Source organism: Armatimonadota bacterium (assembly GCA_031081585.1).
GTDB lineage: Bacteria > Sysuimicrobiota > Sysuimicrobiia > Sysuimicrobiales > Humicultoraceae > Geohabitans > Geohabitans tengchongensis.
In genome coordinates, this window is the sequence record JAVHLY010000019.1 from 1 (window position 1) to 57,671 (window position 57,671).

The following is a 57,671-nucleotide window of genomic DNA, read 5'->3' on the forward strand; positions in this document are numbered from 1 at the left end:
GGGCGGTCCTCCCCGTCCACCCGGAAGGGGTTGGTTTCCAGCGGGAAGGATTCGTCACATGGCCCTCCTCTACTGTCAACACTAATGCGAAACAGGACACCCTAGCCGCACCCTGAATGCTATACTCGCCCTGGCAGGCCGCTGTAGCTCAACCCGGCAGAGCACCGCACTTGTAATGCGGGGGTTGGGGGTTCGACTCCCCCCGGCGGCTCCACCGCGTTCGACCCGGATCCCCGCTCAGGCGCCGCGACGCCGCTCCAGCGCCGGCAGCGCCGCGCCCAGCCCGGCCAGCGTCCAGAACCGAAAGTGGAAGGTCCGCGAGGGTCAGCACGGTCCCCGTGACGGGGCGGGCCGGCCCGACGGCCCGGCCCGGTGGCTGGCCTCCGCCGCGCCGAGGGGGTAGCATGGGAACCAGCGATGCGCGACCAGTACGGGCGGGAGCTGCGCGACCTCCGGATCTCGCTGACGGACCGGTGCAACCTGCGGTGCGTCTACTGCATGCCGGCCGAGGGGATCGCCTTCCGCCCGCCCGAGGACCTCCTCCAGGACGACGAGCTGCTGCTACTGGTGCGCATCGCCGCCGAGCTGGGGGTGCGTAAGGTCCGCCTCACCGGCGGGGAGCCCACCGTGCGGCCGGGCATCGTGGACCTGGTGCGCGAGATCGCGGCGGTCCCGGGCATCGAGGACGTGGCCATGACCACGAACGGCGTCCTCCTCGAGTACCTGGCCGCCGACCTGGCCCGCGCCGGCCTGCGGCGCGTGAACGTCAGCCTGGACACCCTCGACCCGGCCAAGTTCCGGCGCATCACTCGGGGAGGCCGCGTCGAGCGGGTCCTGGCCGGCATCGCCCGCGCCGAGGCGGTGGGACTGCGCCCGATCAAGCTCAACGCCGTGGTGGTGCGCGGCTTCAACGAGGAGGACGTCGTCCCGCTGGCCCGCCTGACCCTGGAGCACCCCTGGGAGGTCCGCTTCATCGAGGTCATGCCCTTCGGCAGCGTGGCCGACCTGGCCGAGGCCGGCATCGTCCGCAGCGAGGAGACGAGGGCGCGCATCGAGGCGGCGCTGGGCCCGCTCCACCCGCTGGACCTCTCGGGCGAGGACCCCGCCCGGACCTACGCCCTGCCCGGCGCGCCCGGCCAGGTGGGGTTCATCAGCCCGGTGAGCGAGCCCTTCTGCGCCCGCTGCGGCCGCCTGCGCCTGACCGCGGACGGGCGGCTGCGCCTCTGCCTCCTGCGCGACGACGAGGTGGACCTGCTGACGCCGCTGCGGCGGGGAGCGGGCGTCGAGGAGGTCCGGGAGCTCTTCCGCGCCGCCGCCTACCGGCGGCCCTTCGGCCACGCCCTGGCCGAGCGCCTCTTCCCCCAGCAGCGCGTGATGATCCAGATCGGCGGCTGACCTCCCCCGCGCGGCGGCCAGAGCGCGCACACGACTCCCTCACCCGGCGCCGCCCCCAGGCGCGGGCCCGCCCCTCAGACGTCCTCGGGGTCGACCAGCTCCTCCTCCTCCGGGGTGAAGCGCTCCCCGCAGCGCGGACAGGTGACCACCTCGTCCGCCTCGAGCGGGACCAGGCGCAGGATGACGTGCTGGCAGCGGGGGCAGGTGAGCCGGTAGACTAGCCGTCCTCGCCGTCGAGGTTGCGCTCGAGCTTGCGCTTGACGCGCTGCAGGGCGTTGTCGATGGACTTGACGTGGCGGTTGAGCTCGGTGGCCATCTCCTGGTAGGACTTCCCCTCCAGGTAGGCCGTGAGCACCTTGTGCTCCAGGTCGGAGAGGTTCTTGCGAATGCGCTCGCGCATGCTGGCCGAGGCTTCCTGGTTGATCACCAGCTCCTCGGGGTCGCTGACCTTGATGCTGCTGATGACGTCGAGCAGGGTGCGGTCGGAGTCCTCGTCGTAGATGGGCTTGTTCAGCGAGATGTAGGAGTTGAGCGGGATGTGCTTCTGTCGGGTGGCCGTCTTGATGGCCGTGATGATCTGGCGGGTGATGCACAGCTCGGCGAAGGCCCGGAACGAGGAGAGCTTGTCGGCGCGGAAGTCGCGGATGGCCTTGTAGAGGCCGATCATCCCCTCCTGGATGATGTCCTCCCGGTCGGCCCCGATCAGGAAGTAGGCTTTGGCTTTGACGCGGACGAAGTTGCGGTACTTGCTGATGAGGAATTCGGCGGCCTGGTCATCCCCACGCTTGGCGGACTCGACGAGATCTTCATCGGGCATGTCGGTGTAGCTCAGCGTCTCTCTTCGTGCCAGCGCCACGCTCTCGCCTCCCGCCAGAAGCCGCCCGGCCGCCCCTCCGGGCTCGCCGGAGACCCCGCGCCCGAGCTCCCGGCGGTCGCTCCGCCGTCAGCTGCTCTCTTCATTTGTCGGCCCGAATTATACGAACGGCTCTGGAAAGCGTCAAGGAAATTGTGCGCGCCCTGTCGCTGCGCCCTGCGGCGCGCCGCCCGCCGGCGCCGCATCGACCGGCCCCGCCTCGCCGGGAGGCGGCGACGGCGCCGGCAGCATCTGCCGCCGGATCTCGTAGAGGAGGACGGCGCAGGCAGTGGCGGCGTTCAGCGACGCCACCCGCCCCCACATGGGGATGCGCACCAGGCGGTCGCACCGCTCGCGCACCAGCCGGGAGAGCCCCCGCCCCTCGCTGCCGATCACCAGGGCCAGCGGCGGCACCAGATGCGTGCGGAAGAGGTCCTCGCCGCGCAGGTCCGCCCCCGCCACCCACACCCCCGCGCGCTGCAGCCGCTCGATGGCCTGCGCCAGGTTGGCCACCTGCGCCACCGGCAGGTGCTCCACCGCCCCGGCCGAGGCCCGGGCCACCGCGGGGGTGAGGCCGCTGGCCCGCCGGGTGCGCAGGACAACACCGTGCGCCCCGGCGGCCTCCGCCACTCGGATGATCGCCCCGGTGTTCTGCGGGTCCTCGATGCCGTCGAGGAGGACCAGGAGCGGCGGCTCACCACGCGCGGCGGCCGCCGCGAGCAGCGCCTCCAGGTCGACGCTCGGACGGACGGCGGCGAGGGCGATCACGCCCTGATGGGCGCCCGTCCGCGCCCGCCGGTCGAGCCAGCGCCCCTCCACGACCTGCACGGGCACCCCCCGCGCCCGCGCCAGCGCGACGAGCTCGCGCATCGCCCGGTCGTGGGCGGCGCGCGCCACCAGCAGCTTGCGGATGGGGCGGCCGGCCAGCAACGCCTCGCGGACGGCGCGGCGTCCCTCGACCTGGTCGGGTTCCGCCGCCGCGACGCGCGGGTCGGGGACGTGCCGGTCGGGGACGCGCCGGTCGGGGACGCGCCGGGCGGGGACGTGCCGGGCGGGGTGGGCGATGGCTCAGCTCCTCCGGCGGGCCAGGCGCCAGCGCGAGCCGCCCGGGAAGTCCTCCACCACGATCCCCAGCCCCCCCAGCCGCGCCCGCACCCGATCGGCCAGCGCGTAGGCCCCGGCGGCCCGCGCCTGCTGCCGGCCGGCCAGCAGCGTCCCGATCAGCACCTCCGGGTCCGCGTCGCCCGCCGCGTCCGGGAAGAGAGCGGGGTGCTCCGCCCGGAGCTCCACGAGCAGCGTACGCAACCCCTCGACCACCTCGGGGCCCAGCGGGGCCGCTTCCAGCCGCAGCCCCAGCACCCCGCCGAGCTCCCGCAGGAGGTCCCGGGCCGCCCACACGCCCGCCCGTCCGCGTCCGGTGCCCTTCAGGATGGCGTCGGCGACGCGGTTGAGCTCTGCGGCCAAGCGGAAGAGCACCGCCAGCGCCTGCGGCGTGTTCAGGTCGTCGTCCATGGCGCGCTCGAAGGCCCCGCGCGCCTCCGCAGTCGCCGCGTCCAGCCCCGCCGTCGCCCGGTCGTCGGGCGGGGCGGCGGCGATGGCGTCGTCGGCGTTGCGCAGCGCCGTTCGCAGCCGCTCCACCCCGCGGGAGGCCGCCGCCACCGCTTCGTCCGTCCAGCGCAGCGGGGTGCGGTAGTGCGTCCCCAGGAGGAAGGCCCGGATGGCGTCGGGCTCGTGACGCTCCAGCGCCTCCGCCAGGGAGACGATGTTGCCGAGGTGGCGCGTCATCTTCTCCTCGCCCTCGGCGGGGCGCAGCAGGGCGTGGTGCACCCAGTAGCGGGCAAAGGGGACCTTGCCGGTGTAGGCCTCCGCCTGGGCGATCTCGTTCTCGTGGTGGGGGAAGATCAGGTCCTGCCCGCCGCCGTGGATGTCGATCTGCTCCCCCAGGAACTGCAGGTTCATGGCCGTGCACTCGATGTGCCAGCCGGGGCGCCCCGGCCCCCAGGGGCTCGGCCACGACGGCTCACCCGGCCGCGCCGCCTTCCACAGCGCGAAGTCCATCGGGTGGGCCTTGCGCGGGTCCACCTCCACTCGCGCGCCGGCCAGCAGCTCCTCCGCCGTGTGGTGGGAGAGCTGCAGGTAGCGGGGGAAGGCGGTCACGCGGAAGTAGACGTCGCCGTCGACGGTGTAGGCGTAGCCGCGGGCCAGCAGCCCGTCGATGACCTGCACGATGGTGGGGATCACCTCGGAGGCGCGCGGGTAGGCGTGGGCCCGCCGCACCCCCAGCGCGTCCATTTCCCGGAAGAAGCGGGCGATGTGCTCCTCGGCGATGGCGGCCACCGGCCGCCCCTCGCGGGAGGCGCGCTCGATGATGCGGTCCTCGATGTCGGTGAAGTTCTGCACGTGCCGCACCTGGTAGCCGCGGTACTCCAGGTAGCGCCGCAGCACGTCGAAGACGGCGTAGGAGAGGGCGTGCCCCACGTGCAGCCCGCCGTAGAGGTTCGGGCCGCAGACGTAGAGGCGCACGCGCCCCGGCTCCAGCGGGGTGAAGGGCTCCCGCCGCCGGGTCAGGGTGTTGTAGAGGGTCAGAATGGGCGCCTCACCTCGACCACGTCGTGGGCGGCGATGAGCTCCCAGGTGCGCCGCACCCGCAGCGTCCACGGGTCGAGCCAGCGCAGGCGGCGGAGGTCGAACGCCCCCCGGTCGGTGACCACGCGGAAGTAGGCGGCGTGGTACTCCCGCCGCGTCTCCAGGACGCGGCGCACCGTGTAGAACTCTCCCGCCCGCCAGAACCCCGTGGGGCGGGCGCGCGGCCCCGCCGTCTCCACCGCCACCGGCTCGCGCAGTGCCGCCCGCTGGACCAGGAGCAGGCGGGGCGAGCGGCGCAGGCGGGCCAGTTGCCGTGCCGCCCGCACGGCCAGCCGTGCCTTGCGCAGCCGTACCTCATGCCGGCGCACGTCCGCCCTCCTCCACCAGTGCTATGGTACATGGCGTGCGGCCCGCCACCATCCTCTTCGACCTGGACGGCACGCTCGCCGACTCCTTCGCCCTGATCGCCGGGGCCTTCCGCCACGCCTGCCGGGCGGTGTTGGGACGCGAGGCGACGGAGGCGGAGGTGCTGGCGCGCTGGGGACTGCCGCTGCCCCTGCGCCTGGCCGGGCTCGACGCCGGGCGGGTGCCGGACCTGCTGGCGGCGTACAGCGCCTGGTACGACGCGCACCATGCCGCCCTCCTCCGCCCCTTCCCCGGCGTGCCGGCCATGGTCCGCGCGCTGGCCGGCCTCGGGGTGCGTCTGGGGGTGGTGACCTCCAAGCGGCGGGGGCCGGCGCTGCGCGACCTGGAGGCGCTGGGGCTGGCGCCGTTCCTCGAGACGGTCGTGGCCGCCGAGGACGCGGCCGCGCCGAAGCCGGCCCCCGACCCGGTGCGGGAGGCGCTGCGCTGCCTGCGGATGGCGCGGGCCGGTGCCTGGATGGTGGGAGACGGCCCGCTCGACATAGAGGCGGGCCGCCGCGCCGGGGTCCTCACGGTGGGCGCAGCATGGGGCGCGCTCGATCGGGCGGCGCTGGTGGCCGCGGCGCCCGACTATCTGGCCGAGCGTCCGGAGGACGTCGTGGCGCTGGCCTCAGGGACATCCGCTGTGCCGCCTCCGACGGGCGCCGACGCCGGGGCGAGCGCACCGGACGCGGGAGCGAGCCCGGCCGTCCCGTCGGATGCCGGATAGAGGCGACCGCGGCCCACCCGCAGCCCCACCGTCTCCCCCTCCCGCGGCCCTCCCGGGGGAGCAGCCACCCGCAGGTCGCCTTCCCCCACCCGGACGCGGTAGTCCACGTGGCTCCCCAGGTAGCTGCGGCGCACCACCCGTCCCCGCAGCGGGCCGGACGGGTCGAAGTGGATCGCCTCCGGCCGCACGCAGAGCAGGACCTCCCCCGCCGCCGGGGCCGCGCGGTCCTCCACCGTCACCACCGCCCCGACCCCGCGCAGGCGCACCCGCACGGCCGGGCCGTCGTGCCCCTCCACCACGCCCGGCAGGAAGTTGGCCGCGCCCAGGAAGGTGGCCACGAAGGGGGTGGCCGGAGCGTCGTACAGCTCCTCGGGGGTGCCCACCTGGACGATCCGCCCCTGGTCCATCACGGCGATGCGCCGCGAGAGGACCATCGCCTCGACCTGGTCGTGGGTGACGTAGACGACGGTGATCCGCAGCCGGTCCGCCAGCTCCTTGATCTCGAAGCGCATCTCCTCGCGCAGCTTCGCATCCAGGTTGCTCAGCGGCTCGTCGAGCAGCAGGACCGCCGGCTCCATGACCAGCGCGCGGGCCAGGGCGACGCGCTGCTGCTGGCCGCCGGAGAGCTCGTGGGGGTAGCGGTCGGCGTACGGCGCCAGGTGGACCAGGTCGAGGGCGCGGCGGGCCCGGGAGTCCACCTCGACCCGCCCCAGCCCGCGCCGCCGCAGCGGGTAGGCGACGTTCTGCAGGGCGGTCATGTGCGGCCACACCGCGTAGGACTGGAAGACCATGCCCATCCCGCGCCGCTCCGGCGGCACCCGCACGCCGTCGGCGGCGGAGAGCACGCGCCCGTCCAGCACCACCCGGCCCGCGGTGGGCGAAACGAAACCGGCGATCATGCGCAGCGTGGTGGTCTTGCCGCACCCCGACGGCCCCAGCAGGGTGACGAACTCGCTGTCGGCCACGGTGAGGGTGAGGTCGCGCACCGCCCAGCTCTCGCCGTAGGCCTTCCCCAGCGCCTCCAACCGCAGTTCGGCCACTAGGGCAGCACCTCCCGCACGGCCACCGCGCGCACCCCCAGGTGGAGCGCCACCAGCAGCAGGGTGACCAGCGCGGCCACGGCGGCCGAGAGCGCGATCTTCCCCTCCTCGTGCAGGCCGAAGACCACCACCCCGAGGGTCTCGTGCCCCGCCGAGTAGAGGAGGACGGAGAGGGTGAGCTCGGCCACCGCCGGGATGAAGACCAGCACCCACCCGGCGGCCAGGCTCGGGCGGAGGATGGGCAGGACGACCTCCTGGAAGGCCTCCCGGGCGGTGGCCCCGCTGATGCGCGCCGCCTCCTCCAGGGAAGGGTGCACCTGGGCCAGCCCGGCCATGACGGTGCGGAAGCCGAAGACGAGGAAGCGGGCGACGTAGGCCACCAGCAGGATCCAGATGGTGTTGTAGAGGTGCAGGCCCACCAGGGGCACCGGGCGCAGCCAGGCCAAGATCATGGCCAGGGCCACCACCGTCCCCGGCACGGCGTAGGGAATGGTGACCAGGAGCTCCAGCAGCGGCGCCCCGCGCACCCGCACCCGCTCCACCAGGTAGCCCAGCACGAGCCCCAGCGCCACCACCAGCGTCGCCGACCCTGCCGCCAGTCCAACGCTGTTCACGAGGGCCCGCTGGACCTTGGGGATGCCCAGCAGCGCCGTGCGGAGGTGCCCCAGCGTCAGGTGCTCGGGGGCGGGCGCCAGGCCGTACGCCCGGGTGAGCGCCGTGAGCAGGATGGCGGCGAGCGGGAGGAGCACGCTCACCAGCACGAAAGCCCCCAGCCCCATCACGGCGGGCCAGCGCCACCGACCCAGGGTGAGGCGGGTCGGGGCACCGGCCTGGCCGGTGACCACGGCGAAGGTGGCCCGCCGCAGCAGGCGGCGCTGGGACCACAGCAGCACCGCCGCGATGGCCACGAGCCATAGCGAGAGCGCCGCCGCCACCTGGAGGTTGTGGGGCAGATCGAAGTTCAGGATGGTGTCGTAGATCTTCGTCGGCAGGACGACGTAGCGCGCCGGGAAGCCGATCACCGCGGGGATGCCGAAGTTCGCCAGCGAGGACATGAAGAGGAGCACTGCCGCCGCCAGCACGCCCGGCAGCATGAGCGGCAGCGTCACCTCGCGCAGCACCCGGGCCGGTCCCGCCCCGGCGATGCGCGCCGCCTCCTCCAGCGCGGGGTGCATGCGTTCCAGCACGCCGCGCATGGTGGCGTAGGCGATGGGGTAGCCATAGAGGGTGAGGACGGCGACGACCCCCGCCGGCCCGTAGATCACCAGGAGCGGCTCCTGGGCTCCAGTGAGGGCGCGCCAGGCCTGGTTCAGGTAGCCCACCGGGCCGAGCAGGTAGACCCAGGCGATCGCCCCGATGAAGGGCGGGATCATGTAGGGCAGCAGCAGGGCGGTGTCCCACCGTCCCCGTCCCGGCAGGTCGGTGCGCGTCACCAGCCAGGCGAAAACCGTCCCCAGCACCGTCCCGCCGGCCGTGGCGCTGCCCGAGACGACCAGGCTGTTCACCAGGGCGCGGTGGGCGCCGGAGTCCGCGGCGACCCGGGCGAGGAGCTGCAGGGTCACCCGCCCGTCGGCGGTGACGGCGTTGAGCACCAGCACCACCGACGGGTAGAGGACGAGCACGAGGAGCAGCAGCGCCACCGCCCCCACGGCGACCGGCAGGACGGCCCGCCCCGTCGCCCGCAGAGCGGGGAGCGCCGCCGGAGGGAGGGTGGCCTCGCGCACCGCCGCGCCGGTCCGCCGCCGGCCCGCCGCTAGCGGGTCACGCCGAAGAGCTCGCCGAAGATACGGCGGATCTCCTCGCGGTGGCGGTCGATGTAGGCCAGGTTGGGGTGGAGCACGCGCAGTTCGCTGATGTCCGGCACCCCCTCGGGGTAGGGGATCCCCGGGACGACCGGGATGTAGGAGCGCTGCACGAAGAGGCGCTGCGCCTCCGGCGTGTACAGGTAGTTCACGAAGGCCTGGGCCGCCGGGACGTTGCCGGTCGTCTTGATGATGGCCACGGGCGTGGGGACGAGCAGCGCCCCCTCGCGCGGCCAGATGTGGTCGACGGGGGAGCCCTCCCTCTTCAGGTTGCGCACGAAGAAGTCGACAATCTGGGCGATGCTCACCTCCCCCGAGGCGAGCTTCTGGGCTACGTCGCCGTTGCTGCGCAGGACCACGGCGCCGTTGTCCCGCAGCTTGCGGTAGTAGTCCCACCCGAACTCCCGCAGGCTGGCGAAGGTACCCACGTGGTTGAAGGCGGCGCCGGAGACGAAGGGGCTCGGCATCCCCACCCGGCCGCGGTAGCGGGGGAGGGTGAGGTCCCACCAGCTGGAGGGGCGGAAGCGCACGTGGTTGGTGTTGAAGGCCACGACGTTGAAGATCAGGCGCACCTCGTGCATGCGGTCCCCCTCGTAGTGGTACGGGGCGGGGACGCGGGCGCCCGCCGGGGGCCGGTAGGGGAGGAGCAGGTCACGGCCGGCCAGGGACCGGAAGAAGTCGATGTCGGCGAACCAGATCACGTCGGCCTGGATCCGCCCCGCCTGCAGCTCCGCCTGGAGCTTGGAGACCACCGGCCCCGAGCCGGCCCGGAAGATCTGCACGCGCACGCCCGGCGTGCGGCGCGTGAAGTCCTGCACGAGGGCGTTCACGTCGTCCTCCGACTCCGAGGTGTAGAGCGTGATCTCGCCCGACGGGACGGCGGCCGGCGCCCCCAACCCCGGGACGCCCGCGACCAGAGCCGCCGCCAGCCCCACCAGCACCGTCACTGCTCCCCTGGACCGTCTCCGCACCTCCACCACCCCTCTCTGCGTGGTCGCGTTCAGGCCGGGGCGGCCGCCGCCGCCCGCCACAGGTCTTCGAACTGCGCTTTGTTCCACCGGGCCAGGTCCGCCCCGGCGCTCAGCGAGAACCCTTCGATGGCGATGGTCCCCGTATAGGCGCGCAGGGCCGCCAGGACCCCCACCAGGTCCCGCTCCCCCTGCCCCAGCGGCAGGTGGAGTCGCGAGCGATCCGCGTCGCTCAGGTGGACGTGCACGACGTGCCGCAGCCGCCCCAGGAAGGCAGCCTCGTCCTCCCCCCAGGGGATGTGCGCCACGTCCAGGACGGTGCCGACATTGGGGCGGTCCACGTCGCGCACCAGGCGGTTGGCGTCCTCCGGCGTGATGACGTACTCCCGTTGCCGGGCCTCCATGTGCTCGACGCCCACCACCGCCCCGACCGCCCGGGCATGGTCGGCCACCTCGCGGACCGCCGACACGAGCGCCGGCCAGTAGGCCTCCCCCTCATCGTAGGGCGCCGTGGTCTGCCCCGGGTGCATGACCACGAGCCGCACCCCCAGCTGCCCGGCCAGCTCCACCGAGCGGTGCAGGGCCGCCAGGGACGCCTCCCGGATGGGCTCCACCCGCGAGGTGGGGTTGAGGTCCCAGCTCAGGGTGTGCAGCGTCAGGCGCAGCCCCAGCCGCGCCGCCTGGGCGGCCAGCGCGGCCGGGTCGGCCCCCTCTTCCAGGAGCTGGTAGGCCCACAGCTCCACCCCGTCGTAGCCGAGGTCGCGCGCCGCCTCCAGGATCTCTTCGGCCGGATGGGCCCACAGCACGGGAGCGCTCAGCAGGACCTGGCAGCGGCGCTCCGGGTGCGGGAGCTCGCCCGGGGCGAGCGCGGGCGGCCGCCGCTGCGTCCCACGCGCCGGGCGGAGGGCGCGCGGCCGGACGATGTCCATCGTCGTGCGCAGCTCGGCGGCGACGCGGAAGGGCTTGGTGAGCACCCGCCCGGGCAGGGAGGCGATGAAGGCCCGCGGGTTCCGGTTGAACTGGGTGGTGATCTCGAAGGGTTTGGCCAGCAGCCGCCGCACTACGCCGTCGACGTACTGCTCCATGAAGCGCAGCGTGTCCACGGCCACGGCCCGTCCGCAGCGGATGCAGGTCACACGCGAGAGACCCCCCTCGCCCGGCGTGACGAGGTGCGGCGCCGGGCGCCCGCAGCGGCGGCAGGCCAGCTCGACCTCGTACCGCTCCCGCACCCGGACCGTCACGGTCCGCTCCGCGTGGAGGGCCCCCTGTCCACCCCCGGCCCCTGGTCCGTGCCGCCTCCCTGCGCCAGCAGGCGGCAGAGGTCGTCGAGGAAGCGGGCGCCGTCCGCCCCGTCAGCCACGCGATGGTCGAGCGCCAGCACCACCTCCCCGACCGGCCGCACGGCCACCGCGTTCCCCACCGCCCACGGGCGGGGACGGACCGCGCCCAGCGCCAGCAGCGCCGACTGGCCCGGGGGGATGAGCACGGTGAAGGCGTCCACGCCGAACACCCCGAGGTTCGAGACGGTGAAGGCCGCTCCCTGGAGGTCCTCGGCCCGCAGCGTCCCCGCCCGCGCGCGCTCTGCCAGGAGCGCCACCTCCGCCTGGATCGCCTGGACACTCTTGCCGTCCGCGGCGCGCACCACCGGGGCGACCACGCCCTGCGGCGTGTCCACGGCCACGGCCACGTCGATGGCCTGGTGGACCAGGATGGCGTCCTCCTGGAAGGCGGCGCGCAGCAGGGGGTGTGCCCGCAGGGCGCGCGCCGCGGCGGCCACCACGGCGGCAGTGTACACGCGGGTGGGTGCGAGCCCGGAGAAGTCCACCGCTCGCCTCAGGTAGATGTGCGGGATCTCCCGGGCACTCTGGGCCATGCGCGCGGCGATCGTGCGACGCCGCGCGTCGAGCGGCCGCCGCTCGCCCGGCGGGCGGAGGTGGGGCTCGACGGCGGGGCCACCCCCCGGCGTGGCCGGCAGCCGGTCCGGGGGCGACCTGCGCGCGGCCAGGGCCGCCTCCAGGTCGTGCTCGGTGATGCGCCCGCCCGGTCCGGTGCCGCGGAGGGTGGCCAGATCCACCCCCGCCTCACGGGCCCGACGGCGCACCGCCGGAGCAGCCGGCGGTTCCCCCGCCGGACGAGTCCCTGGCGCTGCGGCGGCCGCTGGGGCTGGGGGGGCCTCGCCGGGCGCCACGATGTAGGCGATGACGGCGGCCACCGGGACGCGCTCCCTCTCCCGGGCGCGGACCCCCGCCAGCACCCCATCGGCGGGCGCCTCCACCTCCATCGTCACCTTGTCGGTGATGACTTCCACCAGCGGGTCGCCCCGCCGGACCGCCTGGCCCTCGCCGACCAGCCAGCGCCCGAGCGTCCCCTCGGCCATCGTCATGTCGAACTTGGGCAGGATCACCGGCGTGGCCATGCGCTCCTACCCCTCGGCCAGCACCTGCCGGACCGCGGCGACGATATCCTCCTCCTGCGGGACCGCCGCCCGCTCCAGCGTCCGGTTGTATGGGATGGGACACTCCGCCCCGCCCAGCCGGACCACCGGCGCCTTCAGGTGGTAGAAGGTCTCCCCCTCCACCAGTCGCGCCGCGACCTCAGCGCCGATCCCCAGCGTCTTCACCGCCTCGTAGACCACCACCACCCGTCCGGTCTTGCGCGCCGAGGCCGCGGGGGTCTCCGCATCCAGCGGCCGCAGCGTGCGCAGGTCCACCACCTCCACGTCCACCCCTTCGGCGGCCAGGCGCTCGGCCGCCGTCAGGGCCCGCGGCACCATCACCGAGGTGGCCACCACCGTGACGTCGCGCCCTTCCCGGCGCACGGCGGCGACGCCGAGGGGAGCCGGCGCGGGCGCCTCCGGCACCGGCCCGCGGGTCCGGTAGAGGAGCTTGTGCTCGACGACGATGACCGGGTTGGGGTCGGCGATGGCGGCGAGCAGCAGCGCTTTGGCATCGGCGGGCGTCGCCGGAGCCACCACTTTCAGTCCCGGGACGTGGGCGAACCAGGCCTCCAGGCTCCCGGAGTGCTGCGCCGCCGCACCCGTCCCCGCACCCGCGGGCGTGCGCAGGACCATCGGGACGGTGACCGTCCCCCCGAACATGTAGCGCATCTTGGCCGCCTGGAGGACGAGCTGCTCCATCGCCAGAGTGATGAAGTCCATGAACTGGATCTCCACCACCGGCCGCAGGCCGGTCACCGCCGCGCCGATGGCGCACCCGGTGATGGCCGCCTCGGAGATGGGCGTGTCGCGCACGCGCTCGGGCCCGAACTCCTCCAGCAGCCCGTCGGTCACCCCGAAGGCGCCGCCGTAGACGCCGATGTCCTCGCCGAGCAGGATCACGCGCTCGTCCGCGTGCATGGCCTGGCGAAGCGCCTCGCGGATGGCCTCCGCATAGGAGAGCTCCCGCACGCCCACCTCCGTCCCGCCCGTCGCCGTGCTCACGGCCCGCTCCGTCACGCGTACACCCCCTCGAGCAGGGTGGCCGGGTCCGGCTCGGGGCTGGCCTCGGCAAAGGCCAGCGCGGCGGCGACGGCGGCACGGGCCTCCGCCGCCAGCTGATTGGCCGCCGCCGCGGAGAGGACCCCTGCCGCCAGCAGGCGCGCCCGCAGACGGTCGATGGGGTCGCGGGCCCGCCAGGCCTCCACCTCCTCCCGGGCGCGGTAGCGCTGCCGATCGCTCTTGCTGTGGCCCCGGTAGCGGTAGGTCACGCACTCCAGCAGCGCGGGTCCGCCGCCCTGGCGGGCCCGCGCCACCAGCTCGGTCGCCACCGTGTACACCGCGACCACGTCCATGCCGTCCGCCGTCACCCCGGGCATCCCGTAGGCGGCGGCCCGGTCACTCACCCGCGCCACACGCATCGCCCGCCCCACCGGCATCGACATGGCGTACTGGTTGTTCTCGCAGACGAAGAGCACCGGCAGCTCCCAGATGCTGGCCAGGTTGAGCGCCTCGTGGAAGGCCCCCTCGTTGGCGGCCCCGTCCCCGAAGAAGGCGACGCACACCTGGCCGGAGCGGCGCAGCCGGATGGAGAGGCCTACCCCGGTGGCGATGGGCAGCCCGCCGGCCACGATCCCGTTCGCCCCCAGGTTACCGCCGGCCACGTCCGCGATGTGCATGCTGCCGCCGCGGCCGCGGCAGTACCCCGTGGCCTTCCCCAGGAACTCGGCCATCATGCGGCGCACGTCCGCGCCCTTGGCCAGGCAGTGGCCATGGCCGCGGTGGGTGCTGAGGATGTAGTCGCCGGGTTGCAGCGCCGCGCATACCCCCGCCGCCACCGCCTCCTGCCCGACGCTCAGGTGCATCGTGCCGTGGACCCGGCCCTGCGCGAACAGCTCGTCGGCCAGCTCCTCGAAGGCACGGATGAGCAGCATCGTCCGCAGCAGCGCGACCAGGCGATCCGGGGGCAGGCCTCCCGCGCTCATCGGTCGCCTCCCGCGCCCGCCGGCCCGGGATCACGACGCCCGCCCCCCGCGGCGGTGTCGCGCCCGCCCAGCACCTCCACCACCGCCGCCGCCGTCCGGTGGTCGGTCACCACCACGTCCACGAGACCGCCGCGCACCGCCCCGGCGATGGCCCGGGCCTTCTCCGTCCCCGCCGCCACCGCCACCACCGTGGTGAGGCGGCGCAGCTCCTCCAGCGTCACCGCCACGGTGCGCGCCTCCAGCTCCGGCGCGGCGGGGCGGCCCTCGGCCGTGAAGAACCGGGTGCAGACGTCCCCCACGGCGCCCCGGCGGCGCAGTGCCGCCAGGTCGGCGGCACTGAAGTAGCCGCTCTCGACCAGGGTGGAGGACGGCACCGGCGCGCCGATGCCGACGAGCGCGACGTCGGCGCGGCGCGCCAGGTCGAGGACCCGCCGGATCGCCGGGTCGGAGAGGAGGGCCTGGCGCACCCGCGGGTGGGCGGCCACGGCCGGCGCGTGCAGGAGGGTGACGCGGCCGCCGAGGGCGGCCGCGGCGCGCCGGACGAGGTCGTTGGCATGGATCTCACTGCGCACCTGACCTACCCCGCCCACGAGCGGCACGAGCTCGACCGGTACCCGCCGCTGGGCCGGCAGCGCCTCCACCACCGCGGCCACCGAGCGGCCCCAGGAGATCCCCAGGCGCATGCCCGGGCGCAGCAGCCGGACCAGCAGCGCGGCTCCCGCTCGGCCGACCGCCGCCCGGGTGACGGCGGGATCGGCCGCCGCCTCCACGACCACCGCTTCCCGCACCCCCCGACGTTCGAGCGCCCGCGCCAGCTTCGGGTACGCCTCGGGCGCGCGCGCCACCTCGATGCGCACGACTCCCTCCGCCCGGGCCCGCCGCAGCAGGCGCGAGACGGTGGGGCGTGAGAGCCCGAGGCGCTCGGCGATGGCCTGCTGGGTCAGGTCCTGCAGGTAGTAGAGGTCGGCGACCCTGGCCAGCAGCGCGTGGTCCATCATCCGCCCGGTCCCCCCAGCAGGCCCTGCCGGAGGAGGGCGTCCTGCAGGCGCCGGGCCTGCACGACCACCGCGCCTTCGTCCAGGACCACGTCCGCGTAGCGCAGCGGGCACCCCGCCGCCACCGGGCGCAGGACCCGCGCGCCCTGCGCCAGGCCCACGGGCAGCAGCCCCTCGGCTGACGCGCGGTCGGCCTCCTCGGCCAGCCCGTAGACAGTCTCGCCGCCGATCCCGTCCAGCACCTCCTCCGGGCGGAGGTCGCGCTTGGCCACCGCCACGCACTCCACCCGCGGCGGGCCCGCAGGCGCCAGCGTCACCTCGCCGTCGAGCGCGGCTCGGGCGATGGAGCGGGGGACCTCCAGGCTGGCCAGGTGGTAGGGACGGTGGAGCAGGTAGTAGGGTCCGTCACCCATGCGCAGGTAGGCCAGGTCGCCCCGCAGCGCCTCCGGGGCGGTCACGACGAGGAAGACGCCGGGTGCGACGTCGCCGACGGCGTAATCGACCACGCCCCGCCGCTGCAGAATGCCGCCGTCGCCCTCGGGGACGAAGGTGTGCAGGAGGTCAGCCAGATCCGCCGCGGGGCCGTGCAGCCCCGGCCGGTCGATCCCGAGGCCGGCGGCGTTGGCGAGGGCGGCCAGCTCAGCCATGGTCTTGGTGCCGTCCACGAAGGCGGTGAGCATGCGCGGACTCATCCCACGGGTGCGCGCCTCCCCGGCGAGGCGGGCCGGGGTGGCGGTGCGGTCGAGGCGGTTGTTCTTGCCCTTGCCGGCGCAGATCACCTCGAGGCCCATCAGCCGCGCCTCGTCCACCAGCTCTCCCAGCGCGGCCGGCTCGTCGCCGGCGGCCAGGGTGTAGACCGCCCCGCTGCGCCGGGCCAGGTGCCCGAGCAGGGGGCCGACGGTGACGTCGGCCTCGACGTTCAGGGAGACGAGCGCCCGTCCGGGCCGCAGGGCGCAAAGGCCCAGACGCGCCCCCACCTCCGGCTCGCCCGTGGCGTCCACGAGGACGTCCACCGGCAGGTCCGCGACGCCCTCCGCCCGGGCGGTCACGGCCACGCGTCCCTCGCGGACGAGGCGCGCAGCCTCCGCTCCGTCGGCGGCCACGGCCGCCCGGAGCCCCGCGGCCTCAGCGGCCCCGAGCGCCCGCTCCACCCTGACGTCGCACAGGGCGACGAGGCGCATGCCCGCCAGGGCCGCCACCTGACGGGCGACCCCGGCGCCCATCTGCCCGACGCCGACCACCGCCACGCGGACCGGCCGCCCCTCCCGCTCCCGTGCCTGCAGCCGCGGCAGCAACCCCATGGGCTCACGGATCCTCGGTGAACGAACGATCAGTCTTTGCACAGATGTTCACCGCAGGGGACGCGGACTCCTGGTGGGGCCGCGAGGGGGAAGGAGAGGGCACGGCCCGGCCGACGATCGCCCGGCGACCGTCGGCGGGGGCCTACCGGCGGGGCACGGTGGAGGAGCCGGCGGGGAGCTCGCTGCGGGGCCGGGCGAAGATCATGCGGCCGGCCACGGTCTGCAGGACGCTCGTCACCACCACCTCGGCCTGCTCGCCGATGAGGCGCCGACCGCCCTCCACCACCACCATCGTCCCGTCCTCCAGGTAGCCGACCCCCTGACCGGCCTCCTTGCCCTCCCGGAGGATTTGGAGGGAGAGGGTCTCCCCCGGCAGGAGGATGGGACGCAGCGCCTGCGCCAGCTCGTTGATGTTGAGGACGCGCACACCCTGCAGCTCCGCCACCTTGTTGAGGTTGAGGTCGTTGGTCAGGATGGCCGCGCCGATGCTGCGGGCGTAGGCCACCAGGCGGGCGTCGACCTCGCCGTCGGCCGCCCCGGCTTCCTCGACGACGCGCACGGCGCCGAACTCCTTCTGCAGGGTGTTCAGGACGTCGAGCCCCCGGCGCCCACGGGCGCGCCGGATCGGGTCGGCGGAGTCGGCGATGCGCTGCAGCTCCTGCAGGACGAAGCGGGGGACGAGCAGGGGACCGTCCACGAAGCCGGTGCGGCAGACGTCGGCGATGCGCCCGTCGATGATCACGCTGGTGTCCAGCACCTTGGGCACCGCCCGGGGTCCGGCCCCCTCGTCCTCGTTGCGGATGCGCGGGAGGATGGTGGTCACCTCCTCGCGCCGCTGCAGGGCCACGTGGATGCCCAGGTAGCCGAAGATCAGCGCGGCCAGCGGCCGCAGGTAGGGGCCGAGGAAGGGCAGCCCGCCCAGGGGCAGGCTTACCAGGAAGGCGATGAGCAGCCCGACGATGAGCCCGGTCACCCCCAGGGCCAGGTCGCGCAGGGAGAGGCGGGCCAGCCCGCGCAGGACGAAGTCCATGGCCGCCACGAACTGCCGCCACAGCCAGGGGCTGAGCAGCCAGCCCAGCAAGGCGACGATGACCGCCAGGCCGATGCGGGCCAGCGTTTCCGGGAAGACCGAGAGGACGAGACGCTGAGTGGCCAGCTGGAACCCGACGAGCGCGCCCAGCAGACCCCCAACGGCGCGCAGGGCGGTCTGCATGTTGCTTTGATTATAGCACGCGCACGCCGCACGGCGGTCGCCTTGACACGTGCGGAAACGCGCTCCTACAATGGCGCTGCGCGTTCCGGGATCCGCGGCCTGGCAGGGTCTGCGGCCGGTGCTCCCGCGGCGCGCCCCCGCCCCAGCGGGAGCCCCACCCCGGACTCAGGAGGCGCGGGATGAAAGAGACCGACCAGGCCGCGTTCCAGGATCTCGTCGGCCAGTACCTCATTCGCCACCGCAGCATCCTCGACGTCCAGAGCAAGCTCGTGGAGTCCTCCGCCCGCATCGCCCGGGCCCTGGCCAAGGCCGTGACCTCCTGCGGCTGCGTCCAGATCGCGGCGGAGCGCCAGCGCTTCCCGGCCAACCTCTCGCTGGCAGAGGTCCGGGAGCAGCTCTCCACCCACCTGCAGGGGGAACCCTGCGAGCGCTGCCGCGAGACCCTGGAGGACGAAGTGGGGACGGCCCTCTTCTACCTGGCCGCCCTCTGCCACGTCACGGGCCTGGACCTGGGCGCGATCCTGCGGAAGGAGCGCGAGCGCGTCGCCGCCCTCGGTCTCTTCCACCTGACCTAGCCCCGCCCGCCTAGCCCAGCAGCACGGCCAGCGCCTCGCCCAGGGTCGCCACGCCGGCGACCTCCACGCCGGCCCCGCGGGCTTCCTCGACGTTCCCCCGCGGCACCACCAGCCGGGCAAAGCCCAGGCGCGCCGCCTCGGCCATGCGCCGGGCGGCGTGGCGCACCGTCCGCACCTCCCCGCCCAGGCCCACCTCGCCCAGGACCACGCTGCCCGGGTCGAGCGGCCGGTCGCGGAAGGCGCTGGCCACGGCCGCCGCCAGGGCCAGGTCGGCCGCCGGGTCGGCGACGCGCAGCCCGCCCGCCACGCTGGCGTAGACGTCGTGCATGGCCAGGTGCAAGCCCGCCCGCTTCTCCAGCACCGCCAGCAGCAGCACCAGGCGGTTGTAGTCCACCCCGGCGGCGGTGCGCCGCGGTACCCCGAAGTGCGTGGGGGTGACCAGCGCCTGCACCTCCAGCAGCAGCGGCCGGGCCCCCTCCATGGCGCAGACGATGGCCGACCCCGAGGCGGACACCGCGCGCTCGGCCAGGAAGGCCGCCGAGGGGTTCGGGACCTCGCGCAGCCCGTCCGAGGCCATCTCGAAGACCCCGAGCTCGTGGGTCGAGCCGAAGCGGTTCTTGGTGGCGCGCAGGAGGCGGTAGGCGTGGTGCGGGTCCCCCTCGAAGGCCAGCACGGTGTCCACCAGGTGCTCCAGCACCCGCGGGCCGGCCAGCTGCCCCTCCTTGGTGACGTGGCCGACCAGGAGGACGGTCACCTCCTGTCCCTTGGCCACCCCCAGCAGCGCGGCGGCACACTCCCGCACCTGCGCCACGCTGCCCGGCGCCGAGGGGACGTCCGGCCGGTAGACTGTCTGGATCGAGTCCACCACCACGAGCGCGGGGCGGAGGCGCTCCACAGCGCGCTGGACGGCCTCCAGGTCGGTCTCGGCCAGGAGGAGGAGGTCGCGCGGCAGCGGGCCCAGCCGCCCCGCGCGCAGACGGGCCTGGCGGGCGGACTCTTCGGCGGTGACGTAGAGGACGGTACGCCCCTGGGCGGCCACGCGGGCGGCCACCTGGGTGAGCAGGGTGGACTTGCCGATCCCGGGGTCGCCGCCGATGAGGACGAGCGCGCCGGGGACGAGGCCGCCGCCCAGCACGCGGTCGAACTCCGCGATGCCCGTGGTGGCCCGCGGCTCGCGCTCGAGGGCCACGTCGGTGATGGAGACGACCTCGGCCGCCCGGGCCGGGGGCCGCGGGACCGGGGGCCGGGGGACCGGGGCCGCGGGCTCCTCGACGAAGGTGTTCCACTCGCCGCAGGCGGGGCAGCGCCCCAGCCACTTGGGCGAGACATGGCCGCAGGCCTGGCAGGCGTAGCGCACGCGCGTCGTCGGCATGGGCGGTCCTCTCCTTCTATCGGCGGCGGGGGGCAGGTTTCCTCCCCTCCCGTGGCGCAGCCGCAAAGCGACGACCCGGGCGGTGGGCCCGGGTCGTCGGTCGCACAGCGCGCGGGGCTCCGCGGGGGTTACTCGGCCAGCGCGGGCTCGCGCTTCTTCTCGAAGACGATGCGCCCCTCGCGGGCGTCCACGACGATGACGTCGCCGCTGCTGAAGCGGCCGCGCAGCAGCTCGTCGGAGAGCGGGTCCTCCACCAGGCGCTGGATGGCCCGGCGCAGCGGCCGCGCCCCGAAGGTGGGGTCGTAGCCCTCGCGGGCCAGGACCTCCTTGGCCTCGTCCGTCACCTCGATGTCCATCCCCTGGCCGCGCACCTCGCGCCGCACCCGCTCGATGAGGATGGCGACGATGTCGCGGATCTGCTCGTGGGTGAGCGGCTTGAAGACGATGATCTCGTCCAGCCGGTTGAGGAACTCCGGCCGGAAGGTGCGCCGCAGCTCCTCCATCACCCGGTCGCGCATCCGCTGGTAGGCCTGCTCCCGGCCCTGGGCCTCGTCGCGCACCGCCCGGAAGCCGATGCCGGCCTCCTTGTCGATCTGCGGCGCGCCCACGTTGCTGGTCATGATGATGACGGTGTTCTTGAAGTCCACCGTGCGCCCCTGGGCGTCGGTCAGGCGGCCGTCGTCCAGGATCTGCAGCAGGACGTTGAAGATCTCCGGGTGGGCCTTCTCGATCTCGTCGAAGAGCACCACCGAGTAGGGCCGCCGGCGCACCGCCTCGGTGAGCTGACCCCCCTCCTCGTACCCGACGTAGCCGGGCGGCGAGCCTACCAGCCGCGAGACGGTGTGGCGCTCGCTGTACTCGGACATGTCGATGCGCACGAGGGCGTTCTCGTCCCCGAAGAGGAACTCGGCCAGGGCCCGGGCCAGCTCGGTCTTGCCCACCCCGGTGGGGCCGAGGAAGATGAACGAGCCGATGGGCCGGCGCGGGTCCTTCAGCCCCGCCCGGGCCCGGCGCACCGCCTTGGCCACCGCCCGCACCGCCTCCTCCTGGCCGACGATGCGCTCGTGGAGGGCCTCCTCCATGCGCAGCAGCTTCTGGGTCTCCTCCTCGACCAGGCGGGTCACCGGCACGCCGGTCCAGGAGGAGACGATGTCGGCGATGTCCTCGGCGGAGACGGCGGTGGGGTCGCGCCCCTTCTCCTTCTTCCAGGAGGCCTCCAGCTCCTCGAGCTTCTGGCGCAGCACCCGCTCGCGGTCGCGCAGCTGCGCCGCCCGCTCGAAGTCCTGGTTCTTGATGGACTCCTCCTTCTCGCGGCGCACCCGCTCGACCTTCTCCATGGCCTGGCGCAGCTCGCTGGGCAGGAAGGAGGCCTGCAGGCGCACCTTGCTGCTGGCCTCGTCCATCAGGTCGATGGCTTTGTCGGGCAGGAAGCGGTCGGAGATGTACTTATCCGCCAGCGTGGCCGCGGCGAAGAGGGCGTCGTCGGTGATGGAGACGCCGTGGTGCGCCTCGTAGCGCTCCCGCAACCCCTTGAGGATCTCGATGGTCTGCTCCACGGTGGGCTCGGCCACCAGGATGGGCTGGAAGCGCCGCTCCAGGGCCGCGTCCCGCTCCACGTACTTGCGGTACTCGTCCAGAGTGGTGGCGCCGATGCACTGCAACTCGCCGCGGGCCAGGGCCGGCTTGAGGATGTTGCTGGCATCGATGGCCCCCTCCGCCGCCCCGGCGCCCACCAGCGTGTGCAGCTCGTCGACGAAGAGGATGACCTCCCCCTGCGCCTTGCGGATCTCCTCCATGACCTTCTTCATCCGCTCCTCGAACTCGCCGCGGTACTTCGTCCCGGCGACGAGGGCGGCCAGGTCGAGCTGGACGACCCGCTTGTTGCGCAGGACCTCGGGCACGTCCCCCCGCACGATGCGCTGGGCCAGCCCCTCGGTGATGGCGGTCTTGCCCACGCCCGGCTCGCCGATGAGCGCGGGGTTGTTCTTGGTGCGGCGGGAGAGGACCTGGATGACCCGCTCGATCTCCCGCTCGCGCCCGATCACCGGGTCGAGCTTGCCGGCCCGGGCCAGCTTGGTCAGGTCGCGGCCGAACTCGTCGAGGGTGGGGGTCTTGCTCGACTGCTTGCTGTAGGTGGTGGTCCCCTCCTCCCCGAGCAGGTAGACCACCTGGGCGCGCACCCGCTCCAGGTCGGCGCCCATGGCCTCGAGCACGCGGGCGGCCACGCCCTCGCCCTCGCGGATGAGCCCCAGGAGCAGGTGCTCCGTGCCGATGTAGTTGTGGCCCAGGCGCCGGGCCTCGTCCAGCGCCAGCTCCAGCACCTTCTTGGCCCGCGGGGTGAAGGCCACCTCCTCGTAAGGGGTGCGCTCCCCGCGGCCGATGGCGCTCTCGATCTCCGCGCGCACCCGGTCGGGGCTGATGTTCAAGCTCTCCAGGACCTTGCTGGCGACGCCCTCCCCCTCACGGATGATCCCGAGCAGGATGTGCTCGGTGCCCACGGCGCTGTGGTTGAGACGCTTGGCCTCCTCCTGCGCAAGGATGATCACGCGCCGGGCGCGCTCCGTGAAGCGTTCAAACATTGCCATGACGTCCTCCTCTCCGCCAGGCGCGGAGGGGATCCCGCCCGGGGGAGCCGGCAGGAGTGGCGCCGGGACCGCTCCGGCCGATTAGGCCAACGAATTCTGGGTGCCCGAAGTTCACTCCTGCCGCCAGCCCCTCTATCGGACGGCGGATCCGGCGAGCACAACCGCCTGACGGAGATCCGTCAGCCGATCCCGCCATCATCTATGGTACTACGCTCCGGCGCTCCACCCCATTCCCCACCCCCGCCTTCTACATACCCAACTCGGGGGAGGGGGCGGCGCGCACCGTCGCAGGCAGCACCGGGGAACTCAGAGGGAGCCTGGGGCCGGGAGGGTCACCCGCGCACATCGAGGACGGTGTAGCGCAGGGTGCCGGCGGGAACCTGGATCTCGACCGTCTCGCCCTTCTTCCGGCCGAGCAGGGCCCGGCCCACGGGCGACTCGTTGCTGATCCGGTCATGCGTCGGGTCGGCCTCCGCCGACCCGACGATGGTGTAGGTGAGCCGCTCGCCGTTGCTGAGGTCCTGCAGGGTGACGGTGCAGCCGACGGTGACCTCGTCGGTCTTGCGGTCGTTCCCGTCGATGACGCGGGCGTTGCGCAGAATGGCCTCCAGCTGGAGGATGCGCCCCTCCACGAAGGCCTGCTCGTTCTTGGCGTCCTCGTACTCGGCGTTCTCGGCGAGGTCGCCGAAGTCCTTGGCCGCCTTGATGCGCTCGGCGATCTCCTTGCGCCGCACGACCTTGAGGTGCTCCAGCTCTTCCTCGAGCCGGCGCAGCCCCTCCGGGGTCAGGATCGTCTCCTTCTCACCCTTGTCGACCATACGCTCCACCGGGATGCCCGCCCTCCTGCCCGGGACGACCTCCCCCTGGCAGACGTCGACCGTGACGCTCGCGCGCCACGTCGGATGCGGCCACCCGTGCACGGGCGGGCCGGGGGGAACAGAAAGTAGGCCCGGGACGGGCCTACGCGTCGGTCAGTATAGGCGAGGCGCCGCGCGGGCGTCAAGCAGCGGCCGGTCTCAGCGCCGGGCCACCCTCTCCAGCCGCGGACCCGCCTCCCTCGTCTGTGCGACGCGCGGGGACCCCATCCGCCGCTCCGCCCGGCGCGCGCGCCACTTGGACGGCGTACGCGGCCGTTCGTGCGTCACGGCCACTGGGTCCGGGCCCAGTCCTGTTCGGTCGGGGAGCTCGCGCGACGTGCCCGGTGGATACCGGCGCCCTGCCCGCACCCTCCTCATCCGACCACCCCGGAGGCGCGGACGGCGCGGGTGCGGATGCGCTCCACCTCCTCGTCCGGGATGGCCCGCTCGAAGCGGCGGAACCCGGCGACGCGGAAGCCGTGGCGGCGCCCCAACGCCAGGATCTCCTCCACCTGCGCCACGCTGATGGCCCGCCCCACCGTGTAGTCGGCGTACCGCCGCTCCAGCGCCAAGATCATCGTCTCGGCCATGCACGCCTCCACCATGCGCGGCGGGAGGCCGAAGTCCAGGCCGAAGTCCGGCTCTCCCGGCACCTCGATGACGCCGCCGTCGATCACCAGCACGTCCCCCCGCCGCTCGTAGACCAGGCGGGAGACGTTGCGGGGGCGGGCCACGTCGCAGACCACCGCGCCGGGCCGCAGGTCCTCGGGCTCGATGAGCGGCTCGGTGGCCGACGTGACGGTGAAGACGATGTCGCCGTCGCGCACCGCGCGGCGGGGGTCGGCGGCGGTGGCGACGTCGCGCGCCGTCTTGCGCAGGTCGGCGGCCAGCGCCTCCAGGCGGTCGGGGGTGCGCGCCACCAGCGTCAGCCGCGCCGCCTGCGGGGCCACCAGCCGGCTCACCGCCGCGCCGATGGCCCCCGTGGCCCCCACCATGACCACGTGGGCCTGCGCCGGCCCCCTCCCCAGCCGCTCCGCCGCCAGCCACGCCGCCTCCACCGCCGTCCCGGCGGTGTAGGCGTTGCCGGTGGTGACGCCGATGCGCACGCGCTCGGCCACCGTCACCCCGCCGTCGCCCACCACCTTGGTGAAGGCGGCCAGCCCCATGATGCCCGCGCCCAGGCGTTCGGCCAGGGCCCCGCACTGCGCCAGACGGCGGTAGACGAACTCGGGCGGGCTGGCCAGCAGGACGCGCGTGGTGAGCGGCAGCCCGATGAACCACCCCTCCGCCGTCGCCCCCGTGGGCGAGCGGATCCCGGTGATGCGCGAGGCGACCAGCGGGGGGACGAACCGCGCCGCCCACTCCAGCAGCGGGCCGGGCGCGCGCCGCAGCACGCCGAACTTGCGGGCGAAGTCCTCCACCCGCAGCGGGTGGAGGACGAAGGCGAAGCGCCCGGGTGCCGTCATGAGGGCGCCCCGGCCGCCGGGTGCGGCCCGCGGACCGGCGCGGTCCCGGGCTGCGGCGCCCAGGCCCGCTCCAGGTTGAGCACTTCGACCCGCGGCCGGAAGCCCGCCCGGGCCATCAACGTCAGGTAGTCTTGCGGCGCGAGCTCCTCGGGCCGCCGCCCTGAGACCGCCACCAGGATCGCCTGCACCAGGTTCGTCCCCGGCGAGCGGCCGCCGCCGAGCTCGGGCGTGGAGGTGACGACCATCCACACGCCGCGGCGGCGCAGCGCCTCCACGTCAGCGGCGGTGAGGGTGTTGGTGAAGACGAGCTTCCCGCCGAGGTCCTCGGGCATGTGCCGGCGGATGTAGAGGAAGTCCCCGGCCAGCACCTCGGCCCAGGCGTAGGCGCCGGCGAAACGCGGGACGATCTCCTCCTGCCGGGCGCCGGTGGGGTAGAGCCAGGTGAAGGGCAGGCGCGTGATCACGGGCAGCGCCAGCGCCGCCAGCACGCGCACCGTCCCCAGCCCCCGCAGCAGGACCGGCAGGCCCAGCGCGAACATGAGGTCGCCGAAGCGCACGTCGCTGCCGGCCCGGGTGAAGGCCTCGGCCAGCCCGTAGCGGTCGACCGCGCTCACCAGCAGCACCCGCCGCCCGCGCAGGTCCACCCCGTGCTCCCGCGGCAACCACTCCAGCACGAGCCGGCGCTCCAGCAGGCTCTTCAGCGCCCCGCCGTCCACCACCGGCGTGCGCAGGCCCCGCACCAGGCGGGCGATGTCGCGGATGGGGTAGCGGCGGTGACCCACCGTGAGGGCCAAGTTGGCCCCGCCGATGGCCAGGACGTCCACCTGGCCGTCGAGGGCACGCAGCATCCGGCCGTAGGCGGCCAGGTCCGGCACGCCGATCCGCTCGGCCACCACCTCGCGCCCCAGCACCCGCAACGTGAGGCGGTAGTCGCGGGCGGGCGAGCCCAGGCTCACCGAGACCACGCGCAGCGGCCGCGCCGCGTCGTCCCCGACGGGCGCGGGGGACGGAGGGGAGGCGGCGATCACGGTCGCCCCTCGCAGGCGGCGATCACAGCCGCCCCTCGCCCGAGGGGCGCGCCGGTGCGGGTTCCCGGTTGCGCTCGTAGATCAGACGCAGGCCCTCCAGGGCCAGCAGCGGCTCGTGGTGCATGATGCTGCGACACTCCTGCAGGATCAGCTCCGCCCACCCCCCGGTGGCCACGGTCACCGCCGGCCGACCCAGTTCCTCCTGCATGCGCCTCAGCAACTCCTCCACCTGCCCGACGAAGCCGAAGAAGATCCCCGACTGCATCGCCGCCACCGTCGACCGGCCGATGGCCGTGCGCGGCCGCACCAGCTCCACGCGGTGGAGCTGGGCGGCGTGCTCGGCCAGCGCCTCCACGGAGATGCCCACCCCCGGGGCGATGGCGCCGCCGAGGAAGTCCCCCTCCGCCGAGACCACCGAGAAGGTCGTGGCCGTGCCCAGGTCGACGACGATGACCGGCCCGCCGTAGCGGGCGTAGGCGGCGACGGCGTTGCAGATGCGGTCCGCCCCCACCTCCTTGGGGTTCTCGTAGAGGATGCGCATGCCCGTGCGCACCCCGGGCCCCACCACCAGCGGGACCTGCCCCAGGTACTGGCGGCAGAGGCGCTCCATCGTGTCCATCAGCGGCGGGACGACCGAGGCGATGGCCACGCCCCCGACGTCCCCGAAGGCCGCCCCCCCGGAGGTGAAGAGCGCCCGCAGCAGCATGGCGTACTCGTCCGCGGTCTTGTGCCGGTCGGTGGCGATGCGCCAGTGGTGGAGGAGGTCCGCGCCCCGGTACAGCGCCAGCTTGATCAGGGTGTTGTTGATGTTCACCGCGAGGAGCAGCCCGGACGCCATCGGCTCGACCCCTCCCCGGCGCGGCCTCAGGCGCCGCCGCGCATGGCCGTGACGGCGCGGTAGACCGGGACGGTGACGAGCACGGCCAGGATCACCTCGGGGAGGCCGTGGGTCGCCCCGACGAGGACGGCGGCGCCGGCGGGCAGGAAGCCGAAGAGCACCGCCAGCGTGAGCACCCCCACGGTGTTGGTGAGCGTCCCGGCCACCGCGGCCGCCGCCGGGGCGGCGTTCTCCCCGCGCAGCAGCGCATGGGCGAGGAGGGCGGAGGCCACCCCCGCCGCCACCGGCAGCCAGAGCGACGAGGCGGTGGCCGCGGCCACGGTGCGGTAGCCCTCCACGAGCCAGTTGGGCTGGATCCGTCCCGCCGCCAGCGCGGCCAGGAAGCGCACCGCCCCGGGGCCGAGGATCGTGTAGATCCCCGCGCCCACCGCGGCCGCGGCGAAGAGGCGGGCGTGCCGGGCGGCCAGCGCGCGGAAGACCAGGAAGGCCACCACCCCGATGAGGATGCGCGGGCCGAAGGCGATGAGCGGCTGCTTGAAGATGGGGATGGTCGCCCGGGTGAAGGAGAAGGCCCCGAAGATGGCGCCGACGAGCGCCCCCACGACGGGACCTTCCAGCACGGCGGCGATGATCACCGGGATGTGCATGGTCGTGGCGCTCCCGGCCGGCGTGGGGGCGGGGATGAAGCCGAGCCCGGGGACGAGCCCGAGCACGACGGCCACGGCACCGAGGGCGCCGCTCACCGTGATGTCCCGGGGCGTGAGGCGGACCCCCCAGCGTGCAGGCGGGGGGGCGAGGCGGGCGTGGGCCATGGTGATCCCTCCGTTCCAGTTCTGCGCTCGAGCCGTCCGTGCGGGACGGCTCCAGCAGATACCGGACAGGGCTCGCAGCGAATGCGGGTCTGTCCAGTCCGGCTCCCTGGGGGATGCCGGCTGCGTTCAGCCTACTGCGTCGGTGTCCCGCGGGCAAGCCGGATGCGGAACGGGAGGGCCCGACGCTCCACTGGCGCGCGGGCAGTCTGTTCATGATGGGAACAAACTGTCCATATCTCGATTGACCGGGCCCGGACCCAGTTCTGTTCGGTGCGTCACGGGCTAGGCCCGCGCCGCCGCCTGGACCGCCCGCACGATCGCCCGCGCCGTCGCTTCGGCCGCGGCCGCCGCCACCGCCAGCGGGTGCGCCCGTCCGCGCCCCGTGGAGAGCACGAAGACCGCGTCCCCGTCGAAGAGCGTGTGGGCCGGGGAGACCGCACGGGCCAGTCCGTCGTGCGCCTGGGCGGCGACACGGGTGGCTTCGTCGCGCGTGAGCAGGGCATCGGTGGCCACCACCACGAGCGTCGTGCTCGTCCCCGGGCGGCCGAAGGTCAGGTCGCCCTCCCAGGTCAGCAGCGCTGCGGCCGTGTCGAGGAAGCGGCCGTCGGGCAGGCGCGCGCCGGCGACGATCCTGCCGGTGTGCGGGTCGCGGACGTCCCCGAACGCGTTCACGACCGCCAGCGCCGCCACGCGCACGTCCCCGGCCAGGCGGAGCGCAACCGTGCCCACCCCGCCGGGCATCGCGCCGGCCGGCCCGAGGAGCTTCCCCACGGTGGCCCCGGTACCCGCCCCCACGCGCCCCTCCGCCACCGGTCCGTCGGTGGCGGCCAGGCAGGCGGCGTAGGCCATCTCAGGCGTCGGGCGGGCGTCGGCGCGCCCCACCGCCAGGTCGAAGAGGACGGCCGCGGGAACGATGGGCACCCGGGCCACGCCGGCGTCGAAGCCGACCCCACGCTCCTCCAGCCACCGCACCACACCGTCCGTCGCCGCCAGCCCGAAGGCGCTCCCACCGGTGAGGAGGACGGCGTGGACCTGCTCCACGAGCATCCCGGGCCGCAGGAGGTCGGTTTCCCGAGTCCCCGGCGCCCACCCGCGCACTTCGCCGGCGGCCAGCGCCCCCGCCTCGCAGAGGACCACCGTGCACCCGGTGCCACCGTCCCGGTCGGTGGCGTGGCCCACGCGGATGCCTGGAACGGCGGTCAGCCCCTCGTGGTCACTCACGGAGACCTGCCCCTCCTGGTCACTCATGGGAGCTGCGCGGGGAGACGCCCCCGGGGTGGCCACCCTCGCCCGGCCGCACCTGGGTGACCTCCCCGGCGACGAGGCGCCGCACACCGCCTGGTGTGCGCACGACCAGCGCACCGGCCGGATCGACGTCCACCGCCTCCCCCTCCACCACCTCGCGGCCCGTGGCCACCCGCACCGGTTGCCCCAGCGTGACGCACAGGTGGCGCCAGCGCGCCAGCACCTCGTCGCCGCGGCCCGCGCGCTCGGCGTCGTGCACTTGGGCCAGCGCACCGAGCAGTCGGTCCAGCGCGGCCTCCACCACCTCGTCCACCTCGTCCGGGTCGACACCCTCCGCCGTGGCCGGAGCGTACGCTCCCGTCCGGCGTGACGCTTCCGCCTCGCGTGACCCCCCCGCCGGGAGCAGCGAGCCGGCCTCCGCGCGCACCTCCGGCGGCAGCGCGGCCAGGTCGACGCGCACGTTCAGGCCGATCCCCACCACGGCGTGCGGCGGGAGGGCCTCCACCAGGATGCCGCCCACCTTGCGCCCGGCCAGGACGAGGTCGTTGGGCCACTTCACGCGCACGTCCGCCCCGCTCACCGCCCGCGCCGCGTCGGCCGCCGCCACGGCCACGAGCAGCGGCAGCCGCGAGGGGACGTCCGGCAGCTCCAGGAGCACCGAGCACCACAACCCGCCGGGCGGGGACGCCCAGGTGCGCCCCAGCCGCCCGCGCCCGGCGCTCTGGGTGCGCGCCACCACCACCGTCCCGGATGGCGCCCCCGCCATGGCCATCGTGCGCAGGAGGTCGTTCGTCGAGGTGGCGTGCTCGACGCGGTGGACCGTCCAGCGCCGGGTGCCGGGGCGGACCTCGCTCACGCCAGGGACGCCTCCACGACGCGCACGACCGCCTCCCGGAGCGCCTGCGCCCGGCGCCGGACCTCGGCGGCCTCGCGACGCAGCCGGTCGACCTCCTCGCCGTCGCGCAGGCCCTTCAGGTTGATGGCCACGTTCAGCAACGCCCCCTCGGCCGCCGCCGCCGCCAGGTGCGCCGCCACGCCCAGGTCGCTGGCGGCATGGGGGTTGGCCACCGGGGCCAGGCGCCGGGCGGTCTCCAGCACCTCCACCGCGGCCGCTGCCGTCCGCAGCGGGACGGCGGTAGCCATGTGCAGGGCCGCCTGCACCGCCTCACGCCGGCGGGCCCGCTCCTCGTCGGTCGAGCGCGGCAGGCGGTAGGCCGCCATCACCGCCTCGAAGGCCCGAGCGTCCTCGTCGGCCGCCCGTACCAGCGCCGCGCGCAGCCGCTCGGCGTCGGCCAGTGCCCCCGCCGCCTCCGCCGGCGCGTCGGCAGCCCCTGCGGCGGCCTGTCCGGCTTGCCGGGATTCTGCGGCCTCCGCGGGCAGCGTCAGCCGCGCCACCATGGCCACCAGCGCCGCCGCCTGGGCCCCCGCGAGCGCGGCCGCACTCCCCCCGCCCGGTGCGGGGGCGCGGGAGGCCAGCTGTTCGAGCCACGCCCCCACGCGCTGCTCCGCCACGCTCACGGCGCCATCCCTCCGCTCACGGCGGCACCACTCCGGCGCGGCTGGAGTAGACCCGGCGACCGCGCTTGTAGACCTCGTCCACCAGGCTCACCCCGAAGTGCATCGCCACCGCGCGGTAGTCGTCGGCGTCGAGGATGAGGAAGTCGGCCACCTTCCCCGGCTCCAGGCTGCCCACCGCCTCCGCCATGCCGACGGCGTGGGCGGCGTTCAGCGTCGCCGCCACCACGGCCTCCGCCGGGCGCAGACGCATCCCCACGCAGGCCAGGGCGATGGCCATGGGCATCGACCACGTGGGCGACGTCCCCGGGTTGAAGTCGGTGGCGAGGGCGATGGGGACGCCCAGCGCGATCATGTGGCGGGCCCGTGCGTAGGGGAGGCCGAGGAAGAAGGCGGTGCCGGGGAGGAGGACGCCGATGGTGCCGGCGGCGGCCATGGCGCGCAGCCCCTCGTCGCTGGCGCAGAGGAGGTGGTCGGCGGAGATCGCCCCCACCTCGGCGGCCAGCCGCGCCCCGCCCAGGTCGGAGAGCTCGTCGGCGTGCAGCTTGGGGACGAGCCCGGCGGCGCGGCCGGCCTCCAGGATGGCGCGCGCCTGCTCGGGCGTGAAGGCCCCCTGCTCGCAGAAGACGTCGCAGAACTCGGCCAGGTCCTCATCGATTACGGCGGGGAGCATCTCCTCGATGACCAGGCGCACGTAGCCGTCGGCGTCGCCGGCGAACTCCGGCGGCAGGGCGTGGGCGCCCAGGAAGGTGGGGACGATGTCGAGGTGGTGGCGGGCGTGCAGGCGGTGGGCGGCGCGCAGGAGCTTCAGCTCGTCCTCCACCGTGAGGCCGTACCCGCTCTTCACCTCCACCGTGGTGGTGCCGCAGGCCAGCAGGCTGTCGAGGCGGGCCGCGCCGAGCTCCACCAGCCCCGCCTCGCCCATCACCCGCGTCTGGGCGACGGTGCGGAGGATGCCCCCGCCGCGCGCGGCGATCTCCAGGTAGCTCAGCCCCTGCAGGCGCTGCTCGAACTCGTCGGCGCGCGACCCGGCGAAGAGGAGGTGGGTGTGGGGGTCGACGAAGCCCGGCAGCACCACCCGCCCGCCGGCGTCGACCACCTCGGCGGCGCGGCCGGCCGCCTCCCGCACCTCCGCCTCCGGCCCGGCGGCCACCACGACCCCGTCGGCCACCGCCAGCGCCCCGCCGGTGACGAGCCCCACATCGGCCAGCGCCGCCCCCCGCCGCGGGGTGTCGTTGCCTCCCGGGTGGCGCGGGGCCAGCGTGAGGAGCTGGCCGATGTTCACGACAAGGAGGTCGGCGGTCACCTACTCCATCAGCCGGGTCTCGAGGATCTGGTCGCGCCGGAAGTCGCGCAGCCGCAGGGCATAGCGGGCCACGTCCACCAGCGCATCCAGCGGGAGCAACCCCACGACCTCGCTCTCGGCGATCTCCACCCCGAAGCGCGCGGCCTCCACGCGGACGAGCTCGAAGGCCCGCATGATGGGGGTGCGGGTGTGGTCGAGGAGGTTGAGCGAGACCTGGGCCTGCCCGCGTTCCGAGGTCACGCCCATCGCCTGGACGTTCACCAGCCCGCCGCTCGACTCGCGCACCGCCCGGGCCACCTGCTTGGCCACGTTCACGTCGGTGGTGTTGAGGTTGATGTTGTAGGCGATGAGCGGCCGCCGCCCCCCCACCACCGTGGCCCCGGCGGTGGGGTGGGGGACGGCCGTCCCCACGTCGGGGGCCCAGGCCGGGTCGCTCATCTTCTCGCGCAGCCCCTCGTACTCCCCCTTGCGGATGTCGGGCAGGCGCACCCGCTCCGGCCGCGTGGCCGCCGCCCCGTAGAAGTAGACCGGCACCTGCAGCCGCTCCCACAGCCGCCGCCCCAGCGCCCGGGCCAGGGCCACGGCCTCGTCCATGGTCACGTCGGCGATGGGGACGAAGGGGACGACGTCCACCGCCCCGATGCGCGGGTGCTCGCCCCGGTGGGTGTTCATGTCGATGAGGGCCACCGCGCGCTCACACAGGCGGAAGGCGGCCTCGGCCACCGCTTCCGGTTCGCCGGCGAAGGTGATGACCGACCGGTTGTGGCTCTCGTCGGACTGGACGTCGAGGAGGCGGACGCCCTCGACCCCCCGCACCGCCTGGACGACGGCCTCGATGACCTCGCGCCGACGCCCCTCGCTGATGTTGGGGACACACTCGAGCAAGCGCCTGCTCACGCCGTTGAGCCTACACCATGCCCCCTCCCCCCTCAACGGCATCGGCCGCGCCTGCCCGGGCCCGGGTGCCCGCAGCTCCTGCGGGCGCCGGGGAGGAGGGAGGCGCCCGTGCGCGGGCGAAGGGCCATGGCGCCAGATGCAGCCTGAACGTCGTCTCCGGCTCAGCCGCTTCCTGTCCCTGATCCTGCGCCACCGTCCCGACGAGGTCGGCCTGACCCTCGACGAGGAGGGGAGCGTGCCCCTGGACGCCCTGGTGGCGGCGCTGCGCCGGCACGGCGGGTGGGAGGGGGTGACCGAGGCCGACGTGCTGGCCGTGGTCCACCACGACCCGCGCCGCTTCGAGGTGCGCGCCGGCCGCATCCGCGCCCGCCACGGCCACACCGTCCCCCTTCAGCACCCCGGCCCGGCGGTGCGGCCGCCGGAGTGGCTCTATGCGGCGCTCCCCGCCCGCCAGGCGGACGAGGTGCAGGCGGCGGGGCTGCGACCGCGCGAGCGGCGCTTCGTCCACCTGGTCGACACCTGGCTCGAGGCGGCGCGGGCCCTGGAACGCCACGGCGAGGCCGGCCTGGTCGTCCCCGTCCTGGCGCGGCGGGCCCACGACCGCGGCGTGGCGTTCTTCCAGGCGTCCGAGCACCTCTACCTCACTCCGGGCGTCCCGCCCGACTTCGTCCTGCTCCCCGCCCGCGTGCAGGCGGTCGAGGCCTGAGGCGCCCCGGTGGGCCTGGTCGTCCTGGCCGTCGCTCCGGGGATCTTCTGGCTGTGGTACTTCCTGGCCCGCGACCACCTCCACCCGGAGCCGCGCGGGCTCGTCCGCCGGGTCTTCCTGCTGGGCGCCGTCTCCGCCGTGGCGGCGGGACTCGTCGAAGTTGCCCTCTTCCGACTCCTCGGGCTCGACCCGGCCGGGCCCTACCTGCCGCACGGGGCCGGGGCCGCCCTGCTGGTCGGCACCGTCGAGGAGGCGGCGAAGTTCGCGGTGGTCCTCCTGGCGGTGTACCGCCACCCGGCCTTCGACGAGCCGCTCGACGGGATCGTCTATGCCGTGGCGGCCTCGCTCGGCTTCGCCACGCTGGAGAACCTGGCCTACGTGCTGCGGGGCGGAGTGGCGGTGGGGGTCTTGCGGGCGCTGCTCGCCGTCCCGGGCCACGCCTGCTTCGGCGCGCTCATGGGGTTCTACATCGGTCTGGCGCACCGCCACCCCCGCCGCGCCACGCGGCTGCTCGCCCTGGGGCTGGGCACGAGCGCCCTGGCCCACGCCGTCTACGACGGGGTCCTCTTCACGCGCACGCTGGTGGCGCTGAGCGTCGTCCCGGTGGTCATGGGGTTGTGGTGGCGGGCGCTGGTGGTGACGCGGCGGGCGCAGGCCTACGGGCCGGGCGGGTGATGGGAGGTGGGCGGGTGGGGACCGTCCCCCTCGACGATGCGCGAGAAGTGGATCACGGTGACGAGGTCGTCCAGCCCGACCGGCCGGCCGTAGATCGTGGCCAGGAAGTCCATCAGGTCCTCGTGGCGGCGGAGCTCCGGGTTGTCGCGCTCGATCTCCCGCGGCGTCACCTCGGCCAGCCGCTTCACCTCCACCCGGTCGATGATGGCCACCCCGACCTTGCGCCGCGTCCCGAAGCGCCGGCCCACCGTCAGCCAGACGACCTGCCCGTCGCGGTACTTGTCGCGCTTGTCGCCCAGGCGGATGGTGGCCGTCTTGCGCCCCTGGCGCAGCATCTCGCCGAACACCGACGAGTAGAAGTTGAGGGCGTACACCGGTCCTGTGCCTCGAACTGGGGGTGAAAACCGCCTCCTAGCATGGCATCCCGGGGAATCGGCGTAAAGAGGCGCACGGGGCAGGCGCCAGAGCCGAGGCGGCGCGCGCCCCGGCCGGCCCGACGGGACCGGTCAGCCCGCCAGCATGGGCATGACGATGCCGCCGCGCCTGGCCGCGTCCACCGCCTCGGGGTAGCCCGCGTCGGCGTGGCGGACCACGCCGCTACCGGGGTCGGTGGTGAGGACCCGTTCCAGCTTCTGCGCCCCCAGCGCCGTTCCGTCGGCCACCACCACCTGCCCGGCGTGGATGGAGTACCCGATGCCCACCCCGCCGCCGTGGTGCACCGCCACCCAGGTGGCGCCGGCGCAGGCGTTCAGCAGCGCGTTGAGGATGGGCCAGTCGGCGATGGCGTCGGAGCCGTCCCGCATCCCCTCGGTCTCGCGGGTGGGCGAGGCCACCGACCCGGCGTCCAGGTGGTCCCGCCCGATGGCGATGGGCGCCTCCACCCGGCCGGTCCGCACCAGCTCGTTGAAGGCCAGCCCGGCCTGGGCCCGCTCCCCGTAGCCGAGCCAGCAGATGCGCGCCGGCAGCCCCTGGAAGGGGACGCGCTCCCGGGCCAGGCGCAGCCAGCGGGCCAGCGCCTCGTCCTCGGGGAAGAGGCGCAGCACCGCCGCGTCGGTGACGGCGATGTCCTGCGGGTTGCCGGAGAGGGCCACCCAGCGGAAGGGCCCGCGCCCCCGGGCGAACAGCGGGCGGATGTAGGCCTGCACGAACCCCGGGTAGGCGAAGGCCTCCCCGTAGCCGGCCTCGCGCGCCTGCCCGCGCAGGTTGTTGCCGTAGTCGAAGACCACCGCCCCGCGCCGCTGCCAGGTGACCATGGCCTCGCAGTGGCGGACGATCGACTCCCGCGCCATGCGCACGTAGCGCTCCGGGTCCTGCCGGCGCAGCACCGCCGCCTCCTCCGCCGTCACCCCTGAGGGGATGTAGCCGCCGAGCGGGTCGTGGGCTGAGGTCTGGTCGGTGACGACGTCGAAGGCGGCGTCGCGCCGCAGCAGCTCGGGGTGCACGTCGGCGGCATTGCCCAGCAGGGCCACCGAGAGCGGGTGGCCGGTCCGTCGCGCCTCTTCCACCCACCGCAGCGCCTCGTCCAGGTCGTCCGTGGCCCGGTCCACCCACCCGGCCTGGCGGCGGCGGTGGATGCGCGCCGGGTCCACCTCCACGACCAGGGCCACCCCCTCGTTCATCGTGATGGCCAGCGGCTGGGCCCCGCCCATCCCGCCCAGCCCCGCCGTGAGCACCGCGCGGCCGCGCAGCGTCCCGCCGAAGTGGCGCCGGGCCACCGCGGCAAACGTCTCGTAGGTGCCCTGCAGGATCCCCTGGGTGCCGATGTAGATCCACGACCCCGCGGTCATCTGGCCGTACATGGTCAACCCCATGGCCTCGAGGCGCCAGAACTCCTCCCAGGTGGCCCAGGCCGGGACGAGCATGGCGTTCACGATCAGCACCCGGGGCGCCCACTCGTGGGTGCGGAAGACCGCCACCGGCTTGCCCGACTGGACGAGCAGGGTCTCGTCGTCGGCCAGCCCGCGCAGGGTGCGGACCAGGGCGTCGAAGGCCTCCCAGCTCCGCGCCGCCTTGCCCGTCCCGCCGTAGACGATCAGGTCGGCGGGGCGCTCGGCCACCTCGGGGTCGAGGGTGTTCATGAGGAGGCGCAGCGCCGCCTCCTGCCCCCACCCGCGACAGGAGCGCACCGGCCCCCGCGGCGCCCGCACGACACGCGGCTCAGCCATGGTCCGTCCCCTCCCGGCGCGCCAGCATCCCGCGCCTCACACCAACTCGCCCAGGACGCGCCAGCATCCCGCGCCTCACGGCAGCTCGCCCACGACGCCCTCGGCGGCGGCCACGAGCGCCCCCTCGCGCACCAGGGCGTAGGCGGCCTCCAGGTCCTCGGCCAGGACGCGGTCCTCCCGCAAGGGGGGGACGGCCGCGCGCAGCCGCTGCCAGGCCGCCCGCACCGCCGGCGCGGCCGCGTCAGGCCCCGCCTCCCCGGCCAGGCGCAGCTCCAGCGCCTGCGCGGCGCACACCGCCTCGATGGCCAGCACCCGGCCCACGTGCTCCACCACCTGCGCCGCTTTGCGGGCGGCGATGGCCCCCATGCTGACGTGGTCCTCCTGGTTCGCCGAGGTGGGGATGGTGTCGACGCTGGCGGGGTGGGCGAGCACCTTGTTCTCGGCCACGAGCGCCGCGGCGGTGTACTGGGCCAGCATCAGCCCCGAGTGCAATCCGCCAGCCGGGGCGAGGAAGGGCGGCAGCCCGCTCAGGTGCGGGTTGACCAGCCGCTCCACGCGCCGCTCGCTGATGGTCCCCAGAGCGGCCGCCGCCACGGCCAGCACGTCCAGGGCCAGGGCCACCGGCTGCCCATGGAAGTTGCCGCCCGAGACCACGCGGCCGCTGTCGGGCAGGAGGACCGGGTTGTCGGTGACGGCGTTGATCTCCACCTCCAGCGCCGTGCGGGCGAAGGCGATGCCGTCGCGGGCGGCGCCGTGGACCTGGGGCATGCAGCGCAGGGCATAGGCGTCCTGGATGCGCTCGGCGGGGCGCGCCAGCCGGCTGCCGGCCAGGAGCCGGCGCAGGTTGGCCGCGCTGCGCACCTGCCCGGGTTGCGGGCGCAGGCGGTGGAGGTCGGCGTCGAAGGGCGCCGGCAGGGCCAGCAGGGCTTCCGCCGTCATCGCCCCCACGACGTCCGCCGTGCGGGCCAACCGCTCGGCGGCCAGCAGGGCCAGCGTCCCGACGGCCGTCATCATCTGGGTCCCGTTGATGAGGGCCACGCCCTCCTTGGCGTCGAGCCGCCGCGGCGTCAGCCCGGCGGCGCGCAGCGCCTCCGCCGCGGGGCGCCGGTGGCCCTCCTGCACCACCCACCCTTCCCCCATGAGCGCCAGGGCCAGGTGGGCCAGCGGGGCCAGGTCGCCGCTCGCCCCCACCGACCCCTGGGAGGGGATCACCGGCAGGAGGTCGTGGTTGAGCATGGCCACCATCAGGTCGAGCGTCTCGGGGCGGATGCCGGAGTGGCCCAGGGCCAGCGTGTGGGCCCGCAGCAGGAGCATCGCCCGCACCTCGGGCGGCGCCAGCGGTGGGCCCACCCCGGCGGCGTGGCTGCGCACGATGTTGGCCTGGAGGGCGGCACTCTGCTCGGGCGAGATACGCCGTCCGGCGAGCGCCCCCACACCGGTGGTGATGCCGTAGACGGCGGCGCCCCCGGCCACCAGGTCCTCGACCAGCGCCCGGGCCCGCCGTACCCGTTCGCGCGCGCCCGGGGCCAGGCGCACCGGTACCCGGCCGTAGGCGACGCGTCCCACGTCCTCCGGGGTGAGGACCGCTCCCACGGCCACGCCGGGCTCCTCGGCCATGCCCGGGCGGCTAGCGGAGGCGCGGGTCGACGTAGGTCATCTGGACCGGACGGTCACGTACGGCCGTGGCCGTGGCCAGAGTGGCGCCGCTCTTGGGGTCGACGATGGTGAGGTTCACGCGGCGCACCTGCTCCAGCTGCGCCAGGATCGCCTGGCTGGCCAGTTCGGCCTCGGCGGTGAGGAACTCGCGGGAGTTCTGCTTCGACTGCGCCGGCTCGGGCTTGAAGGTGGCCGACTCGAAGGTCACCGCGGCCACGCCGGTGGCGGCGTCCACCTGGGAGGCCTTGACGGTGTTGCGGCCGATGATGTTCTCCACCAGGTTGCGGGCGATGACCTCGGGCGGGGCGGGGCGGCGGGCGGCCTCCTGCTGCTGGCGCCACAGGTAGTCCCAGGTGAAGAGCCCCGCCCCGGCGACGAGCGCCACCGCCAGGAAGGCCACGATGGGCCCCAGGCTCAAGCCCGTCCTGCGCTGCAGTCGCCCGGCGCGGTCACGGACCACTGCTCCACCTCCCCTCGGCCGCATCGTGCCGGCGCGGCGATGCCCGGGGTCGTCGCGCGCCGCCCGTCACCCGGCGCGGCGCGCGTCCGGGGCGGCGCGGATGGCCTCGCTCGTCGTGATGGTGCCGCGGTACAGGAAGGCGACCTGGCGGATAGCGGCGTGCAGGTCGAACGGCACCAGCGCCGAGATGGCGTCCACCGGCAGGATGACGCGGTAGCCGTGCAGGGCGGCGCTCCCGGCGGTGTGCAGGACGCAGATGTTGGCCACCGTGCCGCAGACGATCACCGCCTCCTGGCCGGCCAGGCGCAGCTCGTGGTCGAGCGGCGTGCCGAAGAAGCCGTCATAGCGCAGCTTCTCGATGACGCGCTCCTCGGGCCGGGGGCGGAGCTCGTCCACGATCTGCCACCCCCAGGTGCCGTGGAGGACGTGCCGCCCCCAGATGGGGAACTCGGGGTCCCCCTCTCGGTGGGTGTCCTGGGTGAAGAAGACGCGCATCCTGTGCTCCCGGGCGAAGCCGAGGAGCCGCTGGATGGCCGGGATGGTCGCCTCCGCCGTTGGCACGACCAGGGCGCCGCCCGGCTTCACGAAGTCGTTCTGCATGTCGACGACGATGAGGGCCGTGCGCGCGGGGTCGACCCGGACCTCCGGCTCCAGCTGGTAGGCGGGAACCTCCACCGTCGCCGGGGCGGGCTCCGCCACCGCGACCCCCGGCGCCTGCCCGGGCGCCTCCAGCGTGACGGACCCCGCGCGGGCTTCCGGCGCGGCCATGGCGGCTACGAGGTCTCGGGCTTGGGCCGCAGGCGCGGCAGCCCCGGCTCGGGCCGCGCCTTGGCCTCCGCGGGCGCCTCCGCGGCGGGGGCCGGCGGGGCCGGCGCGGGCCCGGGCGGCTCCAGGGGCAGGCCCGCCAGCACCCGCTCCAGCTCCTCGGCTTCCAGGCTCTCCCGCTCCAGCAGGGTCCGGGCGAGCCGCTCGAGCTGGTCGCGGTGCTCCATCAGGGTCGCCCGCGCCCGCTCGTAGCACTCGTCGATGATGCGGCGGATCTCCTTGTCGATCTCGTAGGCGATCTCCTCGGAGTAGTTGCGGCTCTCCACCAGGTCCCGCCCGAGGAAGACCGGTCCGTGGCGCTTGCCCAGCGACAGCGGCCCCAGCTTCTCGCTCATCCCGAACTCGGTGACCATCTTGCGGGCCAGCTCGGTGGCCTGCTCGAAGTCGTTCTGCGCCCCGGTAGTGACCTCGCCGAAGACCAGCTCCTCGGCCACCCGCCCGCCCAGGGCCACGGTGATGCGGTCCAGGATCTCGCCGCGGGTGTAGTTGTACTTGTCCTCGGGCGGGGCTGAGATGACGTAGCCGAGCGCCATCCCGCGGGGGAGGATCGTCACCTTGTGCGGCGGGTCCGCGGACGGCAGCAGCTTGGCCAGCAGGGCGTGCCCGCCCTCGTGGTAGGCGGCGATCTCCCGCTCCTTGGGGCTGAGGATGCGGCTCTTCCGCTGCGGGCCGGCGATGACCCGCTCGATGGCCTCCTCCATCTCGGCCATGGTGATCCGCTTCTTGTTGCGCCGCGCCGCCAGGAGCGCCGCCTCGTTCATCATGTTGGCCAGGTCGGCTCCGCTGAAGCCGGGCGTGCGCTTGGCCAGCAGGTCCAGGTTGACGTCCTCGGCGATGGGCTTGCCGCGGGCGTGCACCTCCAGGATGGCCCGCCGCCCCTTGGTGTCGGGGTTGTCCACCACCACGCGGCGGTCAAAGCGGCCGGGGCGCAGCAGGGCCGGGTCGAGGATGTCGGGGCGGTTGGTGGCGGCGATGACGATGATGCCGGCGTTGGGGTCGAAGCCGTCCATCTCCACCAGCAGCTGGTTGAGGGTCTGCTCGCGCTCGTCGTGCCCGCCGCCCAGTCCCGCGCCGCGCTGTCGGCCGACGGCGTCGATCTCGTCGATGAAGACCAGGCACGGGGCCGACTTCTTCGCCTGGTCGAAGAGGTCCCGCACACGACTGGCCCCCACCCCCACGAACATCTCCACGAACTCCGAGCCCGAGATGGAGAAGAACGGCACCCCCGCCTCCCCGGCCACCGCCTTGGCCAGCAGCGTCTTGCCGCTGCCCGGCGGGCCGATGAGCAGGACGCCGCGCGGGATCTTCGCGCCCAGGGCCTGGAACTTCTTGGGGTGCTTGAGGAACTCGATGATCTCCTGGAGCTCCTCCTTGGCCTCGTCCACCCCGGCCACGTCCTCGAAGGTCACCCGCGGCTTGTTGTCGGTGTGGAGCCGGGCCCGGCTCTTCCCGAAGGACATGGCCTGGTTGCTGCCGCTCTGGGCCTGGCGGAGCATGAGCATCCACAGCCCCACCAGGAGGAAGATGGGCAGCAGCGTGGAGAGGATGTTCGGCCAGAAGACGGAGCGCGACTTCGGCTCGTACTTGATGGCCACGTGCTTGGCGCTGAGCTTGGCCAGCGTCTCCTCGCCCACGGGGCCGTAGGTGATGAACTCCTCGCCGTCGCGCAGCCGCCCGGTGATGCGCTCATCGCTGATGGTCACTTCCTGGATCTGCCCCTGCTCGACGCGCGTGAGGAAGACGCTGTAGGGGAGCTCCTGCCGGGGCGTGCGCTGGCGGTAGAGGGGCAGGAAGAAGTAGACGACGACCGCGATGATCACGGCCCAGACGATCATGTTGCGGAGATAGCGGTTCAGCACCCTGCTCCTCCAGCGGACGAGGGCCGATCCCCTCTCCTCTTACCCGTCGCGGTCCCCCACGGCGACGCCCTGCCCCGCCGCGACCGTGGTGCCGCCCTCCGGCGGCTCCGGACGGCGCAGGTGGATCTCGCCACCCACCACGGCGGCCACCACACCGGGGAGGTTCACCTGCCGGCCCTCCCGTCCCTCCTGCGCCAGACGCAGGACCCCGCTGATGTGAACGCCGCGCAGCCGGCGGGTGTTCCCGCCCGCCCGGCGCACCGCCCGGCGCACCAGGCGCCGCTGCAGGGCGGGCGGCTCCGCCTGCAGGGCGGCACGGCGCAGCGCCACCACGCCCGCTCCCAGGCGCAGGACGCGCGCCTCCGCCTCCCGCGCCAGCCGGTCCAGCAGGGCGTCCTCCTCCGCCAGCCACTCCGCCGCGTCGCGCAGCCGCCAGCGGACGCCCGGGATATGCCCCTCCAGCAGGGGCAGCAAGTCATGACGGATGCGGTTGCGCAGAAAGCGCCGGTCGACGTTGGTGGGGTCCTCGCGCCACCCCACGCCCTGCTCGCGGAGCACGTCGCGCGCCTCCCGGCGCCACACCCCGAGCAGCGGCCGCACCAGCTCCACCCGGCCGAGCGGCCGGGTCGCCCGCATCCCGGCCAGCCGACCGCCGCCCAGCAGCCGCAGGAGGAGCGTCTCGGCCTGGTCGTCGGCGGTGTGGCCCACCGCCACCTTCCCACATCCCTGGGCCAGGGCCAGCCGCTCGAGGGCGGCGTAGCGGGCGGCCCGCGCCGCCGCCTCGGGTGACCGGCCCGCGCCCGCAACCACCGTCACGCGCTCCTCGACGCAGGGCAGCCCCCACTGCGCGCTCAGGTCGCGCACGAAGCGGGCGTCGTCGGCTGCCTCCGGCCGCAGCCCGTGGTCGACGTGCCCCACAATCAGGCGCAGGCCCATCGCCGGTGCCAGCGCGCGCAGGGCCACCAGCAGGGCCACCGAGTCTCCCCCGCCGGAGACGCCCACCAGCACGGCGTCGCCCGCCGCGAAGAGGTGGGCGGCTCGAATGCGCTCCACGATGCGGGACAGCCCTCGCCCGGTCATCGCCCCGCCCTGCCCGCGCCGCCACCGACCCTCGGTGATCGGCGTCGCACGGGCCATAAAAGGAAAAACGGCCGTCGGGGCCGGTGGTGGCGGCGGGGAGACTCGAACTCCCGACACCGCGGGTATGAGCCGCGTGCTCTGACCACCTGAGCTACGCCGCCACGCGCTCCATCCCATTATAGGGGATCGCCCGGGGAGATGCAGCGGACGGGGACCCGCTCAGCCGCGGATCTGGAAGGTGAGGGCCGGGGTCTCCACCTCGCGCCCCGGACCGTCGGGCAGCCGCCCGGTCAGGACGCCCACCGCCTCATAGGTCCCGGGCTCCACCCGCCGCCCCTGCAGGTCGACCTGGGGCCAGGAGGCGCTGAAGGCGAGCGCCCGCCCCGCGTCTAGGGTGACGTCCTGCACCACCTGGATGAAGGCCTTGTCGTGCGACCACCGCCAGACCAGCGCTCCCCGGCGGCGCACCACCAGGTCGAAGCGCTGTCCCGAGGGGAAGTGCACGGTCACCGGCGTCGCCCCCGCGTTCCGCAGGACGACGCGCGCCTCGACCGGCTCCCCCGCCAGGTAGGTGGTTTTGTCGAGCGTCAGCTCCAGCACGAGCGGTCCCACGGTGCGCTGCACCGACGGCCGCTCCGGCGGCGGCCCCGATGCGGCCGCGACGAGCCCCAGGACGATCATGGCGATGACCGGCCACATAGCACACCTCCGGGCGCGGCGGTCGGGCCGCACCGGGGCGGGCGCCTCCAGGCGCCGTGGAGGGCCCTCCCCCACGGTCTACGGGCCCCGCCGGCGGGCGGTTCCCTCACTCCCGCTCCCGAGCGCCTGGGCCCGGCGGGTGGGCCCAGCGGGTGGAGCCCCAGCGCGGGCCCTGCAGGTGGAGCCCCAGCGGGAGCCCACCGGTGGGCCCAGGGGGCCTGCAGGCGGCGCGACGACCCTGCGTGAGACCGGCGCGCCTACTTGATGCCGGCGCGGGGGGCCTCGTAGCGGATCTTCCCGGCGGCGATCTCCTCCAGCGCCACCGTCACCGGGTTGCTGCTGTCCACGTCGACGAGGGGCAGCGCGCCCTCCTTCAGCTGGCGGGCGCGCTTGGCGGCCACGATGACCAGCGCGTACTTGTTCTCGACGCGATCGAGCAGAGCCTCGAGCGGCGGCTTGATCACGACCTGGACACCTCAAGCGCACTGGGGGACGTCCGGACGGCTGCCGTGTCCGGCCCGGTGTTTATAGCAGGGGGTCATGCCCCTGTCAACGCCCCGGCGCGGCTCAGGCCACCCCGACGGAGCGGCGGCCCATCAGCTGGTCGAACTCCTGCAGGTTGCTGGCCCGCGCCCGGGCCTCCTCCAGGGAGACCAGGCGGCGCTCGACCAGCTGCCGCAGCGCCTGGTTGAGGCTCTGCATCCCCTCCCGCGCCCCCGACTGGATGGCGGACGGCAGCTGGAAGGTCTTCCCCTCCCGGATCAGGTTGCGGACCGCCGGGGTCATGACGAGCACCTCGCAGGCGGCCACCCGCCCCCGGCCGTCCAGCCGCGGCAGGAGCGTCTGGGAGACCACCCCCTCCAGCGAGAGGGAGAGCTGCATGCGCACCTGGGTCTGCTGGTGGGGCGGGAAGACGTCCACGATGCGCTCCACCGCCTGGCTGGCGCTCTGGGTGTGCAGGGTGGCGAAGACCAGGTGCCCCGTCTCGGCGGCGGTGATGGCGGTGGCGATGGTCTCCAGGTCGCGCATCTCGCCGATGAGGATGACGTCGGGGTCCTGGCGCAGCACCCGGCGCAGGGCGTGGCCGAAGGAGTGGGTGTCGGAGCCCACCTCCCGCTGGTTGATCACGCTCTTCACGTCGTGGTGGAGGTACTCGATGGGGTCCTCGATGGTGACGATGTGGGCCGTGCGGGTGTGGTTGATGTGGTTGATCAGCGCCGCCAGCGTAGTGGACTTGCCGCTCCCCGTCGGCCCGGTGACCAGCACCAGCCCGCGGGGCAGCTCGGCGAAGCGGCGCAGTACCTCGGGCAGCCCCAGTTCCTCCAGGGTGGGCACCTTCATGGGGATGACCCGGATGGCCGCGCCGGGCGCGCCGCGCTGGATGAAGATGTTCACCCGGAAGCGGGAGAGCCCGGGCACGCTGTAGGCGAAGTCCAGCTCCCGCTCCTCACGGAAGGCGTCCCGCTGCTCGGGGGTGAGCATGCTCTCGATGAGCGCCTGGAGCTCCCCCACCTCGAAGGGCGGGTACTCCTCCGCCGGGACCAGTGCGCCGTTGATGCGCAGCATGGGTCGGGTCTTCACCTTGAGGTGCAGGTCCGAGGCCTGGCGCTCGATGACCAGCCGCAGCAGGGTGTGGATGTCCATGGATCCTCCCACGGAATGACGTCCGGCCGCTGAAGGGCCCTCCCATGAAAAAGGCCAGAGGCGCCGGGGGGGAAGCGCATGCAGCCTCTGGCCTTGCCGTGCCGGTTCACCGTCTCTATGCCCACCCCGGCGGCGCGCTAGACCGGTCGGGGCGGGTGCCGCGCGGCAGGTGCGCGCGGATTGCCGGGCGAAACGGGGGAGTATCGCACCCATCTCCTCCACGGTGAGGTGGACGCTCATGCTCCGTCGGAACCTGGTGGGAAGTCTCCTCCTGGCCCTCCTGGTCGCGGGGAGCCTGATGCTGGGCACGCCGGTGCCCGGCCGCGGCCAGATCCCCAACACCGTGCTGGTCGTCGGCGCCAACATCGACGACGCCGTGAGCCTGGATCCCGCCCAGGCCTTCGAGTTCACGTCGGTGTGGGTCGTGGACCAGATCTACGACACGCTGGTGGACTTCAACCGCGACCTCACCCGGGCCGTGCCCAGCCTGGCCCGCTCCTGGACGGTCAGCGACGGCGGCAAGACCTACACCTTCCGCCTGCGGCCGGGCGTCCGCTTCCACAGCGGCGCCCCCGTGGACGCGCGGGCCGTGGAGTTCTCCATCCGGCGGGCCCACCGACTGAAGATGGCGCCCTCCTTCATCATCACCGACTTCATCGCCCGCCCCGAGGACGTCGTGGCGGTGAGCCCCGACACCGTGCGGGTGACCTTCAACCAGACGATGCCGGACGTCCTCATGGCCTCGGTGCTGAGCAACCCGGTCACGGGGGTGGTCGACCCGGCGCTGGTGCAGCGCAACGCCACCGCCGACGACCCGATGGCCAACAAGTGGCTCACGGAGAACTCCGCCGGCTCCGGCCCCTACCGGCTGCACTCCTGGCGCCGCAACGTGCGGATCGAGCTGGAGGCGGTCTCAGGGCACTGGCGGGGGACGCCGCGGCTGCGGCGCTTCATCTACCTGGGGATGCCCGAGCCCACCGCCCAGCTGTTGGCGCTCCAGCGCGGCGACATCGACGTCGCCACCGACCTGCTGCCGCGGCAGTTCCGCGAGCTGGAGCGCGCCCGGGGCATCGTCGTGCGCAGCACGCCGGCCTTCCAGGTGCGCTACCTGGCCATGAACGCCCAGACCGAGCCCTTCACCCGCGTGCCGGTGCGCACCGCCCTGAAGTGGGCCATCGACTACGACGCCATCCGCGGCATCTTCGAGGGCGCCACCGACATGGGGCAGACCATCGTGCCCACGCGCATGTTCGGCCACCTGGCCGACCGCCCCTACCGGCGCGACCCCGCCCGCGCCCGGGCGCTGCTGCGCGAGGCCGGCCTGGAGGGCGGGTTCCGCACGGAGCTGCTGGTGGGGACGGATCCGCCGCTGCCGGACGTCGCCGCGAAGATCAAGGAGGACCTGGCCGCCGTGAACGTCCAGGCGGAGGTGCGGGTGCTGCGCAGCGCCGACCTCCTGGGGATCTACCGCGGCCAGCGCCACCAGATGGTCATCGCCCGTTGGGGCGCCGACTACCCCGACCCGGACAACCTGGCCAAGGCCTTCGCCGACTTCGACGCCCGCGTCCTGGCCTGGCGCAACCGCTGGGACCACCCGGTGAAGCGGCTGGTGCAGCAGGCCGTGGCCGAGCTCGACCCCGCCAAGCGCAAGGCGCTCTACGAACAGATCCAGAAGGTGGTCCTGGAGGAGGGCCCCTACGTGATCCTGGGCTACCCGCTCAACCAGATGGCCCTGCGCAGCAACGTGAAGAACTTCGAGCCGTCGCCGCTCTTCGCCATGACCGAGCTCTTCGACGCCTACAAGGAGTAGGCGGCCCGCGGGCGGCCGACCCCGCCGCGGCCGCCCGCCCTCCACCTCCTCGGGTCTGTGCGTCGACCGGAGCGCCGCGACCCGTGACCGCCTACCTGGCCCGCCGCCTGGCGCTGGCCACCGTGGCCATCGCCGGCGTCCTCGTCATCACCTTCGTCCTCTCCCACGTCATCCCCGGCGACCCCGTGGCCGCCATCCTGGGGCCGCAGGCGCCCGACGACGTGATCGAGGCGCTCCGCCACCGCTGGGGCTTCGACCGCCCCCTGCACGAGCAGTTCGTGCGCTACGTGGGGCGCCTGGTCCGCGGCGACCTGGGGGAGTCGCTGGCCACCCACCGCCCCGTGCTGGTGGACCTGCGGGAGTTCTTCCCGGCCACCATCGAGCTGGCCACGGCGGCCATCCTGGTGGGCACCACAGCCGGGCTCGCCGTCGGCATCCTCTCCGCGGTCACCCGGGGGAGCTGGCTCGACCATGCGGTGCGCGTGGCCTCGCTGGTCGGGCTCTCCATGCCGGTCTTCTGGCTCGGCATCATCGCCCTGCTGCTCTTCTACTACGCGCTGGGGTGGCTGCCCGGGCCCGGCCAGCTCGACGTCTACCTGGCGCGGCCGCCGCGGGTCACCGGGCTGGTCACGGTGGACGCCCTGCTGGCCGGCGACCTGGCCACCTTCCGCAACGCCATGGGCCACCTCGTCCTGCCCGCGCTGGTGCTGGGCTCCCACGCCCTGGTCGGGATCGCCCGCATCACCCGGGCGAGCATGCTCGAGGTGCTCGGGCAGGAGTACATCAAGACGGCCCACGCCAAGGGGCTGGCCCGCCGCACCGTGATCGTGCGCCACGCCCTGCGCAACGCCCTGCTGCCCATCGTCACCGTGATCGGCGTCTACTACGGCAGCCTCCTGGAGGGGGCGGTCCTCACCGAGACCGTCTTCGCCTGGCCGGGGCTGGGCCGCTACGCCACCAGCGCCATCCTCTCCCAGGACTTCGCCGCCATCATGGGCTTCACCATCCTCATTGCGCTCGTCTTCTCCCTGGCGAACCTGGTCGTCGACCTGACCTACGCGCTGCTCAACCCACGGATCCGCTATGAGTGAGGCCGGGGCGGCCGTCGCGCGGGCGGCCGCGGCGATGAGCACCTCGCGCACCTGGCGGCTGGCCTGGCGCACGCTGCGCAATCCGCTCTCCCTGGCGGGGCTCGGGCTCATCGCCGCCCTCGTCCTCACCGCGCTCCTGGCCCCCGTGCTCGCCCCCTCCGACCCGCTGCGCACCGAGATGACCGCGCGCCTACAGCCCCCGAGCCGCGCCCACCCCTTCGGCACCGACCAGCTCGGCCGCGACGTCCTCAGCCGCGTCCTCCACGGCGCGCGGATCACGCTGCGCATCGCCATCCTCACCGCGGTGGTGGCCACCGCCATCGGGCTGCCCGTGGGCGTGCTCTCCGGCTACTTCCGCGGACGCACCGACGACCTGCTGATGCGACTCACCGACATGTTCATGGCGTTCCCCCGGCTCATCCTGGCCATGGCCATCGCCGCCGCGCTGCGCCCCTCGCTGGAGAACGTCATCCTCGCCATCTCGCTGGCCGGGTGGCCCATCTACGCCCGCCTGGCCCGCTCCATGGCCCTGGCCATCCGCGAGGAGGTCTACATCGAGGCGGCGCGCGCGCTGGGCGCCAGCGCCTGGCGCATCCTCACCCGCCACGTGCTGCCCGGCGTGGTCAGCCCGGTGATCATCCAGGTGAGCCTGGACATGGGCGGGATCATCCTCACCGCCGCCGGGCTGGGCTTCATCGGCTTCGGCGCCCAGCCGCCCACCCCCGAGTGGGGCTTGATGATCTCGGAGGGGCGCAACTACGTCCCCGGACAGTGGTGGCTGGCCACCTTCCCGGGCCTGGCCATCTCGCTGGTCGTGCTGGGCTTCAACCTGCTGGGGGACGGGATCCGCGACGTCCTGGACCCCCGGCTGCGCACCGGGCGCGGGTAGGCGCATGCCCGCCACCTGCACGCGGGTGCGGCCAGGGCAGCCCTGGGGGTCTCGCGGCGGCCGACCTGGGGGTCTTCGTCGGTCCGGTCTACGGCCGTAGCGGCCGCGCTCAGGCCCCCGGCGCCCCTGCGGCGTCCGGGAACCACCGCGCCAGGCGCTCGCGCTCGAAGGCGACCTTCTCCTGGAGGTGCTCCGGGCGGGGTTCCCCCACGCGCACCTGGGGTGGCGCGGTGAAGAAGTTCCCCTCGACCCGCGTGGCCAGCCCTCCCCCCACCTCGATGAAGCAGTAGCCGTACCCGTCGAAGGTCTCCGACGGGGACCGGCCGGCCAGCAGAGCGGCGAGGTTCCGTCCCACGACGGCCCCCTGACGCTCCGCGAAGATGCCCGCCTTGGGGAAGGGCAGCCCCGCGCCCGTCTGCAGCGCCACCACGTCGCCCACCGCGAAGACCCGCTCGTCCGTCGTCGCCAGGGTGGCCGGGTCGACGTGCACCCAGCCGCCCTCGCCGGCGAGACCGCTGGCGGCTACCGTCGGCGCCGGCCGGTGGGGCGGCACCACCGCCACGACGTCGGCGGCCACGCGCTCACCGCCGCTCAGCACCAGCCGCCCGTCCTCCACCGCCTCGACCACCGTACGGGGGCGAAAGCGGATCCCGCGGGCCACCAGTTCCCCCTCCACCGCCTCGCACGCCTGCGGCCCGGCGGAGGGCAGCGAGGAGGGCTGCGGCGAGAGGACCTCCAGCTCCACCCGCTGGCGCCGGCCGGTGCGGCGCAGCAGGTCGTCGATGAGAAAGGCCGCTTCGTAGGGGGCGGGCGGGCACTTGTAGGGGAGGCCGGCGATGGCCACGACGACCCGGCCCTCGCCGAGATCACGCAGCCGCGCGCCCAGCCGTTCCGCGTCGGCGGCGTCGTACAGGTTGAAGAGGTCCGGCCGACCCGCCGCCATCCCGGGCACGAGGTCGGGACGCGGCTGGGCGCCGGAGGCCAGGACGAGGAAGTCGTAGCGCAGGTCCTCCCCGTCGACGCGCACCCGACGCGCGTCCGGATCGATCCCCTCCACCCGCCCCTGCCGGAACGGCACGCCCCTGGCCGCCAGGCGCGTCCGGTCGCGCTCTCCCGCCCCGCGGGTGCTGCGCCCGTCCACCAGCCACAGCTTGCGCAGGCCCATGAGGAAGGTCCGCGAGGCATCCACCACGAGCAGCTCGGCCGCATCGCCCGCGGTTTCGCGCAGGGCGTAGGCGACGCTCAGGCCCCCGAAGCCTCCGCCGATGACGACCACCCGTGCCGGCACCGTCCGTCCCCTCCGTCCCGTGACCGGGCTCTCCGTACCACCCCGGCCGTGTCGATGTCATTCTAAGGGAAAGCTCGTTGCGGGCGGAGGGCGCCCGGAGGGAGGTGGGCGATGGCGCCGTGGCAGATGGTGGAGGTGGTGGGATCCTCGTCGCAGAGCATTCAGGAGGCGGTCCGCGTGGCCGTGCGGGCCGCGGGGGCGCGGACGGCCAAGTGGTTCGAGGTGCGCGAGATCCGGGGCGTGGTGACGGATGGGGAGGTCGGGGAGTTCCAGGTGCGGGTGGCGGTGGGCTACGAGACCCGCTGAGGGCTCCGGCGCCGGAGTGAGCCACGGAGATGGCTGAGGGGGGCCAGCTCCCGTCACGTCCGGCCGGCCGTCGGCCACCCTTGCTGGCCCGTCGGGCGGAAAACACGTCGCGGGAGGCCCAAGCCTCCCGCGACGGTGACTCCCGGCAGCGACCTACTCTCCCACGGCGTTGCCACCGCAGTACCATCGGCCCTGGAGGGCTTAACGACCGTGTTCGGAATGGGAACGGGTGTGGCCCCTCCGGCATCGCCACCGGGAATGCGACCGGTGTCCCTGACATCGGCATAGGGAAGCGGCCCCGCGTCGGGTGTCGCGGCAGGTCCGGCGGGGGCTTAGGCGCACGCGACACCCAACGACGGGACACACCTACCCAAGATCGCGGGGCGGACTCACGCACTCGGCGTTCCGATCACAGCCCCGGCGATCCCGGGACAGCACCTGGCAGGCTCTGTACAGCCGCCCCTAAGACGGGCTCAAGCCCTCGCCCGATTAGTACCGGTAGGCTCAACGCCTCTCAGCGCTTACACCCCCGGCCTATCAACCTGGTCATCTCCCAGGGGGCTTACCCGGTTGACCCGGTGGGAGACCTCGTCTTGGGGTGGGCTTCGCGCTTAGATGCTTTCAGCGCTTATCCCGTCCGGACATGGCTACCCGGCGCGTGCCCTTGGCAGGACAACCGGTACACCAGAGGTCCGTCCACTCCGGTCCTCTCGTACTAGGAGCAGCTCCCCTCAAGTCTCCTGCGCCCGCGGTGGATAGGGACCGACAGTGTTGTTACTCCTCCTGGAAGGGGAGGGGGCAGGTCATTTCTGCCTGCCTCTTTCAGTCGCCTGAAAGCTCGGACTGTATCTTCACCTCGTGCGAGGTGTCTGGCGTACAGTCTCTGAGGGTTCCAGATGAGCAAGGACCGTCTCCAGCGACAGCCGTCGCCGAGCTCCACCCTGATTCATCGCGAAGGCCACGCGCAGCAACTCGCGGAGTCCTGCGGGGTGACGATGTTGCCCCACCGCCACAGCCCGGACGACAGCCGCGAACCGCTCGAAATCATGACGCTTCGTCGTGTGCAGGCGATACCGCTCGAAGAACGGGATCACCTTCCCGATCAGGTCGGAGCGATGTCTTACCACCAACACCCAGGTTCTGTCTCGCAGGCTCTTCCCGTGGTTCCGCTTGATGTGCCCGCAGCCCAACACGCTCTGGATCAACTCCAGCACGTGCTGATTACCGTCGTTCTGGGAAACCCGGAACTCGGGCACGATCTGCCATCGCCACCGGGTGGTGGGATGACGTTGCACCGCCACGTGGAACGAACCTTCCCCGTCGACAAAACCTGCGATGTAGTGGCTGATCCCCTCATCTGGCCTTCCCTGCTGGTTACCTGCACCCATCGCATTGTCACCCATCCCTACCTATCGGCACATCCTCAACGGGTTTGCAGGATGGGTAGCGTGGGATCCCCCAGGCTTTCCAGCATATAGCCAGATTTATAGACAGCAACGGTCCAGGTTACTGTCTCACGACGTTCTGAACCCAGCTCACGTACCTCTTTAATGGGCGAACAGCCCAACCCTTGGGACCTACTACAGCCCCAGGATGAGATGAGCCGACATCGAGGTGCCAAACAGGGCCGTCGATGTGGACTCTTGGGCCCTATTAGCCTGTTATCCCCGGGGTAGCTTTTATCCGTTAAGCCACGGCGCTTCCACTTGCCGCCGTAGGATCACTAGGCCCGGCTTTCGCCCCTGCTCGGCTTGTAGGCCTCGCAGTCAAGCCCCCTTATGCCCTTGCACTCGCCGCACGGTTTCCAACCGTGCTGAGGGGACCTTTGGGCGCCTCCGTTACCGTTTAGGAGGCGACCGCCCCAGTCAAACTGCCCACCTGCCACTGTCCCCAGACCCGCTGAGGGCCCAGGTTAGGACGTAACCTTGCCGAGGGTGGTATTCCAAGGGTGGCTCCACCGAGGCTGGCGCCCCGGCTTCTCCGCCTCCCACCTATCCTCTACACGGTAAGACCACATCCAATGACAAGCTGCAGTAAAGCTCCACGGGGTCTTTCCGTCCAGCCGCGGGTGGCCCGTGTCTTCACGGGCTTCACAACTTCGCCGAGTCCCTCGTCGAGACAGCGCTCAGCTCGTTACGCCATTCGTGCAGGTCGGAACTTCACGCGATTCCCTGTTACCAGGGGCGTAGACTATACCTTTATCTCGATCCTGGGATACCTTTTCTTGCCAGTCTGGTTGATCTGTCCGGCCAGCCTGACGATGCGCTGAAATCCAACCACCGTCAGGTGCTCGCGACGGTACATCCTCTCGCACACTTCAGCGAAGACCGCGAAGTCTCTCCGCTTGCCTGAAAGCAGCGGGTATCGCCGGAAGTGCGGGATGACACGCGCCACCAAGTCCGCGACACTCCGCACCTCATACTTGAGCGTTCGATCCGATCGGTCGGGCCGAATCGACCCACCCGAATGTCCGGAGGAACACCTCAAGGATCTCGGCGCGGTCCCGGTTCTGGCTGACAGAGAAACTCGGCCGGATATCCCAGCCGAAGACATGGCGCGTGCTGCGATTGAACGTGATGCAGAAGCACCCTTCTCCGTCAGCATAGCCGGACAGGTAGGCGTGCAGATCCACCAGCTGGCTCCAGGCGAGATACCGGCGTCTTGTGGCGCCTGCAGATTTGGCCGTCCGGCCAGAGACGCCACCCCGGGGGTCCTCTTCCCCGAAGTCGTTACGGGGCTAGCGGCCGAGGCCGCAGCTTCCCTCGGTATTCCCCTCGGCAGGACTTGCAGATTTTGCAACCCCCCCCGAGGGCTCCACCGATATGAGCCGGTGTGGCATGCGAGATCTCTCTCGCATGGGGCAAGTGGCGACTTACCCGACAAGGAATTTCGCTACCTTAGGACGGTTATAGTTACCGCCGCCGTTCACCGGGGCTTTGGTTCAGGGCTTCGCCCGGGCGAACCCGGACTAACCCGTCCCCTTAACCTTCCGGCACTGGGCAGGCGTCAGCCCCTATACGTCGCCTTACGGCTTCGCAGAGACCTGTGTTTTTGTTAAACAGTCGGCTGAGCCTATTCTCTGCGACCTCCTCGGGCTCGGTGCGTGACGCACCTCACCCTACCGAGGCACCCCTTGTCCCGAAGTTACGGGGTCATTTTGCCGAGTTCCTTGACGAGGGTTCTCTCGCGCGCCTTGGCACGTTGAGTGCCTGGCCACCTGTGTCGGTTTGCGGTACGGGCGCCCGCCAGCCTGGCCACGAGGCTTTTCTTGGCAGTGTGGGCTGAGCCACTTCGCCGGGCATGCAACCCAGCTCGCGCTCGCGTCTCGGCGTTGGATGAGGCCCCGGATTTGCCTGGGGCCTCCGCCTACCCGCTTGGCCCGGGACGACCAGCCCCCGGTAGGCCTACCCTCCTGCGTCCCCCCTTGGCTCATGACGGCTGACGAGCGGGGCCGGAATGTCGACCGGCTGTCCATCGGCTACGCCTGTCGGCCTCGCCTTAGGTCCCGCCTAACCTTACGCGGACGAACCTTCCGTAAGAACCCTTGGCCTTACGGCGGGCAGGATTCTCACCTGCCTTTTCGCTACTCATGCCGGCATTCGCACTTCCGGGTCGTCCAGCGGTCCTCCCGGTCCGCCTTCAACCTACACCGGAACGCTCCCCTACCGCCCCGCGTCCCAGCGGACGCGAGACCCGCAGCTTCGGTACGTGGCTTGAGCCCCGTTGAATCTTCGGCGCAGCATCGCTCGACCAGTGAGCTATTACGCACTCTTTCAAGGATGGCTGCTTCTAAGCCAACCTCCTGGCTGTCTGAGCGAGGCCACTTCCTTTCCCACTTAGCCACGATTTGGGGACCTTAGCTGGCGGTCTGGGTTGTTCCCCTCTCGACGATGGAGCTTATCCCCCACCGTCTCACTCCCGACGAACGCCGTCCGGGCATTCGGAGTTTGGTTGGGTTCGGTACGGGTCCTCCCGCCCTAGCCCATCCAGTGCTCTACCACCCGGAGGCTTGGCACCGGGGCTGCACCTCAATGCATTTCGGGGAGAACCAGCTATCTCCGGGTTCGATTGGCATTTCACCCCTACCCACAGCTCATCCCCTGGTTTTTCAACACCAGTGGGTTCGGGCCTCCACGCGGGGCTAACCGCGCTTCACCCTGGCCATGGGTAGCTCACCCGGTTTCGGGTCTGCACCGTGCGACTGCACGGCCGAAGCCGTGCCTCCCCTCCGGGAGCGGCGCCCTGTTCAGACTCGGTTTCCCTCCGCCTCCGCGATTCGCTCGCTTAAGCTCGCCACACGGTGCAACTCGCCGGCTCATTCTTCAATAGGCACGCCGTCAGGCATTCCGATCCCTGAAGGGATCGGCATAGCCCTCCGACTGTCTGTAGGCACACGGTTTCAGGTTCTATTTCACTCCCCTCCCGGGGTTCTTTTCACCGTTCCCTCACGGTACTCGTGCGCTATCGGTCGCCAGGGGTATTTAGCCTTGGAGGGTGGTCCCCCCAGCTTCCCGCGGGGTTCCACGTGTCCCGCGGTACTCAGGAACGTCACCCAGGAAGTCCCCGCCCTTTCGCCTACCGGGCTCCTCACCGTCTACGGCCTGCCGTTCCAGGACAGTTCGGCTAGAGCGGGGATTGGTCACTTCCCGGCCGGTTCGCAGCCCGGCCCGGTGACGCCCTCCAACCCCCGCGGCGCAACGCCTGCGAGCTCTCACGCGCCGCGGGTTTGGGCTGTTCCCGTTTCGCTCGCCACTACTCCGGGAATCTCGGTTGATTTCTCTTCCTCCGGGTACTGAGATGTTTCAGTTCCCCGACTGGCCCTCCCGCACCTATGGATTCAGCGCGGGATCCGGCGGTATGACCCGCCGGGGGTTGCCCCATTCGGAGACGACCGGATCGAAGGTTGCTAGGCACCTCCCCGGTCCTTTCGCCGCCGGCAGCGTCCTTCATCGGCCCCTGGCGCCAGGGCATCCACCGTGCGCCCTTAGTAGCTTGAACACCCGCCTTAGGAGCAGCTGTACAGAGCCTGTAACATCGGTCGCGCCGGTACACCTCGCCCGGCGCGGCAGGTCTGGCCTGCTGCTACAGGTGTCTTCCCTATGCAGTTGTCAAGGTACGCCATCCAGACCCGCGAGGTCCAGGGCCCTGCCCCGCGACCCTGCCGCCGTGGCAGGAGCGCCAGGTCCGGACCCGGGCTCGTCGCCCGGTTGAGCCGGCCGCCGGGGCCGACCCGCAGTACAGGCACAAAAAGAGGGGATGACCTCATCCCCTCGGACGGTCATCCGATGCACCGTATGCGGTTTTAGCCGCTCTGGTACACCCAACCCCTCCTTCGTACTGCACCGCCCATTATAGCCCCGGCAAGGGGGATGTCAACGGCCCGGTCACCTCAGGCCGGCTCGGTCGCCTCAGGCCGCAGCGCCTCAACAGCGGCAGGGCCACCACGGGGGCCAGCACGTCGCCCAGGCCGGGAGGGACCCGCCATCTCCGACGGCGGCGGGGCGGGGGACTACAGGCCCTGGCGGAGGATCGACCGGTCGAGCCGGCCCCGCAGCGCCAGGGTCATCTCCCGGAAGCGCTGGCGCAGGAGCGAGCCTTCGGCGCAGAGGTCGGCGAGGCGCGCCACGAACGTGGTGAGGTCGTGCAGGAGCCAGGCGCGCTCCTCGCGCCCTGCATCGTGCGGCATGGTGGACAGGCGGGAGAGCACCCGGGGGACCGTGGTCACCACCCCGTCGATGAGCCGACGACGGATCGGATCGAGCTGCTCGGCCGGGGCCCCGCCCTCCTCCAGTGCCAGCAGCTCGTCCAGGATCAGGCCGCCCCCGCCGCGCGCCAGCTCCTCAGCCAGCGCAGCGTACCGGTCGGCCGGGATCCGCCCACTGCGTACCAGTGGGGAGGCGGCGGCGTCGCCCTGGCGCTCGCCGGCCAGCCCCTGGAGGACGTCCTGAAAGACCTCCACCAGGTCCCGGAGGCGCTCGCACGCTTCGGGGAACGGGAGTGCCGGGAGACGGTGGACCGGGGTGGCCGCTCTCCCCGCCTCCGGTGCGGAGGCGATGTCGGATCCCCTCGCTGCAGCGCCTCCCTCCCCGTCCGGCGCGTGGGCCGGCAGATCCGGGTCGGCGGAGCTCTCCGCGGTCGCTGCGCGCGCAGGCAGGTCACGGGGCGGACGGGCCGGCACGTCGCGGGTCCGCCGGGGCGGCGAGGTCGCCGGGGCCGAGGGCCGGGCCTCAGAACGGACAGAGGCAGTGAGGTGCTCCACCGCCCGCACGAAGGCCTGGACCTCCCGCTGCAGCGCCTCGCGTTCGATCGCAGTGGCCAGCCCCGTCGCTTCCCGCACCGTGAGGCTGCTGAGCAGTGCCGCGGCGTTGAACCGCGCCACCCGACCGGCATGGGCTTGCAGGCGCTCCAGGGCCTCCCGCGTGGGACGGTCGTGGCGCAGCGCAGCCGCCGTTCCCGCCTCGACCAGCGCCTGCGCCAGGGCGGTCCCGCCCCGGGACGCCAGCTCCCGAACCAGGTCCGCGGGCCTGGCTCCGCCCAGGTCCTCCTCTTCCAGCCACGCCGTCGCCGCAGAGAGTGGCCGCTGCAGCTCGAGGGCCGTCAGGAGGGCGCCGTACGCCGTCACCAAGTGGTACAGGCTGTCGAGGCGGACCAGGACCTCGTCGGGGGCAGGTGAACGCTGGGTCCTCACGGGGTCCCGTCTGCCCGGCCACGCATCCACCGCAGGACGCCCTCGGCTTCCCGGGCGTAGACGCTCCCGGGTGCCAGGCTGAGGACACGCTCGAGCGCCTGGCGCGCCTCGGCGGGCCGTCCCGCCCGGAAGGCGGCACGGCCCAACCACAGCCAGGCGCGCGGGGAGTGCGGCTGGACCTGGGTGGCCTGGCGGAAGCGCGCCAGGGCGGGACCGTACCACCCGGCCCGGTACAGGCTCAGTCCCTGCCGCATGAGCTGGTCGAATCGGCCGGTCGGGGACGACGAGGCGGGTGCGGCCGTGGCCCTGGACGCCGGAGCACCCTCCCGGGAACGCTCCGCCGCCGGTGAGGGCGCAGGTCTCGCGCGTGGAGCGGTGTCGGACGATCCGGTTTCAGGTGTACGGGCGCTCGCCCCTGCGCTCCCGGGCGGTCTGGCGGCCGGACGGGGCGATGGGGATGGACGGACCCCGGGCAGGCGCACCGCGATCACCTGCACCGCCTCGCCCGTGAGCCGGATCGTCCGGTGCCACACCGCGTCGCCCATCCGCACCGTGAGGCTGACCGGGCGCCCCACAGGTCGCTGGATGGCCAGCGGGGTGCGCCCCTGGCGCACGCCGGCGACGAAGACCTCCGCGCCCGGAGGGTCGGACCGGACCACGAGCGTGACGAGGGGCCCCGGGGCCGGCTGGACCTGCAGGGTCCTCGGGGATGCCGCACGCGGGGTAAGGGCGGGGCGCGGGGAGGATCGTGGGCGGGGCTGCGGCTGCGCCCGGGGGGTGGGTCGGCTCCCCGGGACTCCGCCCGGCGCCGACGCGCGCGGGCTCACCGCGGGCGATGGCGTGGTCACCGCCGTCGCGGCCACCTCGGACGGCGGGGCAGGACGGGCCGTCACAGGAGCGGTGGCCAGCGGCTGCGGGGGGGGAGCCAGGGACGCAGGGGGTGTCGGAGCGGACACCTCGCTGTGGGTCGTGGGCGACGGCGCGCGAAACCACCCCAGCAGGTACGGCGCGAGCAGCAGGCCCGCGGCAAGCCCGGCCAGGCACCCGCCGACCACGGCCACCGCGGTCACCGGGACCCGCTTCCTGCGAGCGGGACCCGGACGGCCACCCTCAGGCTGCGGCTGGCCGGTCCGTCGCGCCGCAGCACGGCGCCCCGCGCCGTCCACCGCGACGGTCGATGCGTCCGGGCCCTGCCCGGGCGTGGCCTGCAGGGCCGTGGCCTGATCGGCCGCGGGCCGGAGCGCAGCGCCCTCCGGAGCCCGGCCGCTTCGCCCCTGGTCCCGGGAGAGTCCGTCCGGTGCCCCATCCCCGTCGTCGGCAGCGCCGGATGGTGCCGCCAGAGGTTCCCCTGGGACCGCCCCGATGGCCGAGGCGCCGGTAAGGACCACCTTGGCGGCACCACTCCCGCGCACCGGCCGGGGATCGGCCGCAGCCAGGCTGGCGGTGAGCGTCAGGAAGTCCTTCAGGTAGAGGGTTTCGGGGCGATCCGCGTCGTCGGGACGGTGGAGGGCCAGGGCGGCATCGAGCAGGACGACCCCGTCCTCCAGGTCCGCCCCCGCATCCCCTCCCGCTTCCGCCCCGAACAGCCGCCGGACGGAGCGCGCGCGCACCAGGAGCGCCTGCCAGCGCA

The 57,671-nt window shown here is 73.4% G+C and carries 47 protein-coding genes, 2 tRNA genes, 2 rRNA genes and 1 pseudogene (1 of these 52 running past the window's edge); 10 read left to right on the forward strand and 42 right to left on the reverse strand.

Annotated features, from left to right (window positions below):
- Window positions 1-137 precede the first annotated feature (137 nt).
- Together RB146_08810 and moaA are read left to right on the forward strand one after the other, a co-directional pair.
- Window positions 138-214: transfer RNA gene (locus RB146_08810), tRNA-Thr, on the forward strand.
- Between the two features lie 203 nt (window positions 215-417).
- Window positions 418-1,395 carry a GTP 3',8-cyclase MoaA gene (moaA, locus tag RB146_08815; protein MDQ7829082.1) on the forward strand — a complete coding sequence of 326 codons (978 nt, stop codon included), beginning with the start codon at window positions 418-420 and terminating at the stop codon, window positions 1,393-1,395.
- Window positions 1,396-1,612: 217 nt separating this feature from the next.
- Here the strand turns inward: moaA and sigH are convergent, their stop codons facing one another.
- The 4 genes from sigH to RB146_08835 form a co-directional block, all read right to left on the reverse strand.
- The gene (gene sigH / locus RB146_08820) at window positions 1,613-2,251 is read right to left on the reverse strand and encodes an RNA polymerase sporulation sigma factor SigH (GenBank protein MDQ7829083.1); all 639 of its coding nucleotides are present in this window, start codon (window positions 2,249-2,251) and stop codon (window positions 1,613-1,615) included.
- Between the two features lie 141 nt (window positions 2,252-2,392).
- Window positions 2,393-3,313 carry a 23S rRNA (guanosine(2251)-2'-O)-methyltransferase RlmB gene (gene rlmB, locus RB146_08825; GenBank protein ID MDQ7829084.1) on the reverse strand — a complete coding sequence of 307 codons (921 nt, stop codon included), beginning with the start codon at window positions 3,311-3,313 and terminating at the stop codon, window positions 2,393-2,395.
- A 3-nt stretch (window positions 3,314-3,316) separates the two neighbouring features.
- Window positions 3,317-4,906, reverse strand: a complete 1,590-nt coding sequence (cysS, locus tag RB146_08830; GenBank protein ID MDQ7829085.1) for a cysteine--tRNA ligase — start codon at window positions 4,904-4,906, stop codon at window positions 3,317-3,319.
- Entirely contained in the window at window positions 4,831-5,202 is a 372-nt protein-coding gene (locus RB146_08835; GenBank protein MDQ7829086.1) for a hypothetical protein, read from the reverse strand. The genes cysS and RB146_08835 overlap by 76 nt, the downstream gene beginning before the upstream one ends.
- 23 nt (window positions 5,203-5,225) lie before the next feature.
- Here RB146_08835 and RB146_08840 point away from each other — a divergent pair.
- Window positions 5,226-5,783 (forward strand): annotated as a pseudogene (locus RB146_08840) (HAD hydrolase-like protein).
- Between the two features lie 44 nt (window positions 5,784-5,827).
- Here the strand turns inward: RB146_08840 and RB146_08845 are convergent.
- The 10 genes from RB146_08845 to RB146_08890 form a co-directional block, all read right to left on the reverse strand.
- A complete protein-coding gene (locus RB146_08845) occupies window positions 5,828-7,006 on the reverse strand; it encodes an ABC transporter ATP-binding protein (GenBank protein ID MDQ7829087.1) in 1,179 nt (392 codons plus the stop codon).
- Window positions 7,006-8,730, reverse strand: coding sequence for an iron ABC transporter permease (locus RB146_08850; GenBank protein ID MDQ7829088.1), 1,725 nt, complete (start codon window positions 8,728-8,730; stop codon window positions 7,006-7,008). Before RB146_08850 ends, RB146_08845 begins: the two co-directional genes overlap by 1 nt.
- Before the next feature lie 29 nt (window positions 8,731-8,759).
- Complete coding sequence (locus tag RB146_08855) at window positions 8,760-9,749, reverse strand: ABC transporter substrate-binding protein (GenBank protein ID MDQ7829089.1); 990 nt, start codon at window positions 9,747-9,749, stop codon at window positions 8,760-8,762.
- Window positions 9,750-9,808: 59 nt separating this feature from the next.
- The gene (locus RB146_08860; GenBank protein ID MDQ7829090.1) at window positions 9,809-11,017 is read right to left on the reverse strand and encodes a sugar phosphate isomerase/epimerase family protein; all 1,209 of its coding nucleotides are present in this window, start codon (window positions 11,015-11,017) and stop codon (window positions 9,809-9,811) included.
- Window positions 11,014-12,192, reverse strand: coding sequence for a dihydrolipoamide acetyltransferase family protein (locus tag RB146_08865; protein MDQ7829091.1), 1,179 nt, complete (start codon window positions 12,190-12,192; stop codon window positions 11,014-11,016). Before RB146_08865 ends, RB146_08860 begins: the two co-directional genes overlap by 4 nt.
- Before the next feature lie 6 nt (window positions 12,193-12,198).
- Complete coding sequence (locus tag RB146_08870; GenBank protein ID MDQ7829092.1) at window positions 12,199-13,215, reverse strand: alpha-ketoacid dehydrogenase subunit beta; 1,017 nt, start codon at window positions 13,213-13,215, stop codon at window positions 12,199-12,201.
- Window positions 13,216-13,226: 11 nt separating this feature from the next.
- Complete coding sequence (locus RB146_08875) at window positions 13,227-14,195, reverse strand: thiamine pyrophosphate-dependent dehydrogenase E1 component subunit alpha (protein ID MDQ7829093.1); 969 nt, start codon at window positions 14,193-14,195, stop codon at window positions 13,227-13,229.
- Window positions 14,192-15,193 carry a sugar-binding transcriptional regulator gene (locus RB146_08880; GenBank protein ID MDQ7829094.1) on the reverse strand — a complete coding sequence of 334 codons (1,002 nt, stop codon included), beginning with the start codon at window positions 15,191-15,193 and terminating at the stop codon, window positions 14,192-14,194. Before RB146_08880 ends, RB146_08875 begins: the two co-directional genes overlap by 4 nt.
- Window positions 15,190-16,491: an SAF domain-containing protein gene (locus RB146_08885; protein ID MDQ7829095.1), complete on the reverse strand. Its 1,302-nt coding sequence runs from the start codon at window positions 16,489-16,491 to the stop codon at window positions 15,190-15,192. Before RB146_08885 ends, RB146_08880 begins: the two co-directional genes overlap by 4 nt.
- A gap of 142 nt (window positions 16,492-16,633) precedes the next feature.
- Window positions 16,634-17,704: a TRAM domain-containing protein gene (locus tag RB146_08890; GenBank protein MDQ7829096.1), complete on the reverse strand. Its 1,071-nt coding sequence runs from the start codon at window positions 17,702-17,704 to the stop codon at window positions 16,634-16,636.
- A gap of 179 nt (window positions 17,705-17,883) precedes the next feature.
- Between RB146_08890 and RB146_08895 the strand changes: the two genes are divergently transcribed.
- Window positions 17,884-18,279, forward strand: coding sequence for a DUF1573 domain-containing protein (locus tag RB146_08895; GenBank protein MDQ7829097.1), 396 nt, complete (start codon window positions 17,884-17,886; stop codon window positions 18,277-18,279).
- Between the two features lie 10 nt (window positions 18,280-18,289).
- On the opposite strand, the gene radA is transcribed toward RB146_08895, so the two are convergent.
- From radA to ftcD, 12 genes are all read right to left on the reverse strand, one after another.
- Window positions 18,290-19,651, reverse strand: coding sequence for a DNA repair protein RadA (gene radA / locus RB146_08900; GenBank protein ID MDQ7829098.1), 1,362 nt, complete (start codon window positions 19,649-19,651; stop codon window positions 18,290-18,292).
- 128 nt (window positions 19,652-19,779) lie between these two features.
- Window positions 19,780-22,230, reverse strand: a complete 2,451-nt coding sequence (locus tag RB146_08905) for an ATP-dependent Clp protease ATP-binding subunit (protein MDQ7829099.1) — start codon at window positions 22,228-22,230, stop codon at window positions 19,780-19,782.
- Between the two features lie 338 nt (window positions 22,231-22,568).
- Window positions 22,569-23,054, reverse strand: a complete 486-nt coding sequence (gene greA, locus RB146_08910) for a transcription elongation factor GreA (protein MDQ7829100.1) — start codon at window positions 23,052-23,054, stop codon at window positions 22,569-22,571.
- A 413-nt stretch (window positions 23,055-23,467) separates the two neighbouring features.
- Entirely contained in the window at window positions 23,468-24,559 is a 1,092-nt protein-coding gene (locus RB146_08915) for an NAD(P)H-binding protein (GenBank protein MDQ7829101.1), read from the reverse strand.
- Window positions 24,556-25,587: a quinate 5-dehydrogenase gene (locus RB146_08920; GenBank protein ID MDQ7829102.1), complete on the reverse strand. Its 1,032-nt coding sequence runs from the start codon at window positions 25,585-25,587 to the stop codon at window positions 24,556-24,558. Before RB146_08920 ends, RB146_08915 begins: the two co-directional genes overlap by 4 nt.
- Window positions 25,588-25,609: 22 nt before the next feature.
- Window positions 25,610-26,413: a type III pantothenate kinase gene (locus RB146_08925; protein MDQ7829103.1), complete on the reverse strand. Its 804-nt coding sequence runs from the start codon at window positions 26,411-26,413 to the stop codon at window positions 25,610-25,612.
- Window positions 26,414-26,451: 38 nt separating this feature from the next.
- Complete coding sequence (locus tag RB146_08930) at window positions 26,452-27,237, reverse strand: ECF transporter S component (GenBank protein ID MDQ7829104.1); 786 nt, start codon at window positions 27,235-27,237, stop codon at window positions 26,452-26,454.
- A 282-nt stretch (window positions 27,238-27,519) separates the two neighbouring features.
- Window positions 27,520-28,458: a P1 family peptidase gene (locus RB146_08935; protein MDQ7829105.1), complete on the reverse strand. Its 939-nt coding sequence runs from the start codon at window positions 28,456-28,458 to the stop codon at window positions 27,520-27,522.
- Between the two features lie 19 nt (window positions 28,459-28,477).
- Window positions 28,478-29,338 (reverse strand): biotin--[acetyl-CoA-carboxylase] ligase, encoded by an 861-nt coding sequence (locus RB146_08940; protein MDQ7829106.1) that lies wholly within the window; start codon window positions 29,336-29,338, stop codon window positions 28,478-28,480.
- The gene (locus RB146_08945; GenBank protein ID MDQ7829107.1) at window positions 29,335-30,000 is read right to left on the reverse strand and encodes a cyclodeaminase/cyclohydrolase family protein; all 666 of its coding nucleotides are present in this window, start codon (window positions 29,998-30,000) and stop codon (window positions 29,335-29,337) included. The genes RB146_08940 and RB146_08945 overlap by 4 nt, the downstream gene beginning before the upstream one ends.
- Before the next feature lie 16 nt (window positions 30,001-30,016).
- The gene (hutI, locus tag RB146_08950) at window positions 30,017-31,303 is read right to left on the reverse strand and encodes an imidazolonepropionase (GenBank protein ID MDQ7829108.1); all 1,287 of its coding nucleotides are present in this window, start codon (window positions 31,301-31,303) and stop codon (window positions 30,017-30,019) included.
- A complete protein-coding gene (gene ftcD / locus RB146_08955; protein MDQ7829109.1) occupies window positions 31,304-32,242 on the reverse strand; it encodes a glutamate formimidoyltransferase in 939 nt (312 codons plus the stop codon).
- 94 nt (window positions 32,243-32,336) lie between these two features.
- Here ftcD and RB146_08960 point away from each other — a divergent pair, with 94 nt between their 5' ends.
- Window positions 32,337-32,906, forward strand: coding sequence for an RNA 2'-phosphotransferase (locus RB146_08960; protein ID MDQ7829110.1), 570 nt, complete (start codon window positions 32,337-32,339; stop codon window positions 32,904-32,906).
- A 9-nt stretch (window positions 32,907-32,915) separates the two neighbouring features.
- Complete coding sequence (locus RB146_08965; protein ID MDQ7829111.1) at window positions 32,916-33,581, forward strand: PrsW family glutamic-type intramembrane protease; 666 nt, start codon at window positions 32,916-32,918, stop codon at window positions 33,579-33,581.
- Here the strand turns inward: RB146_08965 and RB146_08970 are convergent.
- The 11 genes from RB146_08970 to RB146_09020 all read right to left on the reverse strand — a co-directional run bounded on the left by RB146_08970 (window position 33,563) and on the right by RB146_09020 (window position 43,969).
- Window positions 33,563-33,955 (reverse strand): ASCH domain-containing protein, encoded by a 393-nt coding sequence (locus RB146_08970; GenBank protein MDQ7829112.1) that lies wholly within the window; start codon window positions 33,953-33,955, stop codon window positions 33,563-33,565. The genes RB146_08965 and RB146_08970 overlap by 19 nt on opposite strands.
- A gap of 132 nt (window positions 33,956-34,087) precedes the next feature.
- Window positions 34,088-35,746, reverse strand: a complete 1,659-nt coding sequence (gene hutU, locus RB146_08975) for a urocanate hydratase (GenBank protein MDQ7829113.1) — start codon at window positions 35,744-35,746, stop codon at window positions 34,088-34,090.
- 75 nt (window positions 35,747-35,821) lie between these two features.
- The gene (gene hutH / locus RB146_08980) at window positions 35,822-37,345 is read right to left on the reverse strand and encodes a histidine ammonia-lyase (GenBank protein ID MDQ7829114.1); all 1,524 of its coding nucleotides are present in this window, start codon (window positions 37,343-37,345) and stop codon (window positions 35,822-35,824) included.
- A gap of 28 nt (window positions 37,346-37,373) precedes the next feature.
- A complete protein-coding gene (locus tag RB146_08985; protein MDQ7829115.1) occupies window positions 37,374-37,820 on the reverse strand; it encodes a hypothetical protein in 447 nt (148 codons plus the stop codon).
- A gap of 108 nt (window positions 37,821-37,928) precedes the next feature.
- Entirely contained in the window at window positions 37,929-38,630 is a 702-nt protein-coding gene (locus RB146_08990) for an isochorismatase family cysteine hydrolase (protein ID MDQ7829116.1), read from the reverse strand.
- A 5-nt stretch (window positions 38,631-38,635) separates the two neighbouring features.
- Window positions 38,636-40,543, reverse strand: a complete 1,908-nt coding sequence (gene ftsH / locus RB146_08995; GenBank protein ID MDQ7829117.1) for an ATP-dependent zinc metalloprotease FtsH — start codon at window positions 40,541-40,543, stop codon at window positions 38,636-38,638.
- A gap of 42 nt (window positions 40,544-40,585) precedes the next feature.
- Window positions 40,586-41,626 carry a tRNA lysidine(34) synthetase TilS gene (tilS, locus tag RB146_09000; protein MDQ7829118.1) on the reverse strand — a complete coding sequence of 347 codons (1,041 nt, stop codon included), beginning with the start codon at window positions 41,624-41,626 and terminating at the stop codon, window positions 40,586-40,588.
- 84 nt (window positions 41,627-41,710) lie between these two features.
- Window positions 41,711-41,787, reverse strand: a tRNA-Met gene (locus RB146_09005).
- A gap of 58 nt (window positions 41,788-41,845) precedes the next feature.
- On the reverse strand, window positions 41,846-42,325 hold the full coding sequence (locus RB146_09010; protein MDQ7829119.1) for a BsuPI-related putative proteinase inhibitor: 480 nt from the start codon (window positions 42,323-42,325) through the stop codon (window positions 41,846-41,848).
- A gap of 257 nt (window positions 42,326-42,582) precedes the next feature.
- A complete protein-coding gene (rpoZ, locus tag RB146_09015) occupies window positions 42,583-42,789 on the reverse strand; it encodes a DNA-directed RNA polymerase subunit omega (GenBank protein ID MDQ7829120.1) in 207 nt (68 codons plus the stop codon).
- 103 nt (window positions 42,790-42,892) lie between these two features.
- Window positions 42,893-43,969, reverse strand: coding sequence for a type IV pilus twitching motility protein PilT (locus RB146_09020; GenBank protein ID MDQ7829121.1), 1,077 nt, complete (start codon window positions 43,967-43,969; stop codon window positions 42,893-42,895).
- A 238-nt stretch (window positions 43,970-44,207) separates the two neighbouring features.
- Between RB146_09020 and RB146_09025 the strand changes: the two genes are divergently transcribed.
- From RB146_09025 to RB146_09035, 3 genes are all read left to right on the forward strand, one after another.
- The gene (locus RB146_09025; GenBank protein ID MDQ7829122.1) at window positions 44,208-45,779 is read left to right on the forward strand and encodes an ABC transporter substrate-binding protein; all 1,572 of its coding nucleotides are present in this window, start codon (window positions 44,208-44,210) and stop codon (window positions 45,777-45,779) included.
- Between the two features lie 83 nt (window positions 45,780-45,862).
- Window positions 45,863-46,870 carry an ABC transporter permease gene (locus RB146_09030; protein MDQ7829123.1) on the forward strand — a complete coding sequence of 336 codons (1,008 nt, stop codon included), beginning with the start codon at window positions 45,863-45,865 and terminating at the stop codon, window positions 46,868-46,870.
- Window positions 46,863-47,759 carry an ABC transporter permease gene (locus RB146_09035; protein ID MDQ7829124.1) on the forward strand — a complete coding sequence of 299 codons (897 nt, stop codon included), beginning with the start codon at window positions 46,863-46,865 and terminating at the stop codon, window positions 47,757-47,759. The genes RB146_09030 and RB146_09035 overlap by 8 nt, the downstream gene beginning before the upstream one ends.
- Before the next feature lie 109 nt (window positions 47,760-47,868).
- On the opposite strand, the gene RB146_09040 is transcribed toward RB146_09035, so the two are convergent.
- Window positions 47,869-49,047 carry an FAD/NAD(P)-binding oxidoreductase gene (locus RB146_09040; protein ID MDQ7829125.1) on the reverse strand — a complete coding sequence of 393 codons (1,179 nt, stop codon included), beginning with the start codon at window positions 49,045-49,047 and terminating at the stop codon, window positions 47,869-47,871.
- A 111-nt stretch (window positions 49,048-49,158) separates the two neighbouring features.
- On the opposite strand from RB146_09040, the gene RB146_09045 reads away from it, so the two are divergent.
- Window positions 49,159-49,353, forward strand: coding sequence for a dodecin family protein (locus tag RB146_09045; GenBank protein ID MDQ7829126.1), 195 nt, complete (start codon window positions 49,159-49,161; stop codon window positions 49,351-49,353).
- Between the two features lie 140 nt (window positions 49,354-49,493).
- On the opposite strand, the gene rrf is transcribed toward RB146_09045, so the two are convergent.
- The 4 genes from rrf to RB146_09065 form a co-directional block, all read right to left on the reverse strand.
- Window positions 49,494-49,610 (reverse strand): 5S ribosomal RNA (gene rrf / locus RB146_09050).
- Window positions 49,611-49,822: 212 nt separating this feature from the next.
- Window positions 49,823-54,351 (reverse strand): 23S ribosomal RNA (locus RB146_09055).
- Between the two features lie 511 nt (window positions 54,352-54,862).
- A complete protein-coding gene (locus RB146_09060; GenBank protein ID MDQ7829127.1) occupies window positions 54,863-56,041 on the reverse strand; it encodes a hypothetical protein in 1,179 nt (392 codons plus the stop codon).
- A protein-coding gene (locus RB146_09065; GenBank protein MDQ7829128.1) for a tetratricopeptide repeat protein crosses the window boundary here: on the reverse strand, window positions 56,038-57,671 show its 3' portion. It continues 217 nt past the right edge of the window; 1,634 of the gene's 1,851 nt are visible here — the last part of the coding sequence; its start codon lies beyond the right edge, outside the window; the stop codon is at window positions 56,038-56,040. The genes RB146_09060 and RB146_09065 overlap by 4 nt, the downstream gene beginning before the upstream one ends.

What these genes read in the sequence shown, in the direction of transcription:
- RB146_08915 (MDQ7829101.1), bottom strand. Translation starts at nt 24,559, where the DNA reads ATGACGGCACCCGGGCGCTTCGCCTTCGTCCTCCACCCGCTGCGGGTG.
- RB146_08890 (MDQ7829096.1), bottom strand. Translation starts at nt 17,704, where the DNA reads ATGCAGACCGCCCTGCGCGCCGTTGGGGGTCTGCTGGGCGCGCTCGTC.
- RB146_08930 (MDQ7829104.1), bottom strand. Translation starts at nt 27,237, where the DNA reads ATGGCCCACGCCCGCCTCGCCCCCCCGCCTGCACGCTGGGGGGTCCGC.
- hutU (MDQ7829113.1), bottom strand. Translation starts at nt 35,746, where the DNA reads ATGGCTGAGCCGCGTGTCGTGCGGGCGCCGCGGGGGCCGGTGCGCTCC.
- moaA (MDQ7829082.1), top strand. Translation starts at nt 418, where the DNA reads ATGCGCGACCAGTACGGGCGGGAGCTGCGCGACCTCCGGATCTCGCTG.
- tilS (MDQ7829118.1), bottom strand. Translation starts at nt 41,626, where the DNA reads ATGACCGGGCGAGGGCTGTCCCGCATCGTGGAGCGCATTCGAGCCGCC.
- RB146_08885 (MDQ7829095.1), bottom strand. Translation starts at nt 16,491, where the DNA reads ATGGGGTTGCTGCCGCGGCTGCAGGCACGGGAGCGGGAGGGGCGGCCG.
- RB146_08865 (MDQ7829091.1), bottom strand. Translation starts at nt 12,192, where the DNA reads ATGGCCACGCCGGTGATCCTGCCCAAGTTCGACATGACGATGGCCGAG.
- RB146_09025 (MDQ7829122.1), top strand. Translation starts at nt 44,208, where the DNA reads ATGCTCCGTCGGAACCTGGTGGGAAGTCTCCTCCTGGCCCTCCTGGTC.
- RB146_08875 (MDQ7829093.1), bottom strand. Translation starts at nt 14,195, where the DNA reads ATGAGCGCGGGAGGCCTGCCCCCGGATCGCCTGGTCGCGCTGCTGCGG.
- radA (MDQ7829098.1), bottom strand. Translation starts at nt 19,651, where the DNA reads ATGCCGACGACGCGCGTGCGCTACGCCTGCCAGGCCTGCGGCCATGTC.
- ftcD (MDQ7829109.1), bottom strand. Translation starts at nt 32,242, where the DNA reads ATGCCGTTGAGGGGGGAGGGGGCATGGTGTAGGCTCAACGGCGTGAGC.
- RB146_08905 (MDQ7829099.1), bottom strand. Translation starts at nt 22,230, where the DNA reads ATGTTTGAACGCTTCACGGAGCGCGCCCGGCGCGTGATCATCCTTGCG.
- RB146_09020 (MDQ7829121.1), bottom strand. Translation starts at nt 43,969, where the DNA reads ATGGACATCCACACCCTGCTGCGGCTGGTCATCGAGCGCCAGGCCTCG.
- greA (MDQ7829100.1), bottom strand. Translation starts at nt 23,054, where the DNA reads ATGGTCGACAAGGGTGAGAAGGAGACGATCCTGACCCCGGAGGGGCTG.
- RB146_09035 (MDQ7829124.1), top strand. Translation starts at nt 46,863, where the DNA reads ATGAGTGAGGCCGGGGCGGCCGTCGCGCGGGCGGCCGCGGCGATGAGC.
- RB146_08895 (MDQ7829097.1), top strand. Translation starts at nt 17,884, where the DNA reads ATGAAAGAGACCGACCAGGCCGCGTTCCAGGATCTCGTCGGCCAGTAC.
- RB146_09010 (MDQ7829119.1), bottom strand. Translation starts at nt 42,325, where the DNA reads ATGTGGCCGGTCATCGCCATGATCGTCCTGGGGCTCGTCGCGGCCGCA.
- RB146_09045 (MDQ7829126.1), top strand. Translation starts at nt 49,159, where the DNA reads ATGGCGCCGTGGCAGATGGTGGAGGTGGTGGGATCCTCGTCGCAGAGC.
- RB146_08880 (MDQ7829094.1), bottom strand. Translation starts at nt 15,193, where the DNA reads ATGATGGACCACGCGCTGCTGGCCAGGGTCGCCGACCTCTACTACCTG.
- RB146_08990 (MDQ7829116.1), bottom strand. Translation starts at nt 38,630, where the DNA reads ATGGCCGCGCCGGAAGCCCGCGCGGGGTCCGTCACGCTGGAGGCGCCC.
- RB146_08960 (MDQ7829110.1), top strand. Translation starts at nt 32,337, where the DNA reads ATGCAGCCTGAACGTCGTCTCCGGCTCAGCCGCTTCCTGTCCCTGATC.